This is a genomic window from Sphingomonas sp. (genome assembly GCF_041661825.1).
Classification (GTDB): Bacteria; Pseudomonadota; Alphaproteobacteria; order Sphingomonadales; family Sphingomonadaceae; genus Sphingomonas.
On the sequence record NZ_JBAZTU010000005.1, the window covers coordinates 452,428 to 508,931 of the forward strand.

Genomic DNA, 56,504 nt, shown 5'->3' on the forward strand with positions numbered 1-56,504 from the left:
GCGGGTGCGGGCCACCGCACGGCTGCGCGCAGTGAACGAGAGCCTTGCCGGGGAAGTCGCCGATCGTACCGCCGAGCGTGACCGGATCTGGGATGTAAGCCAGGATCTGCTTGGCGTCGCCGATGCGGATGGCATCTGGCAGAGCGTCAACCCCGCCTGGACGCGCATGCTCGGCTGGCCGGCAGAAGAGATCATCGGCAAGCGCTCGGCCTGGATGCTCCACCCCGACGATGTCGAGCGGTCGCGGGCGCTGGTCGCCCGGATCGCCCAGGGCGAAGCCATTTCCGGTTTCGAGAACCGGTTCAGAACCCGGGACGGCGAGTATCGCACGCTCTCGTGGCGGGGGAATTTCGCGGAAGGCCGGATCTACGCCACCGCGCGCGACGTGACCGACGAGCGGCGCCGGCAGGAAGTGCTGCTCGCGGCGGAGGAGCGGACCCGGCTGGTGCTGGAGGCGATGGATGGCGTCGGGGTGTGGACCTATGACGTGGCAGCCGATCGCTTCAACAGCGATGCGAGCTTCGCTGCGCTCTATGGTTTCGACGCCTCGCAACAGTCGAACGGCGCGAAGATGGCGGAGGTGCTGGCGCGCATCCATCCCGACGATCTCGCCAAGGTGATGAAGTCGATCGCCGATGCCCGCGAGGCGACTGACGATGGCGAGATCGAATACCGCCTGCTCAGGCCCGACGGCTCGATCCGCTGGATCATGACGCGCAGCCATATCGTGCTCGACGCGCAGGGCATGCCTGAGACGGCGATCGGTGTGGGCGTCGATGTCACCCGCCAGCGCGAGCTGGAGGATCGGCTGCGTCAGGCACAGAAGATGGAAGCGGTCGGCCAGCTCACCGGCGGGCTGGCGCACGACTTCAACAATCTGCTGACCGCCATCTCGGGCGCGATGGAGATGATGCAGATGCGGCTGAAGCAGGGCCGGGTCGCCGATCTGTCGCGCTATATCGGCGTGGCGCAGACCGCGTCGGGGCGGGCTGCTGCGCTGACTCACCGGCTGCTCGCCTTTGCCCGGCGCCAGCCGCTCGACCCAAAGCCGATCGACATCAACCGGCTGGTCGCTGGGATGGAGGATCTGATCCGCGGCACGGTGGGGCCGGGCGTTCAGGTCGAGGTGGCCAGCGCGGTGGGGTCGCTGCCGACCCTGGTCGATCCCAATCAGCTCGAAAACGCGCTGCTCAACCTGTGCATCAACGCGCGCGACGCGATGCCCGACGGGGGCAGGCTGACGATCGAAACCGGCACCGTCCTGCTTGACGACAAGGCGGCGCAGGAGCGCGACCTGACGCCCGGACCCTATCTGTCGCTATGCGTCGAAGATACTGGCACCGGCATGACCGCGGAGGTGATCGCGCGGGCGTTCGATCCCTTCTTCACGACCAAGCCGATGGGGCAGGGCACCGGGCTTGGCCTCTCCATGATCTATGGCTTCGCGCGGCAATCGGGCGGGCAGGTGCGGATTCAGTCGGTGGTCGGGCAGGGCACGACCATGTGCCTCTATCTGCCGCGCTATGACGGCGCGGTCGACGATGACGGCCAGGCGGGCGGATCGCGCGAGGCGCCGCGCAGCAACCGGGGCGAGGCAGTTCTCGTCGTCGACGATGAGCCGGCCGTACGCATGCTGGTAACCGAGATCCTCGGCGAGCTGGGCTATGCCGCGATCGAGGCCGGCGACGGGCCGGAAGCGCTGGCCGTGCTGCAATCGGACGCGCGGATCGACCTGCTGGTGACCGATGTCGGCCTGCCCGGCGGGATGAACGGCCGGCAGGTGGCGGACGCGGCGCGAGCAGCGCGGCCGGGCATACCGGTGCTGTTCATCACCGGGTTTGCGGAGAATGCGGTGGTGGGTGATGGCCCGCTCGATGCGGGGATGGAGCTGGTGACCAAGCCGTTCTCGATGGAGGCGCTGGCGGCGCGGATCAGGGATATGATCGCGCGGGCTTGACGGTCAGGCCGCCCGGTCGTGCTTCTCGACCATATCCTTCCGCCGGAGGTAGGGCGCGACCAGGTTGCGGGCGCGGAACCATTCCTGCCGTTCCGGTGCCAGGGTTTCGAAATTGCCGATCACGCGGCGGCAGTCCGGGCTGCGGCACTGGCAGATCATGTGCCAGTTCGATTCCTTGAGTGTCGTCGAATAATCCCAGGCGATCTCCTCGCCCGGCGCGATGTCGCGCACCGCCACCAAGAACACGCCGTCCACCGCGAAGCGCAGGCCGGCATTGGGCGCGCAGCTATGGTTGATCAGATCATCGATCCGGCCGGACGGACCCATATAATGATCGGGTGTGACCTGGACGAAGCGGTCGCTCGATCCGCGCATCAGGCTGGGCACGCGATCAGCGCGGAAGCGGCGGCCGGTGAAGCGGATGATCGTGTCGCCCTCGGCAAAGCCAAGCGCGGCATAGACCGTCTTGCCGAGATGCGTCTCGCCGACCGCGAAGAGGTTCGCGGCGGGGCTGTACGCGTCGAGAATGTAGAAGCGGCCGTTGCGGAAGCCCAGCGAGCGCAGCGGGTTGATCGTGGCGAGGCCGACCATGAACCAGACGCTGGCGTGGCAGGCCAGCTCGACGAACAGATAGGCATATTCGCCGACATGCTGATCGCCGCTGCGGGTCGCGACGATCAGGGTGGCGAGATCGCCGACCGTCCACAGGCCCCAGGCGGGCGAGCGCTCGCGGGTACGATCCTGCCAGACGCTTTCCCAGGTCGGCCAGAAGCTGACCGGCACGGCGGCGACGACGAGCATATGCGCCCAGAAGGCGTTGCTGGAGACGATCCAGACGATGAGCGCGGCAAGGCAGGCGGCCATGCAGATCATCTCGCCGCGCGACGGTGCGGCCCAGTTGGAGCGGCGCCAGATGCCGATCGTGACGATGATGCAGGCGATCGAGGCGAGGGCGAACACCCAGCTTTGCAGCGCACCCGGATTGACGGCCGCATAAGTACCGGCCTCGACCGCGGTTGCCGCGCTCCAGATCAGCCAGGAGGCTCGATTGGGCTGCACCAACTGACGACGCAGGCCGGTCAGATAAACGGCATACCCCCCCAGGCTGCAGACGATCGCGACAATGAACCAGGGTTCGATGAGCATGTCCGGTTACCGTTATGGTTAAACGAACATTACGCGGGCGCGCGACTCCCGTCTATAAAAACCTAGGAGTCACCACGAGTCGCGGGGAATCGCGAGTCATCTGAATCGCTTAACTGGTGCTTTTCGAGGTGCCGATATGGCCGATGATATCGGCGTAGATATCAGTCAGTGCGATCAGGTCGTCGATCGCCACCGCTTCGTCGAGCTTGTGCATCGTCGCGTTGATCAGGCCGAATTCGACGACGGGGCAGAGTGCCGACAGGAAGCGCGCGTCGGAAGTCCCGCCGGTGGTCGACAGCTCCGGCCGGATGCCCTGCCGCGCCTCGATCGCGTCGCCGATCAGGGTCGAGAGCGCGCCCGGGGCGGTCAGGAAGGCATCGCCCGAGACGCGCGCGATCATCGTCGCCCCGGGGGCGTGGCGGTGGACGATCTTCTCGATCCGTGCGGTGAGATCGTCGCCCTTGTGCAGGTCGTTGTAGCGGATGCTGAGCCGGGCCGAGGCGTGCGCCGGGATCACATTGGTCGCGGGATTGCCGACGGTGATGTCGGTCGCTTCGATATTGGAGGGCTGGAACCAGTCATTGCCCTGGTCCAGCACGATCGCGTCGATCTCGGCCAGGATCGCGACCAGCTTCGGGATCGGATTGTCGGCAAGATGGGGGTAGGCGACATGGCCCTGCCGGCCGGGCACGTCGATCCAGATGTTGACCGAGCCGCGCCGGCCGATCTTGATCATGTCGCCGAGCCGCGCGACGGAGGTGGGCTCGCCTACCAGGCAGAAGTCTGGCTTCAGGCCGCGTTCGCCCATGCGATCGATCAGCGCGCGCGTGCCGAAGATCGCGGGGCCTTCCTCGTCACCAGTGATGATCAGGCTTTGCGTCCCCATCGCGGGCGCCCGCCCCAGTGCGGCGACGAAGGCAGCGATCGCTCCCTTCATGTCGACCGCGCCGCGCCCGTGGAGCAGGCCGCCGCGGATATCAGGCTCGAACGCACCACTGGTCCAGCCGGCGCCGGGCGGCACCACGTCGAGATGCCCGGCAAAGGCAAAATGCGGACTGCCGCTGCCGCGCACCGCGAGCAGGTTCTCGACCGGGCCATCCGGTGCCTCGCCGACAATGAAGCGGTCGACATGGAAGCCGAGCGGAACGAGCGCGGCTTCAAGCACGTCGAACACGCTGCCTTGTGCGGGGGTCACGCTCTCGCAGGCGATCAACGCCTTGGTCAGCGCGACGACATCGGGCAATCTGGTTTCAGCATCCATGGAGGTGGCATTGCCCAAGCTCGATCTCGATTCAATCCCGCAGACCAACGCGACCGGCTATCCGCCGCCACATTCCGAGAAAGTCCAAGGCCGCTGGTACCGCCGCCTCGCGCCGGCGTCCGGTTTGAAGGATTTCGGGGCAAGCCATGTCACCCTGAAGCCGGGCGCATGGTCGTCGCAGCGGCACTGGCATGAGGGGGAGGACGAGTTTCTGGTGATGATCGCGGGTGAGGCGGTGCTGGTCGACAATGACGGCGAGACGGTGTTGCGCGCAGGCGACTGCGCGGCGTTTCCGAAGAATGACGGCAACGGGCATGTGCTACAGAATCGCAGCGACAGCGCTTGCGTATTTGTCGCGGTCGGGCGGCCCTCTGATACCGATTGCCATTACCCGGACATCGACATGCATCTGTTCGCGGGGAAAGGCTTTCGTCGCAAGGACGGGCGTGACTTTGTGCGTGAGGCGGATTCGTCGTGATGTGGCGGCGTGAGGCTTTGCGCTTGACCGCCGCGGCCTCCCTGTTCCTGGCCGATAACAGGGAAGGAACAGGGAAGATTTTTGTTTTCGCCGGTTTCGGTACCGTTTTAGGCTCGTTTAAGAAGATTCTACGTTGTCTTTCAGATAGATAATGATGCTCTCCCTGTTATGCCTTAACAGGGAGGCCTGTTGGAAATAACAGGGAGCGGCGCGCCCATAACAGGGAGCGGCGCGCCGTAACAGGGAGCGGAGTTGAAAATAACCGGGACGGGAGAACGCTGAGATTTCGACCGTCATGAGAAAGAGCGTGCTGGTCCGCGCGATTCGGATCATGCACGCGTTGGCACCGCGGTTGAATCGATCGTCGGCGCCTTTTGATCCTGGGCCCGGCCTGCGCCGGGCCGACTTCGCTACGCCGAAGTCGGCTGCTCGAACTGCTCGATCACCCATTCCTCCTCCTGCGCGCCGGCGATCCAGTCCTGCATGAAGGGGTGCTGCAGCACCGCGTCCATATAGCCGGTGGCGAAGCGGGCGATCGGCAGGCCGTAAGTGACGATGCGGGTCACCACTGGCGCGTACATCATGTCGACTGCGCCGAACTCGCCGAACAGGAACTTGCCGGTGCCGCCGAAGCGAGCGCGGGCCTGGGCCCAGAGTTCCATGATGCGGCCGATATCGGCGAGCACATCGTCGTCGGGGCGCTTGGGCGGGAAGACCTGGCGGACGTTCATGCTGTGCTTGCGGCGGAGCGCAGTGAAGCTGGAGTGCATCTCCGCGGCCATCGAGCGGGCCATGGCGCGGGCGGTGTCGTCCTCGGGCCAGAATTTCGACCGTTCGGTCTTTTCGGCGAGATATTCGATGATCGCCAGGCTGTCCCACACCACGGCGTCGCCGTCCCACAGGATCGGCACCTTGCCCGAGGAGGGGGCGAACTCGTCGCCCTCGCGGCGCTTGTCCCAGTCGGCGTCGTAGAGCGGCACGACCACTTCCTCGAACGGCAGTCCCGACTGCTTGCAGGCGAGCCAGCCGCGCAGCGACCAGGAGGAATAGGCCTTGTTGCCGATGATGAGCTTGAGCATGCGGGGTGGATAGACGGGCCGGGCGCGGGCGGCAACTCCCGCGCCCGACGCGGTGTTACAGGCCCTTGCTGGGGTTGATCAGGAACTTCTCGCCGGTCGCTTTCCGCGCATAGGCGGCGATCGTGTCGGGCTGCAGCGCCTCGGCGAGCGAGATTTCCGAGGTGTAATGGCTCGCAAACGTAGTGGTCAGCTCGGCGGCGACGCGCACGCGCATGCGCTGGCCGGTTTCCTGCCCGGCCTTCATCAGGAAATAGGTGAGCAGGAAACCGCCCACGCCCCAGGCCATGCCGGTGTTGCGGCCGATCTCGGTCGGGCGCGTATCGAGCACGCCGTAAATATAGACCTGCTTGTGCGTGGTCGAACCGTAGCGGCTGTACGACGTCATTTTCCGCGTCGCGGCGACTTCCATCGCGGCGATCAGCTGCCCGGCCAGCGGGCCGCCGCCGACGGCGTCGAAGGCAAGCGTCGCGCCGGTTTCCATCAGTGCATCGATCAGCTTGTTGCGGAAATCGGGCGCGGTGCTGTCGACGACATATTTGGCGCCGATATCGGTCAGGATTGTCGCCTGGGCTTCGCTGCGCACCACGTTCACCAGCGGCACGCCGTCAGCGATGCAGATGCGGTTGAGCATCTGGCCGAGATTGGAGGCAGCGGCGGTGTGGACCAGCGCGGTGTGGCCCTCGGCGCGCATCGTCTCGACCATGGCAAGCGCGGTCAGCGGGTTGACGAAGCAGGAAGCGCCCTGGGCCGATGTGGTGCCCTCGGGCAGGACCAGTGCCTCGGCGGCACGCATGACGCGATATTGCGAATACATCGATCCGCCGAGGATCGCGACGGTGCGGCCGATCAGGTGCTTCGCGTCGTCGCCCGCATCGACCACCACGCCGGCGCCTTCATTGCCGACCGCCATGGCCTCGCCGATCCGCGCCTGAAGCGAGGGCAGGAAAGCGGGGTTGACCGACGCGGTGACGACCGGGCGGTCGGCGGGGCCGCTGGCGGCGATCGTCGTCAGGTCGGCCGGACCGAGAAGCAGACCGAGATCGGACGGGTTGAGCGGCGAGGCCTCCATGCGTACGACTATCTGGTCGGCACCGGGCGCGGGAATCGCGACATCGTCCAGCGTGAGGCGCAGCTCGCCTTCGGGGGTGATCAGCGAGCTGATCTGCAGGCCGGTGGTGATGGTCATCGCGTCTCTCCCATTTTTATGGGTAGCGATATGCAACGGAAGTTGAATCGACGCGAGGGGGAATTGTCGCCGTCTTAGCCGATTGCTTCGATCACCGCCGCGCGCAGTTCCGGGATGCCGAGGCCAGTCTCGCTCGAGGTCTCCAGGATATCCGGATGCGCGGCGGGGCGCTTGCGGACTTCATCGGCAGTCTGCGCGGCGACCTCGGCGAGTTCGGTCGGCTTGATCTTGTCGGCCTTGGTCAGGACGATGCGATAGCTGACCGCGGCCTTGTCGAGCATTTCGAGGATCTCGCGATCGACTTCCTTGATGCCGTGGCGTGCATCGATCAGCACCAAAGCGCGCTTCAGTTCCTGCCGGCCGCGCAGGAAGTCATTCACCAGGAAACGCCATTTCTTGACGATGTCCTTGGGCGCTTTGGCAAAGCCGTAACCGGGCATGTCGACGAGCCGGAAAGCGAGGGGATCGCCCACGTCGAAGAAGTTCAGCTCCTGCGTGCGGCCCGGTGTGTTCGAGGTGCGGGCGAGTGCATTGCGACCCGTCAGCGCGTTGAGCAGCGAGGACTTGCCCACGTTGGAGCGGCCGGCGAACGCGACCTCGGGTACGGTCGCGTCCGGCAGGAATTCCAGCTTGGGCGCGGATTTGAGGAAGGCGACCGGGCCGGCGAAGGTCTTCCGCGCGGCCTCGATCAGTTCGGGGGTGAAGGGATCAGCCATGGGTCATTTCGCGATCGCCTCTTTCATCCCCGGATGCCGCGCATAGAGCAGGCGCTGCTGGAGGATGGTGAGGGTGTTGGACGTGATCCAGTAGATCTGCAGGCCGACCGCGAACGGCGCCATGACGAACATCAGCACCCAGGGCATCAGCGCGAAGACCTGCTTCTGCGCCTCGTCCATCGGGGCCGGGTTCAGCTTGAACTGGAAATACATCGAGATGCCGAGCAGCACCGGGATCACGCCGATCGCCAGGAAATGCGGCAAGGTGAAGGGCAGATAGCCGAACAGGTTGAGGATGGTCGCCGGATCGGGCGCCGACAGATCCTTGATCCACAGCACGAAGGGCTGATGGCGCATTTCGATCGTCAGCAGCAGCACCTTGTACAGCGCGTAGAAGATCGGGATCTGCAGGAAGGTCGGCAGGCAGCCCGCGAGCGGGTTGACCTTCTCCGCCTTGTACAGCGCCATGATTTCCTGCTGCTGGCGCGGCTTGTCGTCCTTGTACTTCTCCTGCAGCGCCTTCATTTTGGGCTGGATCGCGCGCATATTGGCCATGGAGGCGAACTGGCGCTGGGCGATCGGGAACATCAGGCCGCGGATCGTGATGGTCAGCAGGATGATCGCGACGCCGAAATTGCCGACCAGCCAGAACAGCCAGTCGAGATAATAGAAGATCGGCTTCTCGACGATGCGGAACCAGCCCCAGTCGATGCCGTAGTCGAGCATCGTGAAGCCCTGCTTGTCGGTATAGCGATCGAGCAGGCGCACTTCCTTCGCGCCGGCAAAGAAGTTCGAGGTCTGGGTCACCTGCTGCCCGGGTTGAAGCAGCTTCGGGTTGATCGCGTAATCGGCCTGGTACGCCTTGTTGGCACCGGCGCGGAATTGGCCGTCGAACGCCTGCGCCTTGTCGGGGACGAGTGCGGTCAGCCAATATTTGTCGGTGAAGCCGAGCCAGCCCGAGGTGGTGGTGAACTTTTCCGGTGCCTTGTCGACGTCGCTGAAGTTGATGCCGTAATCGGCCTTGCCGTTATAGACCGCCATCGGGCCGATCTGCACCGTCCAGGTATCGGGATCCTTGAACACGCCCGTCCGGTTGACCAGGCCGTAGGTCGCGACCGGCACCGCGCCCGCGCCGTTGTTGGCGACGGTCTGGCGGATGGTGAACATGTAATCGTCGTCGACCGAGATCTCGATGCGGAAATGCTGGCCCTGAGCGTTGGCGGCGTCGAGCGTCACCGGCTTGCCGGGCGCCAGGATCGGGCTGCTCGCGGTCCAGACGGTGTCGGCGCTCGGCGGCTTCAGGCCATCGTCGCGCCAGCCGAAGCCGGCGAAATAGGCCTCGGGCGACCCGGCTGGGGAGAGCAGGCGGATCGGTGCCGAATCCTTGGCGATCGTTTCCTTGTAGTTGACCAGCACCAGATCATCGATGCGCGGGCCCTTCAGGTTGATCGAGCCGTGCAGCTTCGACGTCTGAATCTGCACGCGCTGCGGGGTCTCGGCCAGCACCGTCTTGAGGTCGCGCACCGCGGCGGCGCCCTCTGCAGCCGGGCTGGTGCCGGGGGCAGGGACGACCTTGCTCTTGCCGTCCACCATCTTGGTGACCGGCGGGTTGGCCGCCGGGAAGAACTTCGCCGTCACGATCGGCCAGCCGAACAGGACAAGCGCGGCGAACACCGCGAACAGGATGAAATTCTTGTTGTCGTTATTCACGTGAGTGATGTCCCGCTCATGATAGGCGTCTGGTCTTGCATTGCTTCAGGGAACCGGATCGTGACCGAACCCGCCCCAGGGATGGCACCGTCCGATCCGTTTTGCCGCCAGCCACCCGCCCTTCAGCGCGCCATAGCGGCGAAGGGCCTCGATTGCATAGCTTGAACAGGTCGGCTGATAGCGACAGCTGGGCGGCAGGATGGCGGATGGGCCGATCTGCCAGAAACGGACCAGGGCGATGAGGAGGCGGGTCAGCATGGTGCGGAACCCGCCAAGCCGTCGCTCCGGAAGTGTTCCGGCATGACAGGCGTGGGGATTGTCACCGCGCCACCTTCGTCAGCGCCTTGGCGAGATCGGCACGGAGCTGCGCGAAGTCGCGTTCGATGCCGCCGTTGCGCCCGATCAGCACATGGTCCGCGCCGCGAATGCCCGATTCGGGCAGCAGATCGCGGGCGAGCGCGCGCAGGCGGCGCTTCATGCGGTTGCGCACGACCGCATTGCCGATCTTCTTGGTGACGGTGTACCCGATTCGCATCGACGGATCGCCGTCGTCGCGATCGCGCACCAGCAGGACGAAGCCCGGCATCGGCGCGCGTTTTCCCGCATTCGCCGCGAGAAAATCGCGGCGGATGCGAAGAGTCGTCAGGCCGACAGCTTCTTGCGGCCGCGATTGCGGCGAGCGCGAATCACGTTGCGGCCGCCCGGAGTCGCCATCCGCGACCGGAAACCGTGCCGGCGCGCGCGCACCAGATTGCTCGGCTGAAAGGTCCGCTTCATCGTTCATTCCCTGGTCGTCTGAATAGAAAAGGGCCGCCACGCGGACGGCCTCGTAGCGGGTGCCCTTAGGCAAAGAGTGCAGCTTAGTCAACGTTCGAGGGGCGCCCGGTCGCGTTCGCGGCGACGGCGCGCGCTCGCGCGGCGCAGGCCGATATCGGCATAGTGGCCGAGCTTCGGCCAGCGGCGCTTGGTGTGCACGAAGCGTCGTTTCGCCCAGTGCGAGTTTTGCAGCATCAGCGCCAGCCCGCCCGCGAACACGAACACGCCGCCGGGACCGGGGATGATGCCGACCAGCGGCGTCGCGATCACCAGCAGGACGCCGAGCCAGAAGAGGCAGAAGCGGATCGTCGGATGGCGAGTCGTACGCATGGGAGAGGATGTGGGTGCGGTGTGTTGGTTTGACAAGACACTGTTCCTGTTCTCGTCGGGAGGGGACGGTTCCTTCCCGGACAAAATTGCGTATGACCAACGTTCTTCGGGGGCAGTCGGGGGCATTATGGTCGCGAGCGTATCGACGGTGGCGTATCTCGGGCTCGAGGCGCGTGCCGTCGAAGTGCAGGTCCAGCTCATCCCCGGGCTGCCGGCGTTCAACGTGGTGGGGCTGGCCGACAAGGCAGTGGCGGAGAGCCGCGAGCGGGTGCGCGGGGCGATCGCGGCGATGGGCCTGTCGCTGCCGCCCAAGCGCATCGTGGTGAACCTTTCGCCCGCGGACCTGCCCAAGGAAGGATCGCATTTCGACCTGCCGATCGCGCTCGCTTTGCTGGGGGCGATGGGCGTGGTCGATGCCGAGACGCTGGCTGACTATGTCGTGGTGGGCGAGCTCGGTCTGGATGCGCGGGTAGCTTCCTCGCCCGGCGTGTTGCTGGCGGCGCTGCATGCGTCGGAGATCGGCAAGGGGCTGGTCTGCCCCGCAGCGCAGGGATCGGAAGCGGCCTGGGCAGCGGGCGTGCAGGTGCTCGCCGCGCCCGACATCCTCGCGCTGCTCAATCATTTCAAGGGACATGGCCTGCTCTCCGCGCCGCAGCCGGGCGAGGTGGAAGAGGCGGGTTTCGGCCCCGATCTGGCGCAGGTGAAGGGGCAGGAGACCGCCAAGCGAGCGCTCGAGATCGCGGCGGCGGGTGGGCATAATATGGTGATGGTCGGCCCGCCGGGCGCCGGCAAATCGCTGATGGCGGCGTGCCTGCCGGGTATCCTGCCGCCGCTCGATGCGGCCGAGGCGCTCGAGGTGTCGATGGTGGCGAGCGTCGCCGGCACGCTGAGCGGCGGACGGCTGACCCGGACACGGCCCTTCCGCGCGCCGCATCATTCGGCGTCGATGGCGGCCCTGGTCGGGGGCGGGCTGAAAGTGAAGCCGGGCGAAGTGAGCCTGGCGCATCTCGGCGTGCTGTTCCTCGACGAACTGCCGGAATTCCAGCGCGCGGTGCTCGATTCGCTGCGCCAGCCGCTGGAGACCGGCACCGTCAGCGTCGCGCGGGCCAATGCGCATGTGACCTTTCCGGCGTGCGTCCAGCTGATCGCGGCGATGAACCCGTGCCGGTGCGGGCATCTCGGCGATGCGTCGCTCGCCTGTTCGCGCGCGCCGCGCTGTGCCGCGGACTATCAGACCAAGGTCTCGGGGCCGCTGCTCGATCGGATCGATCTGCATGTCGAGGTGCAGGCCGTGAGTGCCGCCGATCTCGTGCTGCCGCCGCCGGCGGAAGGATCGAAGGAAGTCGCCGCGCGCGTCGCCTCTGCGCGGGCGATCCAGGGCGCGCGCTATGCCGATCATCCGATCCGCACCAATGCCGAAGTGGACGGGGTGCTGCTGGAAGCGGTGGCGACGCCGGACGAGGCGGGCCGCAAGCTGCTTGCCCAGGCATCGGAGGCGATGCGGCTGTCCGCGCGCGGCTATACCCGCATCCTGCGCGTGGCGCGGACCATCGCCGATCTGGCGGGGAGTGAGGGAGTGGGGCGGATTCATGTGGCGGAGGCGCTGAGTTACAGGCGGCAGGCGCCGCGTAATTGAGGGGCGCGCCGGGACGGTGTTGGAATGCGCGCAAGTAAAGCGGTCGTCGCGATACTTTGATCTCGACAGTAAAAGGTCGAGCTTGAGAGCCAACGTCGACCCACAATTTTTCGCAACCTTACTTGAACGGTGATGACGAGCATCGCTATTCACGCGCGATATGCGGCGTTCGCGGCGTGGATCGTCGTCGGTAAGGTGAAGGAATAGGCTCGGAAAATCGGCGGATAGTTGCGCAATTATGAGAATCGGTCGATTGGCATTGGGACTTTTCATCGTGCGCATATCGGGCCTCGGTCTTATACTGCCGCCCCCGGGATGCACCGCGTCATCGCGGCAGGGGCAACAGCACAGGATAGCCGAAGTACCATTGTCGGTTGAATCGAGCGGCGAGGGGTCTTTGCCATGCATGCGACAGCCCCCTTACTGTGAGGCGCGCGTATGATGAGCGCAAAGGAGTGCCGATCAAAAGTTCGGCGATAGTTGAAATCGGAACCTGGAAATGTTGCGGGTTTCCAGAATCTTGACTAACCTTCCGGATGGCGCGGCGATTATTGCCGCCGCCTGGAGGGGGTCTCATGAAGAAAATTCTTGCTGGCGCGGCTGTGGCCGCGCTCATCCATATGCCTGTCTATGCGCAGACGGCGCCGGTGCAGACTGCCGCGGCCCCGGCGCCGACATCAGCTGCCGCTGCAGACGGGCTGCTCACGCTGAACGACGGGGTTCCGTTCAAGCTGGTGGTTTCCGAGGAAGTGAACAGCAGCACGCACCGCCAGGGCGACACCTTTCCGTTGACGGTGCTGGAAGACGTCAAGGTCGGCAACACGGTGGTCATCCCGCGCGGCACGCACGCAACGGGCGAAATCACCTGGCGGACCGGCAAGGGCGCGTTCGGCAAGTCCGGCAAGATCGAGTTCCTGCTGAGTCACCTCGATCTGGACGGGCAGCGTGTGCCGATTTCGGGTACGTATCGGCAGGAAGGTGAAGGCAATACGGTTGCGACCGGCGTCGGCATCATCGCCATCGGCGTGTTCGCCGGATTCATCACCGGCAAGCGCGCCCGTCTTCCGATGGGCCGCGAACTGATGACGCATGTGTATTCGAGCGTGCCGTTCACGGCCGATGGTCACCTGGCGTCGTCCTATGATGGCGCTGCCGCCATGGCTGCATCGGAGGGGAGCACGCCGCTCGGCCAGTGCAAGGCGGAGGCTGCGGCGTTGCCGAGCAAGAAGCAGGAAAAGGCACGGGAGAAATGCTACAGCGAGCGCATGGAATGATGTGCGGGGCGGCGGGGCTCATGGGTTCCGCCGCCCGTTCTCGTTCGAGGTGGCGCGTCTGGAAATAACCTAGGCGCAGCGACCCGTTCGTCCCTTTACCCGGCTAGCAGCATACCCGTCTCGCGAAGAAGGCAAGTGAGATCGCGCCCGGCTGCCCGCCCCCGATACCGCCCTGGTCGAAGCTCAGATCGGTCGGCATCGGCGGATAGATTTTCGCCGAGCAGCAATCAAGCGTGATCGAGCCCGTCGCTGCGCCATGCTCGTCCTTGAAGCCAAGGACGCGTTCAGCGCCTTCGTCGATCTCGGCGCCCTGTATCTCGAACGTGAACGTCTCCGTGGTGCCCTTGCGCACATTGACCCGGCCGACCACTGCGCCGATCGGCATCCACAGCCCTGGCCCGCCACCCGCAAGGATGCTTGGCACGCGCACACCCATCGTCGTCGACAGGCTGGGGATGAGGACCCCGATATTGTCGATCGACACGAACAGTCGCACCTCGAGTTCGTTGATCGTCGGCAGCGGCAGGGTAGTGTCTCCGGCATCTGCCGGTTCCAACAGGCCCTGCGGCTGGATGCCCCTGATCTTTTCGAGCACGATCTCGAAACAGCAACAATCGTCGCTGATGCAAGATGAGCAGCCGCATTCGCCATGAGCCGCATCCGGCGACACTGTCCCGTTGGGGTTCTGACGAACGGCAGGAGTGCCGGCGGGCGCCGTCATCATTGCGCGCGTCGCCGATTTGACGTCCGCAATGGCGTCCTGGAAGACGGCGTTCCGCGACGCCTGCGCCTGCATGGACTGCACGGCTACCATTAACGAGCGTGTCAGTTCCCTGAGCTCGACGATCTGCTGATCCTGCGAAGCGCCCGGAGCCGGCATGATCAATTCAGGGGGGACGCGGTGAGCTGCATCCGGAAGTTCCATGGACTCGGTGTCGGGTGGCGGAGTCTGCGCGGCCATGTCTTTACCCTCCCATGCATCGTTCAATGAGGTGAACGGTAAATATTGCATCGGGTAAGCTAAGGTCGATATCTCTTGGAGTCCATTGCCCGGTTGGCTCAGGTCGGTAGCGATATATAGGGGAGATCAAGAAATTTCATATAGAAGAATGATATTGTTAATGCTTGAGAGCAGAAGGTAATATTTCAAAGGGGTAAGGTATTTTTTGAGACGAAGGATTCGCAAGTATCCATTTTGGACGAAGTTCATTTCGAGAGTTTGTGAGGCGGGCGATTTTCTGAACTCGGGTGACAACGCACGGACAACCTCCCTCAGATCAATGGGCGGCTAGTTCGTTGGCCAAGCGGGTATCGCCCCCGCCGGGAAGCGCGCGTAGCCGCTGCAGCAAGGCTTCGCCAACCCCGGATCAAGTCCGGGGCCGAACGGGGAGGGGGCTGTGCCTGCCGACCGGGTTTTGCCCTAGCGGAAACGCGATCCCGGCGTGGGCTTCAGGTGCAATATCTGCGCCGGCCGTTCCTCGAAATCGTCGAGCAACGGTGTGACCGAGGCTCTCCATGCGGTCGATTGGCCCAGCTGCGCAACGGCATGAGCATGGGAGGTCTCGTCCCCGGCGCGGGTGAACCACACGAACAGTTTCTCGCCCTCGCGGATGGGCAAACGGGGGAAATTATTCGCGGCTCGCTCGGGCACGAAGGCAGCGATGACCGGAAGGCCCGCGGCCTCCAGCAGCGGCCGCATCGTCGCCTGGAAGAAGGCGGCAAAGCCTTCGGTCGGCTCCTTCCAGAGATAGTGGATCGTCGCGACCATGATGCCCGGCGTGCCGGCGCCCTCGCGGCGCTCGGCCGGGCCGAAGCCGGTTCCCGCCGCAGCGGGTCGCAGCAACAGGACATTGTCGTTGTCGTCGAGCATCGGGTTGGCCTCGGCGCGATGCGCCTGCCACGCCGGCCCGAAATAAAAGGCGTTCAGCGCCTCGGCGCGGGCAGCCATGCCGGGAAATTCGCGCACCCAGGTGAAACGATCGGGATCGTCCAGATCGCGATACTGGCCGATCAGCCGGATGCCGAGCTTTTCCTGGCTGTCGACGAACTCGCGCTCGAACAGGGCGATCATGGCGTCGCGCTTGCCATGGACGATCTTGTATTGCCGAAGCTCGATCACTCGTTCGGCAGGCTCTGCGCCGAACGCGTGGGTGCCGGCGGCGGCTGCGCCAAGTGCTGCGCCCATCAGTGCGCGCCTCGAAAGCTGCATCGCATCATCCTCATGCCCGGGTGAAATCCATGATCCAGTTGACCTCCCAGCTCGCACCGGCATCGGGCGAAAAGGCCTGGGTCCATTGCGCGGTGCGATCGCTCAGCGGCTCATAGGTGGTGCGGACGTGGATCGGGCGGCCATCGAGGTTGTCGTCAACGAAGAAGCTGCCCTTTGCGCCGTCGAAGCGGCCGACCACCGGCGCGTCGAGCGCGGGGAAGCGTGAATCGAGCCACCAGATCGACCAGAGGCCGGTGGCGGGATTGAAGATCCGCAGCGAGTGCGCCTGATAGGCGCCGCCCGGATCTGCGAGGCGGTTGTCGTCGAAATTGCCGAGGCCGGCGAGGATCGGGGACACGGTGAGGTCGCCGGGGAAGCTGAACCAGTCATTGTCGCCCGCCAGGCGCTTGCGACGCTTCCGGTGCGTGACCTTCCAAGCGCCGTGGAGGAAGTCGAAGGCGCGCGCGCCGGCGCTCGACGCATCTTCCGGGCCCATGGCAGGCACCGGTTGCGGCTGGCCCGCCAGCCAAAGCGCCGTGCCGGCCAGCATGATCTCCCTTCGATTCATCGTCATCCCGATCGCTTCCTGATTCGACTAACGCAACAAACAGGTTGACCCGTCTGTTGTCAAGATGGTTGTGGAGACCATGAGGCGACGTGTATGATCGGGCGCATGACGGGACAGAAAAGGCCGCCGCGGCGACGCATCAACGATCCGGCGGCAATGCGGGCGCGAATCCTCGATGCGGCCGCTGACCTGTTCCTGCGCAAGGGGTATCACGACACGTCGGTGCAGGAGGTGATGCGGGCGGCCGGGGTGACGGCGGGCGCGCTGCACCATCATTTCGTGTCGAAGAAGCAACTCGGCCTGAGCGTGGTGACGGACCGGATCGCGGAGTCGGTGCGCGAGGCGTGGATTCGTCCGGTCGAGGAGGCGCGGGATGCCGTTTCCGGGGTGCGTGCCGCCTTCCACCTCGTCGCGGATGGCCTGCGGGAACAGGGGTTCGTGCGGGGGTGTCCGGCGAACAATCTTGCGGCGGAGCTCGCCTTTGCCGATGCGGATTTCCGCGCGGCGCTTCAGCCGATCTTCGAGGAATGGCGCGGGGCGATCGCCCGCCGGCTTGTCGGCGAGGGTCGCGAGGCGGACGAGGCGCGCGATCTGGCGACGCTGGTCGTCGCGGCCTATTCCGGCGCCATGTCGGTGGCGAAGGTGGAGCAGACGCCGGAGCCGCTGCTGATCGCGCTCAGGGCAGTGGAGGGGCGGCTTTCGCTAGCAGGCTGAGTTGCTCCGCCAGTGCCCGCTGGGCGACGGGCGGCAAAAATTCACTCTGACCCCTTTTTGAGGGCGCCCCCAGTGCCTCATTGCACTTTCAGCATCACCACTGATTTGGCCGGGATGCTGACGTTCAGCACGCCGCTCGCGAGCTGCGCGCCGCCGAACGCCGCCGGCTTGACCGCGTCGGGCGCGGCGAAGTCGTTATGGGCCTGCATCGTCGTCGCGGTCAGGATGCGGCCGGTGACGCTCGTGCCGGTGATGCCGGTCAGGGTCGCCGAGACCGATGCGGCCCGGTTGGGATCGACGTTGACCAGGGCGATGTAGAGATGGCCGTCAGTGCCGCGCGCGGCGGAAGCGCTGACCGCCGGGATCGCCCATTGATCCTTGTTGTACCAGCTCGACTTGAGCTCGATCGGCACGAAGGTCGCGTCCTGGAAGGGCCTGTACATCTCGAACACATGATAGGTGGGCGTCAGCACCATCTTCGGGCCGTCGGTCAGGATCATCGCCTGGAGCACGTTCACCATCTGCGCGATATTGGCCATCTTCACACGTTTCGCATGCTTGGCGAAGATGTTGATGTTGAGCGCGGCGACAACTGCATCGCGCAGCGTGTTCTGCTGTTGCAGGAAGCCCGGGTTGCTGCCCGGCGTCGGATCGTACCAGGTGCCCCATTCGTCGACCGCCAGGATCTTGCGGCCTGACGGGTCGTATTTGTCCATGATCTTCTCATGGCCGTCGAGATAGCCGTCCATCAGCAAGGTCTTGGAGAGCACGCGGGCCCAGGATTCCTCGTCGAAATCGGTCGCCGATCCCTTGGGATTCCGGCGGCTGGGGAAGGTGTAATAATGCACGCCGGTGCCGTCGATCTCGCTCGCGGCCTCGCGCATCATCACTTCGGTCCAGTTATATTCCGCCCAGGGCTCCGCATTGTGCGTCGCGCCGCTGGCGATCTTCATCGTCTTGGTGTCCTTGGGCAGCTTGACGAAGGTCGAGTAGCGCTTGGTGACATCGGCGGCATATTCGGGACGCATATTGCCACCACAGCCCCATAGCTCGTTGCCGAGGCCGAACCATTCGAGCTTCCACGGCGCCTTGTGGCCGTTCTTCGCGCGCAGATCGGCGAGGCTGCCGGCAGGCGCGGTCATATATTCGACCCACTCGGCCATCTCCGCCGGCGTGCCGTTGCCGACATTGCCCGAGACATAGACTTCGGAGCCGATCTGCTCGGCGAAATCCATGAATTCATGCGTGCCGAACGCATTGTCCTCGGTCACGCCGCCCCAATGGGTGTTGACCTTGGTCGGGCGCTGGGCGCGCGGGCCAATGCCTTCGCGCCAGTGATATTCGTCGGCGAAGCAGCCGCCGGGCCAGCGCACCACGGGGACCTGCAGCGCCTTCAGCGCGGCGACGACGTCGTTGCGCATGCCGCGCGTGTTGGGGATTTTCGAATTCGGGCCGACCCAGACGCCGCCATAGATGCCGGTGCCGAGATGCTCGGCGAACTGGCCGAAGATGCGGCGATCGATCTTCGGACCGGGCTGGTCGGCATGGACCGTGAGAGTCGCCGCCGGCGCTGCGGGCGGTGATTGGGCGAGGGAAGGTGCCAGCCCGATACATGCGCACGCCAACAGCGCGGCAACAAAGCCCTTTTTCATGACATTCCTCTCCCTGTCTTATTGTCCGACAAGTACACAGGATCATATAGGATCGCAAGGGGAGGCGTGGCGCACTTCAGGCTCGCTCTCAGGCTTAGAGAGACGGAATCTATACGGTCTTAACTCCTACAAGACGATAAACCTGCGAAGCGCCTCGAGGGCGCCCGCAAGTGCCCGTGTTGGTAATCGCCGGAGTAACCAGAATACGCGATTTTCTGTTCACAATTCTCACCGGATCGGTTCGGATTCCTTTCTCCTGCGATTGACTCGCCAGGCGCCCTGGGCATCTTTTTGCAGGTCGATTCCTCACGGAGAATGTCATGATCGATCAGGCCTCAGGCAGCTTTGTCACGCCGGTGTACCGGACCAGCGGGGCTGCTGCCGCCGCCTTGTCGGCCAGCAGTGCCACGGGCGTGGGCATCTGCCTCAGCGGCGGCGGGTCGCGGGCGATGGGCGCGGGGATCGGGCAGCTCCAGGCGCTGGAGAAGCTGACCACTGCGTCGGGCGACAGCTTGCTCAGCCAGGTCGTGGCGATGTCGACCGTGTCCGGCGGCGGCTGGGTCGGCATTCCCTTCACCTATCTGCCGTCGAGCTTTTCCGACGCGCAGTTCCTCGGCAGCTATACCGATCCGGCTGCGCTGACCGACGCGATCATCGATGCGTCCCCGACGGGGTGGATCGGCGGGCAGGTGTCGAGCGGCTTCTCGATCGCCGATCTCGCGACCAAGGCAGTGTATCTGCGCGCGAAGGGCGTGCCGTCGAGCATGTTGTGGCAGACGCTGATGGGCCTGCATTTCCTGCAGCCCTACGGCCTGTTCCCCGCATCGTCGGGCGACTATCAGCCGAACACGCTGTTCTCCTATGATTCGCTGGTGCTGGATGGGCAGGTCACCGGGCCCAACCCGTCGCTGGCGGACGTGCCGGCCTATCTGGTCGCGCAGGTTGCCGGGCAGGGCAGGCCCTATCTGCTCGGCGTAGCCAGCATGTTCGTGACGTTGCCCAGCGACAATAATGCCAAGGCACTCGTGCCGGTGCAGTCCACGCCCGTGCTCACCGGGATCCTGCCGACGCCGCAAGGGGGCGTCGACGGGAATGGCCTGGCGGTAGGCGGCGGGGCGGTCGGCTCGTTCGGGTTCAACTCGGTTTACGAGTCGATCGGGGACGACGGGTACGCGAGCATCCAGCAGAGCCGGCAATGGTCGCTGATGGACATCCTGGGCACCAGCAGCGCAGCCTTTGCCGCGACGCTCGAAGGCCAGATCGCCGACTGGTCGCGGTCGCCGCAGCGTTTCGCCGCCGCGATGCGCGTGCACAAGGACAGCGCCGCGGCGAGCCTGGCCGAGGCCGGTTATCCAGCGGTCGAGGTGGCCGCCACGCTGGAAGCGCTCGCCACCGCCGCCGAGAGCGGCGGCATGGACGCGGTCAAGGGGCAGCTCGGCGGGGCTGACGTGCTGAGCGGGTTGATCCCGAAATATGACTATTGGTCGCCCGGGACTCCGCCGTCCGCCGGGGGTGCGGCGCTGCAGGATTTTGCCGATGGCGGATCGCTCGACAATACCGGCGTCACCTCGATGCTGTTCTATCCCGACGTGTCGAGCATCATCGCTTTCGTGAACACCGAGAATGCGCTGAAGCAGGATTCGAACGGCAATATCGTCGTCGATTCGAGCATCCCCGCGCTGTTCGGCTTCCAGGCCTATAACGACAAGGTGTCGCCGCCTTATGTGCCCTCGTCACAGGCACCGGCGACCGACCTGCACCGGTTCAGCCAGGTCTTTCCCAGTGACGCTTTCCAGCCTTTGCTCGACGGGCTGTGGCAGAGCATCGGCAGCGGCGAGAGTTTGGCGCCGATCTTCACCCAGCAGCTTACGACCGTGGCGAATGACTGGTTCGGCATCCCGGCCGGGCGCGACGTGACGGTGTTGTGGGTGTATCTCGGCATGTCGGAGACCTGGTACAAGCTGCTCACCAGCGAGCTGGTCAAGCTCAAGGTCGATGTCGAACTCGCGACGCAGGATTTCCCGCATTACGGCACGCTCCGGACAGAGCGGTCAGCGGTCCAGATGAACCTGCTGTCCAACCTGACGGCGTGGACGGTGCTGCAGAACAGTGCTGCATTCACCGCGCTGTTCGGGTGAACGGCAATAAATCCCTCTGACCCCTTTTTACTGGAATCCGACACAAGAAAAGGGGCGCCACCGTGGTGACGCCCCTCATCATCTTTACTGGTCCGGCTCAGCCGCGATGGCCGTCCCAGTCGCGGCGCTCGAGGCGCAGCTTGATATGGATGCGGTTCACCTGGGTCTGCAGCGCGCTCACCTCGGTGCGGTTCAGGCCGCCGCGCAGGTAATTGTTATAGGTGCGCTGCAGGTTGGTCGCGTCGCGGCGCAGGCCCATGGCCTCGCGCTGCGAGATGGTGCGGCGCTGCGCCGCGCGCTGGATCTGGTTCTGCAGCTGGTTGATGTCGCTCTGGATCTCCCGCTGGACCCGCGGCTGGATCCGCCAGGCCTGGGCGGAAGCCGGAACGGCGGCCATGGTGGCAGACAGCATTGCGATCGAGATCAGTATCTTACGCATGACAAACTCCTTTTGACTCCTTGGCCCCTCGTTGGGCGCCATGGGTGTTCTGGAGCTCGCCTGTTGCAGAATTGTGCCGTTTCGACCGCTAAAGTGTCGCGATCTGTCGTTCGGTCGCGGGGTCCGTTCAGGTTCGCCGAAATGTCATAACCGTTTCGGCTCCGACTCAGAATCCCCGCGGCCCGATCCCGTGCCATGAAGTGCCATGCGGACCTCGATGTCCGCCGGATGAGGAGCGGGGACATGGCGAGCAGCGCGAACGGTAGCAGCGGCATGAATGGCACGAGCATCTCGGGCTCCCCGACACCAACCCCGGCACCGCCACCCAGGCCCAATATCCTGCTGATCACTTGCGACCAGTATCGTTTTCCGCGCTTCTCCTATGGCGCGGAAGGCGGGTTCGACCCGCTGCTGAAGGAGATTCTCGGCTTCCAGGGCGAGATCCGCGAGGACAATCCTTATGCGAAATTCTTCCCCGGCTTGCTCAGGCTGCGGCGGAATGCGGTGGCGCTGCGCAATCACACGATCGCCGCCAGCGCCTGTACGCCGAGCCGTGCGGTGATCTATACCGGGCAATATGGCACCCGGACCGGCGTCACCCAGACCGACGGCCTGTTCAAGAACGGCGATTCCGCCAATTTCCCCTGGCTCGAGGCGGACGGCATCCCGACGCTCGGCACCTGGATGCGTCAGGCGGGCTATTCCACCCATTATTTCGGCAAATGGCACGTCTCCAACCCGCCCGAGCATTCGCTCAAGCGCTATGGCTTCGACAATTGGGAGGAGAGCTACCCCGAGCCGCACGGCGCACAGCCCAACAATCTCGGCGTCTATCGCGATGCGGGATTCACCGACAGCGCCTGTACGTTCATCCGCCGCCAGGGCCTCGCCTCCAACTATAACCGCGCTTATGCCGCGATGGCGGTCGAGGATCCGAGCACGACGGGGCCCGACAAGAGCAGCATCCCGCCCTGGTTCGCCGTCGCGTCCTTCACCAATCCGCATGACATCGCGACCTATCCCGGCGTGATCGCCCAGGCGCTGCCGGCTGACGATCCGCAGCCCATCACCGTCGGGCCGAAGACGATCATACCGACCACCCAGTCGATCTTCGGCCCGCTGACCGTGCCGGTCGCGGGCGACTCGACGCCGGCGCCCGTCGCGGGATCGATCCAGATTCCGCTCAACCCGCTCGGCTTCCCCCAGGATTGCGCCAACCCTTCGCCGACCCAGAACGAGGATCTTTCCACCAAGCCGAGCTGCCAGCACGAGATGGCGTACAAGGTCGGCCTCGCGCTTGCGGCGAAGGGCGGGTTCAACATCGTCAGCGGCCTGGTCGGTGCCGCGACCGCGGCGATCGAAGGCGCGCTGCCGGACGGGGGCGACGGTGTCGATGCCTCGGTTCCCAAGCATCCGTTCCGCGAGCAGGAGATGCAGGCGGCGATCGCCCTTTCGCTCAAGAGCTGCCTGCCGCTGCAGCTTTCCGACGATCCCGACCAGAATTGCCTGTTGTTCCTGCAGCTCTATGGCTGGCTGCATGCGGTGGTCGACACCCACATCACCGCGGTGCTCGATGCGCTCGAGGAGTCGGGCCAGGCCGACAACACCATCGTCATCTTCCTGGCCGATCACGGCGAATATGCCGCCGCGCACGGCATGATGATCGAGAAATGGCACACCGCCTATCAGGAGGCGCTGCACGTGCCGGTGGTGGTGCAGTTCCCCGTGCCGGAGGCCGATGCGACGGCCTATCCGACGCCGGAGGGCGTCGCCGCGCCCGAGCCGGCGCAGCTCGACGCGCTCACCAGCCATATCGATATCCTGCCGACGGTGCTGGGCTTGGCCGGGGTCGATGCCGCCGCGCGCCGGACCTACAGCAACCAGCTCGCCCAGAGCCGGCCGGTGCCGCCGTTGCCCGGCGTCGATCTGACGGAGGTCATCCTCAACGCGCTGAGCGACGATCAGGTGGAGATTCCGATCATCGAGCCCGATGGCGGCGTGCGCGAAGGCGTGCTGTTCATCACGGACGACGAGATCACCGCGCCACTGCCGCCGTCGCGGACGGCGCAGGAGAAGCACAGCTATGAGGAGTTCGCGGTCTATCAGGAGGTGGTCGCCTCAGTGATCACCGGCAAGGGCGGCAAGGGGCCAGTCGCGCTCAAGCCGGGATCGATCAAGCAACCCAATCATGTCCGGGCCGTCCGGACGAAAGACTATAAGCTCGCCCGCTATTTCGATCCGTCCGGCCGGGAGGCGCAGGAATGGGAGATGTACGACCTGGTCGATGACGCGAACGAAGCGATCAATCTGGTGGCGGTGTGCAGCGCACAGCCCCAGGCACCCCAGGCCCGCGCTGATCTGCCGGATCGGGAGAAGGTGCAGGCGGTGGCGGACCATATGGCGCGGCTGCTGGAGAGACTGGAGCGGCGCGACCTGTAGCCCCGGCATGAAAAGGGCGGACAACCATGTGGTTGCCCGCCCTGTTCGGCGCTTCGATGTAAAAGCTTAGCTGGTCTTTTTCGGCCGGCCGCGCGGTGCCTTGGGGGCTGCCGGTGCATCGGACGCTGCGGCCGCTTTGCGCGGGCCGGGCTTGCGGCCGAGGCCGATCTTCTTGGCCATGGCGCGACGCGCCTCCGAATAGGTTTCGGCGACCATCGGATAATCCGACTTCAGGCCGTAGCGCGAGCGGTAATCGTCCGGAGTCAGGCCATGGCCCGACAGATGACGGCGCAGCGTCTTGTAGGGCTTGCCGTCGATCAGCGAGATGATGTGGTCCTTCGACGCCAGCGATTTGCGCACGGTGACGGCGGGAACGTGTTCCGCGGCCGCTTCCGGTGCGGCTTCCTCGGTGCCGGAGCTGGCGAGGGCCGAGACGGTGGCGTGCATCTTCTGCAGGAAAGCCGGCACTTCATCGGCCGACACCCGGTTGTTAGGATTGCCAAGCCACGCAATGGTCAGCTCGGTCGCGAGCTCGGTTGCGTTGAGATCTGAAGTGTCGTCAGCCATAATTACCTCCAAACTGGATATATAGCCCATTAACGCGATTGTCGGTGCCGTCAACCGCAATACATCAATTGTTCTGCGCCGAGATGCTCTCGTTTTTGACGAAAACAAGGCCGGCATATAACTGCACACGCGGCGCTTGCGCGCATCAACGTAGACGGGATCGACAACAACGCGCCGGCAACCATAATTCTGGATGATTCGGTGCGGTCACTTCGTGGTTGCTTGGCGAGGATAGCATGATCTCTACCGCGCAGAGACAGCGATCTGCCGGAAAGATGAAAGCTACTTCATGATTGCGCCAAATGACGGGAAGTGCGCAGGAATTCAGCGGGGCGTCGAATATGGTCCGATCTGGTGATCGCCCGGGCGCGTCGGGTCGCGGACGGCGCGCGGGTTGAAATCGCGGCGAGGGCCGGTTAACTGCGCGCTCTCCCGGCCCGGCCGGGAGCACGCGGGCGTGGTGAAACTGGTAGACGCGCCGGACTCAAAATCCGGTTCCGCAAGGAGTGTCGGTTCGATTCCGACCGCCCGCACCATCATCCTTCGAAGGCTGATTCTCCGAGCCGGAAGGCGCGATGTGATCGTGCGCGTGGATCAGCTTGCCGCTTTAAGTCCGATGATCCCCATCAAGGTGATCGATGCGAACACGAGTCGCATCGCGCCGACAGGCTCTCCCAACAACAGGATTCCCGCAGCGAGCGAGCCCAGGGCGCCGATCCCGGTCCAGACGACATAGGCCGAGCCCAGCGGCAGGACGCGGAGTGCGTTCGACAACAGCAGGATGAACGCCGCGAGCAGGATGAGCGACGCCGCGGTCCATCCCGGAACGGTCATTCCCTCCGACCGCTTCGTGGCATAGGCCCAGGCCACATCGAGCAACCCCGAGGCCACGAGCATCGTCCAGGCAAGCGCGGGGCTCATTGCGCGGCCCTCCGATGCGCGGCGATCCGCGCATCAAGCCTGCCGCTCGCTTCCGCGCGCGCGGTCTGTTGTCGTGCGGCATCACCGGCGGTGGGGCCCGCGAGGACAATCTCGGGCTCACCGATGCCGATGAAACGAAGGGCTTCGCGAAGATAGCCGCTCGCCAGATCGGGCCGGCCCCAACTGGGTCCTGTGGAATAGTCGCCCGAACTTGCCAGAACGACCGTAGCCGGTCTGGGCAATAGCAGCGGGCGATAGCCGGATTGCGGATCAAAGGCGAAGCTGAGCCCGGGCTGGGTGATCAGGTCGATCCAGTGCTTGAGCCGATAGGGAATGCCGAAATTCCATATCGGCGTGGATATCAGGATGCTGTCGGCGCCCCGGACGCGCTCGATCAAGCCGGCGATCCGGTCCCAGGCTCCGGCTTCGGCCCTGTCGAGGTCGCGACCGGACAGTACCGCGTATTTGGCCGAGAGCAGGGCGCCGTGGAGATCGGGAAGCTGCTCTTCCCAGATGCGCAGGCGATCGACGTCGAGCTGTGGCTCGTCGTCGCGGAAGCGCTGGATGAAATGCGCGGCCAGCGTGGTGGATACCGATGCCTCGCCGCGCGGCGATGCTTCTACGTGCAATAATCGGTGCGCCATGATTCAATTCCTCATCGATGTCACGGCACGGTATGTAGATCGCGGAAATGCGATTGCTTCTTGCAATATGGCGAAAACAATTCGCATTCTTGCGACGCCATGGATCCTGATCTCGACGATTTGCGGCTCGTCGCCGCGCTGGCCGAAGGAAAGGGCGCACGCCACGCAGCGCGCCAGCTGGGATCGCACGTCGCGACCGTCTATCGGCGTTTGCAGGGGCTCGAGCAGCAACTGGGGCTGCAATTGTTCGAGCGGATCGATGGCGACTTCCAGCCCACTCCGGCCGGCGCCGAACTGATCGCCGCGGCAACAGATGTGACCGCCCGCCTGGGGGTGCTCAGACGACGCCTGGCGGCCGATCGCGGGCGCCTGGTCGGCGATCTTTCGGTGACGACGACGGATTCGCTGCTCGCGTTGGTCGCCAGCGCAGTGCGCCCGTTCCAGGCGACGCATCCCGAGGTTCGTTTGCACCTCACCGTCGCCAACGCGATGGCCGATATGGCGCGGCACGAAGCCGATGTGGCGATCCGGCCGACCTCGACTCCTCCCGAGACACTGGTGGGACGTCGCGTCGCGCCAGTTGCCTTTGCCGTCTACGCCGCCGCCGCGGATGCGCCCGAGCGCTGGATCGCGCTCGACGAGAGCTTGTCCGACGTCCGTTCGCAACAATGGCTGGCGCGCCGCATCGATGTGCCGGCGCTGCGCGTGAACAGCATGTGGGCGGCGGCCGAAGCCTGCGCCGCGGGGCTGGGGCGCGCGGTACTGCCCGATTATCTCGCGCGCCGCCTTTCTCTCGTCGAGCTGGAACCGATCGCCGACCTCGAGTCAGGGGTGTGGATTCTCTTCCACCCCGATCATCGTACGACGCCCCGGGTCCGTTATTTTGTCCGTGAGGTCGCTGAGGCGCTGCGCCGGTTGCTTTAGGCGTCCCTTGGACATGTTACGCTCGACTTCAGGCACTCATACAGTGAGTGCTGTTAAGACCTTCGGTCGTGTTAGAATAAATGCAATATGAATGAATATTAATCAGCAAATTTTGAAATATAGTGCAGAATATTTCAATCATTTTGAAAATAGTGCATAAGTAAAATTACAAGTATGTGGAACAATAATCTTCACGGATTGTTGGGTCGTTATGGAAAATGCCCACTCAAAATATGAGATGTATATCGAACATATGCCAAATAGCGGTTTCGGCTCGGTAATGACGCATTGGATCTGGCGGAAATTGAACGACGCTGGGCGTGTCACCGTACATGGGTCCCACCATGGCTCGCTCGAGGCCTGCTTCGCGTCAGCCCGCAAGCATCGGGACGCGTTCGGCAATGCGCCGATCATCATCAACCTGCACAAGGGGGATGCGAGCGACGCGCCGGCACCTATTGTGCTGCCCGACGCCCAACATGATATATCGATCGCGAGCAAACCGCTCCACTAGTGTCCCCGCCAGGTGCCGATTGAATCTGTGGCGGTTCAGGCCTCGACAGTCTCAAGCTCTTCGCTGATCTCGAGCCAGACGGCTTCAGCGGCCTCCAGCTTGGCCGCGACATCGGCGCGCTGCTTCATCAGCTCGCTCATATTCATTCTCGACAGCCATGGCTCGGCCGTCGACGGATCGAACATCGCGCGGTCGATCGCGCTGCGCTGCTTGGAGAGCTTGGCGACCAACGCTTCCGCCTCATGGGCGCGCTTGCGCAACGCGACGCTCTTCTCGCGCGCCTCGGCATTGGCGCGGCGTTCGTCCTTCTTGCTGACCTTGGCTTTTGCTGCACCGCCGCCGCCAGTCGCGCCGTCGCTGGAGAGCACGAAGGCGATATAGTCCTCCATACTGCCATTATATTCATTGGCGACGCCGCCATCGACCAGCACCAGCCGGTCGGCGGTCAGTTCGATCATGTGGCGGTCATGGCTGACGATCACCACCGCGCCGTCATAGGCGTTGAGCGCCTGGACCAGCGCCTCGCGCGCATCGACGTCCAGATGGTTGGTCGGCTCGTCGAGGATCAGCATGTGCGGCGCGTCACGGGTGATCAGCGCCAGTGCGAGGCGGGCGCGCTCGCCGCCCGACAGGCTACCGACCTTGGTCGTCGCCTTTTGCCCGGAAAAGCCGAACCGGCCGAGCTGCGCCCGGACGGCGGCGGGCGACATGCCCTTCATCATTCGCGTCATATGCTCGAGCGGCGTATCGGTCGTGTCGAGCTCTTCCACCTGATATTGCGTGAAATAGCCGACGCGCATCTTGCCCGATGCCGTCATCTCGCCTTCCATCGGAGTGAGCTGCGCGGCGAGCAGGCGGGCGAGGGTGGTCTTGCCGTTGCCGTTGCGGCCGAGCAGCGCGACGCGGTCGTCCGGGTCGAGCCGCAGGTTGAGGCGGCGCAGGATCGGATTGCCCTCGGTATAGCCGACCGCCGCCATGTCGAGCGTGACGAGCGGCGGGCGCAATTCCTCGGGGCTCGGGAAGTCGAAGGAGAGCGTCGGATCTTCGGCCATCGCCGCGATCGGCTGCATCTTGGCGAGCATCTTCTGGCGCGACTGGGCCTGTTTCGCGGTCGAGGCGCGGGCGCTGTTGCGGGCGATATAGTCCTGCAGCTTGGCGCGCTGCGCATCCTGCGACGCCTTGGCCGCGGCGAGCTGGGCGACCCGCTCGGCGCGCTGCTGCTCGAAGCTGTCGTAACCGCCGGTGTACATCACCGTTTTGCCGCCCTCGAGATGGAGGATGGTGTCGACGACATTGTTGAGCAGGTCGCGCTCATGGCTGATGACGACCATCATCGCCGGATAGCTTTTGAGGAAATTCTCGAGCCAGAGCGTCGCTTCGAGATCGAGATGGTTCGAGGGCTCGTCGAGCAGCAACAGGTCGGGCTCGGAGAAGAGCAGGGCGGCGAGCGCGACGCGCATCTTCCAGCCACCCGAATAGCTGTCGAGCGGGCGACCCTGCATTTCCTCGTCGAAGCCGAGGCCGACCAGGATGCGCGCGGCGCGGGACTCGGCGGTATAGGCGTCGATCGCGATCAGCCGGTCGTGGATTTCGCCGACCCGGTCGGGATCGTGGCAATCCTCGGCTTCGTGCAGCAGCGCGGCACGCTCGGTATCGGCGGCGAGCACGGCTTCGATCGGTGTGGTGGTGCCGTGCGGCGCTTCCTGCGCGATATAGCCGATGCGCGTCTTGCGCGGCATCTCGATCTCGCCCTCATCGGCCTCGATCGATCCGATCATCACCTTCATCAACGTCGACTTGCCCGCGCCGTTGCGGCCGATCAGGCCGACACGGCTCTTCGGCGGCAAGGTTGCCGTCGCGCGGTCGAGGATCGTGCGCCCGCCGAGGCGCACCGTGATACCGTTGATATTCAGCATGCGGGCGCCACTATCATGCAGCGCAGCATAATAGAAGGGCGGCACCTCTTCCGTCATGCCGGATTTATTCCGGCATCCACGGTGCCGCGAATCCTCCCTTCTCGGACTCGCGGCACCGTGGACCCCGGAACAAGTCCGGGGTGACGACACTGAAGGTCACGCGATCGTGTTCACCAGCCCGCCCTCGGCCCGGATCGACGCGCCGTTGGTGGCAGAGGCGCGCGGGCTGGCGATATAGGCCACCATATCGCCGATCTCCTTCGCCTCGATCATGCGCTGGATGATCGACGAGGGGCGGGCGTCGCGGAAGAATTCGGCCTCGATCTGGTCGATCGGCGCCGCGGGATCGGCCGCCTGGCTGCGCAGGAATTCCACCACGCCGTCCGACCGCGTCGGGCCCGGCAGCACTGAATTGACCGTGACGTTGGTGCCGCGGGTGAGCTGTGACAGGCCGCGGGCGATGGCGAGCTGGGCGGTCTTGGTCATACCGTAATGGATCATGTCCTGCGGCACGGCGAGGCCGGATTCGCTGGAGATGAAGATGATCCGCCCCCAGTTGCGCTCCAGCATGGCGGGCAGATAGGCGCGCGACAAGCGGACGCCGCTCAGCACGTTTACGTCGAAGATATTGGTCCAGTCGGCGTCGCTGATGTCGCCGAACGGCTTGCTCTCATAAATGCCGAGATTGTTGATCAGGATGTCGATGGTCGGCAGTGCAGCCGTCACCGCCGCGGCGCCTTCGGCCGTCGCGACATCGGCGACGACGCCCGCGACGGGCTTGCCACCTGAGGCGTTAATGTCGGCGATCGCGTCGTCGAGCTTCTGCTGCGAGCGGCCGGTGATGGTCACGGCTGCGCCCTCGAGCGAGAGCGAACGGGCGATCTCGAGCCCGATGCCGCCGGTGCCGCCGGTTACCAGCGCGATCTTGTCGGTCAGTTCGAGGTCCATGATGTGTCTCCACTAGGGTTTCGTTGGAGCTGATCTAGGCATCGCGAGGGCCTTGGACTATGTCCCAAAGCGGATCATCATCTGTGAATGGAGATCATCAATGCCGCGTATCCTGATGGAACGCTCAGGCGAGATGGAAGTGTTCGCGCGCGTCGTGGCGGAGGGCGGCTTCTCGGCGGCGGCGCGGTCGCTCGACCTGACGCCCTCGGCGGTGAGCAAGCTCATCGCCCGCCTGGAGGAACGGCTCGGGGCGCGGCTGCTGGTGCGGACGACACGGGCGCTGCACCTGACCGATGAAGGCGAGGCCTATCACCGCGCGGCGATGCGCATCCTGCAGGAACTCAACGACGCCGACCAGGAAGCATCGGGCGGGGCGGTACGCGGCAGGCTTCGGGTCAGCGCCTCGTTGCCGTTCGGGGCAATGTTCGTCGCGCCGGCGGTGGCGACCTTTCTCGAACGGCATCGCCAGGTCGTGGTCGATCTCAACCTGACCGACGATGTGGTCGATCTGCTGGCGGAACGCACCGATGTGGCGATCCGCATGGGCAATCTGCCCGATTCCGGGCTGATGGCGCGCAAGCTGGGCGAGAGCAGGCGCGTGATCTGCGCTTCGCCCGACTATCTGGCGCGGCACGGCAAGCCGGAGCGGCCGCAGGACCTGGCGCGGCATGATTGCCTGACCTTCAACTTTCGCCGCCCGCGCACGACCTGGCCGTTCCGCCGCGATGGCGGGATCCTCGACCAGCCGGTGACCGGCAGCCTGCAGCTCAACAATGGCGAGACGATGCGGCAGATGGCCCTGGCCGGCGTCGGCATCGCGCGGATCGGGCTGTTCCACGTCGCCGAGATGATCGCGGCAGGCAGGCTTGTTGTGTTGCTCGAGGACTTTAATCCGGGGGATATGGAAGTGGTCAGCGCGGTCTATGTCGGCGGAGGCATCCTGCCCCACCGGGTCCGCGTGTTCATCGATCACCTCGTCGAGGAGCTGAAGGACGCGCCCCTGCTCGCGCCGGTCAGCGCCGGGGTAGCGTGATCGTCGCGACCAGCCCGCCTTCGGGGCGGTTGACCAGAGTGATGTCGCCCCCCGCCTCGCGGACGATCGCCCGGGCCAGCGCGAGGCCGAGGCCGATGCCGCCCGTCTCCTTGTTGCGCGACGTCTCCAGCCGGGTGAAGGCGTCGAACACGTCGCCGAGGCGATCGGCCGGGATGCCCGGGCCCTTGTCGACGACATGGATGGCGACATCGCGCTCGCCGGCGACGATCCGCACCTCGGCGGACTCGCCATATTTGACCGCATTCTCGATCAGGTTGCGCACCGCGCGCCGGATCAGCGAAGGGCGCAGCCGCATCCTGAGCCGCGCGGTTTCCTCGAAGGTCACGTCATTGTCGAGGTCGCGGAAATCCTCGACCACCGCATCGACCAAAGCCGCCAGATCGACTTCGGTGAGCGGCTCGCTCGGCCGGCCGAGGCGGGCGAGCGAGAGAATGTCGTCGAGCGTGCGGTTCATCTCCTCGATCGTGTCCGCCATCTTCAGGCGGTCGGTATCGTCCTCGACCGATTCGATGCGGACGCGCAACGCGGCGAGCGGCGTGCGCAGATCATGGCCGATCGCGCCGAGCATCCGGTCCTTCTCGTCGAGCATCGCCGAAACGCGCAGGCGCAGCGCATTGAACGCGGCGATCACGTCGCGCAGATCCTGCGGCCCGCGTTCCTCCACCGGCACATCGACTTCGCCGGGCATGAAGTTGCGCGCGGCGGAGGCAAGGCTACGCAGCGGCTGCGAGATGCGCCGGCCGATCCACAGCACCGGGATCAGCATGATCGCATAGAGGATCAGGGTCTGCCAGATCAGCCTCCAGACCAGAAAGGCTTCCGCGCGCGGCCAGGGCGCGTTGAGCACCAGCCAGCCCTTGCCGGGCTGCTCGACCGCGATCACCAGCTCGCCGCCCATCTTCACCATGCGATCGGCGAGGCGCGGGCCCCAGCGGCGCGTGCGGCGATCGCCTTTATGAATCGCGTGAACCTCGGTCTCGATCCGGCCTACCTTGAGGCCCGCTTCCTCAAGCTCGGTGCGCAGTCCCTGCTCGACCGCGGGCTGATGCTCGCCGCCTGGGTCGACCGGCGAGGTATCGGCCTGGCGGACCCGGCCTCGATTGGCGTCGAAAGGCCGCCCGGCATTGCTGCGCTCGACCGCATCGACGATGCGGGTGACGGCCGGGCCGGTCGCCTGGTCGTAGCGCGAGGCGCGCCGATCCTGGAGCTGGATCGCGAAGTTGATCGCCTGCGCCACGAACAGCGCGATCGCGATCAGCAGCACCATCTGGCCGGAAAGATTGCGCGGCCACAGCCGGATGCGCCTCACAGGCGCGTGACTTCGGCGGCGAGCGTATAGCCGCCGCCCCAGACCGTCTTGATCAGATCGGGATTTTTCGGATCGTTCTCGATCTTGCGGCGCAGCCGGCTGACCTGGTTGTCGATCGCGCGGTCGAACGCGGCCGCCTCGCGGCCCTGGGTGAGATCAAGCAACTGGTCGCGCGTCAGCACCTGGCGCGGTCGGGTCACCAGGGCGTGAAGCAAATTATATTCGCCGGTAGAGAGCGGCACCGACACGCCTTCGCGGTCGACCAGCGCGCGCTCGCCCGATTTGAGCACCCAGCCGGAAAAGGCGAAGGAGCCGGTGTCGGGCGCATGCTGGCGCGTGCCGCCGGCCGCGGCGCGGCGCAGGATCACCTTGACGCGCGCGGCGAGCTCGCGCGGCGAAAAGGGCTTCACGACATAATCGTCGGCGCCCATCTCCAGCCCGACGATCCGGTCGGTCTCCTCGCTGCGCGCGGTGAGCAGGATGACGGGGGTCTCGCTCGTCTCGCGGATATGGCGGCACAGGCTCAGCCCGTCCTCGCCCGGCATCATGATGTCGAGGATGACCAGATCGATCGCGTAAGCGGTGAGGCGCGTGCGCGCTGCCTCCGCGTCGCCCGTCTGGGTCACGCGGAAGCCCTGCTTGGTCAGATATTGCGCCAGCGGCTCGCGGATCGAGCGCTCGTCATCGACCAGCAGAAGGTGTGGAGTTTCTCCCATGAGATCGGCGTCTAGCATGATCGTTCGCCTTTGGAACATGCCGGGCGGGCAAGGGGGAAAGCCCGCCCGGCAGCCAGGCCAGTCGGGGGATTACTGGCCGGCGTCTGGTTTGGGCGCTTCGGCGCCTGGACGGTGCCGCCAATGGCCGCGCATTCCGCCCCGATGCTCCTTCATCTTCGCCCGGGCGGCCTGCATTTCCGCCTGGTCGATGAAGCCGTCCTTGTTGGTGTCGAGCCTGTCGAACCGGGCGTCGATGCGCGCGCGCATCTCGTCGCGGCTGATCTTGCCGTCCTTGTTGGTGTCGATCCGGGCGAGCATGTCGCCATGGCCACCATGATGGCCCATCGCACCGGGCGCACCCGGAGCGCCGGGCGGGGGCATCATGCCGCCACCGCGTTCGCCGCGGCCTTCGCGCATGCGCTCGCCCATCGCCTTCATCTCGTCGGGCGAGATCTTGCCGTCGCCATTGGCGTCGAGCTTCGCGAAACGGGCGGCGGCCTGGGCTGAATATTCCGCCTTGGTGATCTTGCCGTCCTTGTCCGCGTCGGCGCCCGCCACCATCCGGCCGCGGCCGGGCAGTTCGTCGCCCGAGATCACGCCGTCGCCATTGGCGTCGAGCCGGGCGAAGCGCTGGTCCGATCGCGCCATGAACTCGGCGCGCGAGATGGTACCGTCCTTGTCGGCATCGGCGCGCATGCCCCCGCCAGCGTTCTGCCCCGCGATCGCGATGCCGCTGATCGCGGTGCCGGCCAAAGCCAGTGCGAAAAGATATGTACGCATGCTTATGTCCTTCGAGTGATTGCCCCGGTCCCGCCGGCTATGGTCAGGGTTTTCGCTCAAGGGTGTCGCGCGGCTATGTCAGCGAGCGGCAAAAGTGTCGCAATTTGTCGCATTTATTCCTCCCCGGCACGGGGAGGGGGACCGCGCGCTTCTTCAGCGCGTGGCGGAGAGGCTTGGAGCGAGGCCACGTCGCCGCGCTCCAAGCCCCTCCACCAGCTTCGCTGGTCGCCCTCCCCGTTCCGGGGAGGATTGGTTACGCAAAGATAGCGACGCTCTGCATGCCCTGGGCGATGGGCTGACCGTCGGCATTCCAGATCGTCATCGACTGGCTCGAACAGCCGTTCCGCGCATGATCCGACTCGGCCGAGAGCAGCCACCAGCCGTCCGTGGTCGTCGGCGCGGGTGTGAGCAGATTCACGATCCAGGTCAGCGAGCTGATCGGGGCGGGGTGCTTGCCGAGCAGCTTGAACGCGGCCGGGGGCAGGGCGTCGGCGACGGCGAGCACATGGACCATCGGATCGAGCCCCTCGAACGCGCGCAGCCGTGCCCAGCGCAGCCATTCCGCCTCGCCCGTCGCTTCTTCCTTCAGGTCGAGGAAGTTGAAGTTGCCAGTGAAGAACTCGTCGGGCCCGGTATAAAGTGTCGCCTCGGGCGCGGGCGGGCGGCGGTCGCTTTGCAACCGGCCGTCGAGTTCGATCCGCGACGGCTGATCCGACATGAAGACGAAGGTCGCGCGGTAACCGAGCCCGGCGTCCGAGACGATATCGGCCTGGATGAAGGCGGCGTTGCGACCGCGGCGGAGCTTGGTCGCGGTGACGCTGACCTCGCCAGACAGCGGGCCGATGAACGCGATCTGGGCTGAGCGGAGCGGTGGCAGGTCGGGCTCGATACCCTGCGCCGCATGAAGCGCGAGTGCGCTGGACAGGCCGCCATAGGTAGTTCGACCCTGCAGCCAGTCGGCGGGAATCGTTGTGCGGAAACCGCTCTCGATGGGGGTGCCGGCGGCGAGGATGTCGGCGATCGGTGTCACAGGGCTTTCTCCGCCAGGCGATCGCGCAATTCGCGTTTCAGCACTTTGCCGATCGCACTCCTCGGCAATTCGGCGATGGCATGGAGCGCGGACAGGCGCTGGGTCTTGCCGAGCTGGGCATTGGTCCAGGCGAGGATCTCGGTGCTGCCCGTATCCACGCCAGTGTGCGGCACATAGAAGCCGACCGGCGTCTCGCCCCAGGCCTCGGACGGCACGCCGATCACGCTGCAATCGGCGACGGCGGGGTGCTGCGCCAGCACGGCTTCGAGATCGGTCGGGTAGATATTGAAACCGCCCGAGATGATCAGGTCCTTCTTGCGATCGAGCAAAGTCAGGAACCCGTCCTCGTCGAACCGGCCGACATCGCCGTGGCGGATATAGCGCCGGCCCTCGGCATCGAACCATTCGGCCGAGCGGGTCGCGTCGGAGCGGCCATGATAGCCGGTCATCATCGCCGGCGAGCGGCCGACGACTTCGCCCATCTCGCCCTGCGGCACCTCGTTGCCGTCATCGTCGATCAGACGGATGTCATGATCCTCGATCGGCTTGCCGACCGTGTGGAGCTTGTCGGGATACATGTTGGCGACCAGCAGGCAGGTGCCGCCGCCTTCGGTCATGCCGTAATATTCGACCAGCAGCCCCGGCCAGCGCGCCAGGACGTCGGCCTTGAGCGCGGCGGAGAAGGGTGCGCTGGTGCAGGTCTTGAGCCGGAAGGCCGACAGGTCGAAGCTGTCGAAATCGGGCAACGCCATGATCCGCTGATACTGGACGGGCACGAGCATCGCGTGAGTCGCGCGGTTGGCCTGAGCGAGCTCGAGAAAGCCGCGCGCATCGAACTTCTTCATCAGCACCGCGGTGCCGCCCCAGCCGAGCGTCGGCAGGAAACTGACCAACGTGGTGTTGGAGTAGAGCGGCGTCGCGATCATCGTCACGGCGTCGCCAAAGCCGGCCGAAGCGTTGCGGTTGATATGCGCCCAGCGCATCGCGTGGCTCTGTACGATGCCTTTCGGTGTGCCGGTGGTGCCGGAGGAGTAGATGATGTTGAAGCCGTCGCCGGGAGCGATGGCGACGGGGGAGGGCTTTGTACGCTCGGGGGCGAGCCAGTCTTCAAGGGAAGCGAAGTGAATGATCTTTGCGGTGATGTCCTGGCCGGCCAGCGCTGTGGCGGCCTCGTCGTCCACGAATACGATCGGCGCACCGCAATCGGCAATCATCGCGGCGAGCGATTCGGGCGTGGACGAAGGGGCGAGCGGCGCCGCGACGCAGCCGGCGCGGAGGGCGCCGAGAAAGACCGCGCCATACTCGATTCGCGAAGCTGCGACGATCGCGACCGACTGGCCCTGCGCCACGCCGTCGCGCTGCAGCGCCGCGGCGACTCGGTCCATTAGCGCGTCGAGCGTCGCATAGTCGATGCTGCCCTCCAGCGCGGCAAGCGCGGTCTTGCCGCCTTGCTCGGTCGCATGGGCACGGATCAGGTCGGGCAGGGTCGCGAAACCGGTCGCGAGCAGGTCAGCGGCTGTCATGATACGCCGCTATGCGAGGCGCGCGGCAAATGCCATACGCAATCTTCGAAAAAATGAGGAGGGGTTGCCGATGCTGTTCTACGACGCGGTGAATCCGGCGCCTAATCCGCGCCGGGTACGCATCTATCTCGCGGAAAAAGGCCTGAGCGTGCCGAGCGAGACGCTGTCGATCGTTGCCGGCGAGCATAAGGGGCCGGATTTCCTAGCGGTGAATCCGCTGGGGCAGATCCCGGCGCTGAAGCTCGACAATGGCGATGTGCTGACCGAGAGCGTGTCGATCTGCCGCCTGTTCGAGGCGATGCATCCGGCGCCGCCGATGTTCGGCGAGGGGCCGCAGGGCATGGCCGAGGTCGATATGTGGATTCGCCGGGCCGAACTGCGCATGATGGTGCCGCTGTCGATGGTATGGGCGCATTGCCACCCGTTCACCGCGCGCGTCGTGAAGCCGCAATATACCGAGTTCGGCGAGAGTCAGCGGCCGCGCGTGATCTCGGCGATGCGCGAGTTCGACCGGGCGCTGGCCGATCGCGATTATCTGAGCGGCAAGGGCTATTCGATGGCGGATATCGTTCTGCTTTCGGTGGTGGATTTTGCGGGTTTCGTCGGAATCCCCATTCCCGAGGATCAGGCGAACCTGCGCGCCTGGCACGAGCGCGTCTCCGCCCGGCCGAGCGCTCAGGCATGAGCGATCGGATGGAAGGCGCGGTCGCAATCGTCACTGGCGGCGGCACGGGGATCGGCGCAGCGGTGGTGCGACGGCTGGCGGCCCGCGGCGTACGCTGCGTGATCAACTATGCGAGCAGCCGCGACGAGGCCGAGGCGCTGGCCGCCGAGGTCGCGGGGGCGATCGCGGTGCAGGCGGATATCGCCGAGGATTCGGCCTGCCGCGCGCTGGCCGCGGCCGCGATCGATGCGTTCGGGCGGATCGATTTCCTGGTCAACAATGCCGGCCGCACCAAATTTGCCAATCACGAGGACCTCGAGGCGCTCTCGGCTGACGATTTCATCCATATATATCGGCTCAACACGATCGCGCCGTTCCAGATGGTGCGCGCCTGTGCGCCGGCGATGCGCGAGGGTGGGGTCGGATCGGTGGTGAATATCGCCTCGGTGGCGGGGGTGTTCGGCAATGGATCGTCGGTGGCCTATGCCGCGTCGAAGGGCGCGTTGCTGACGATGACCAAGAGCCTGGCCAGAGCGCTCGCCCCGGCGATCCGGGTCAATGCGGTGGCGCCTGGTTATGTCGGGACCGGCTGGTTCGAGAAGCGCCTGGGTGAGGCGGGCTTTGCGGCGCTCAACGCGCGCATCGCCGCGCAGACGCCGATGACAATGGCGGCAGGGGCGGACGATATCGCCGGACCGGTGGTGATGCTGCTCGATCCCGACAATCGGGTGATGACGGGCGAAACCCTGCTGCTCGATGCGGGCGCGCATCTTGATGTCGGGCTGTCACGGCGGCCGGGCAAGGAACTCTGATTTCTCCCTCGCCAAGCTGGGGGGAATCGGAGCCTGGCCTCAGTTGGCGATTTCCGGCGCCGCCGCTGCATCCGGTGGCGGGACGCGGTCGAGCACCTTCCACAGGATGATGCCGAGCGAGACGAAGGCCAGGATTCCCGCCAGCAGGAAGGCCGCACCCGGGAAGCCATGGTCGACGCCGGTCGCCAGTGCCTGGGTCAGGAGCAGCGGCCCGAGGATCGACGAGATGCTGCCCATGCTGCCGATGCCGCCCTGCAAGGCGCCCTGGTGCGAAGCGTCGACCATGCGCGAGAGCAGGCCATTCATCGCCGGGAAGATCAGGCCGGACAGGGCACTGACCAGGAACAGGGCATAGGCCTGCCAGCTCTGGGTGATGAAGGCGAAGGCGAGGAAGGAGATGCCGGCCGAGACGAGGCCGATGACGAGCGCACGCCGCTCCCCGACGCGGGCGATGATCTTGCCGGTCAGGCCGCCCTGCACCAGCGCCATCACCAGCCCGACAAAGGCGAGCGACCAGCCGATCGCCTTGGCGTCCCAATCGAAACGGATGGCGGCCCAGAAGGACCATGTCGCGGGATAGACCATATGCGCGAGCTGCCAGACGAACCAGGCGGCGAGCAGCGGCGCGGCATTGCCGGCGTGGAACAGTGGGCGGAAGGCGCCAACGACATGGGCGTCGCGCAGCTTGAACGGACGGCGATTCTCCGGCGCCAGCGTTTCGGGCATGGCGACGATCATCACTGCGGCATTGACGAGCGCCAGGATTGCCGCGGCGACGAACGGCGCGCGCGGGCCGAAATCCGCGAGCAGCCCACCGATCGCCGGGCCGATGACGAAGCCGATGCCGAACGCAGCCCCGATCAGCCCGAACACGCCGCTGCGTTTCTCGGGCGGGGTGACGTCGGCGAGCACCGAACTGGCCGGACTGTAGACGGCGCCGGCGATGCCGGCGATCGCGCGGCCAAGGAACAGCCAGGCAAGCGTCGGTGCCCAGGCCATCAGCGCATAGTCCATGCCGAAGGCGAGCATCGAGGCGATCAGCACGGGGCGCCGGCCGAACCGGTCGCTGAGATTGCCGAGCACAGGCCCCGCGAAGAACTGCATCACGGCGAACACCACCAGCATATAGCCGGCGATCCGCGTCGCCTGTTCCAGGTCGACATGACCGATGCTGGTGATCAGCTGCGGGAAGACCGGCATGATGATGCCGAAGCCGATCGTGTCGATCAGCACGGCGGCAAGCACGATGGGCACGGCGCGGTGTTCGAAGCGCATTCACTCTCCCCCCGGGGATCGGTCGCGTCCCGCATCTTTGTTGACGGCGCAAGCGCCGGCGGAACATTCGTCGAACATGCACAAGGCGGCGGCGAAGGGCAAGGGGGTAGGCGCTGGCCAACTATCCTCGAAATCCGCTGTTTTTCGGGCCATTCCGGGCCAATTTAAAAAAACTGCTTAATGTCGCATTTACCCTGCCGTTCTTCTCGTAGACGGTTCGATCCATCGCTTTGGGGGCGGCGGGAGGACGTCCGGAGATTGAACATGACTGTTATCGGCACCAACGTTGCCGCGCTCCGCGCGACCAACGCATCGAACGCAGCGTCGAAAGCGCTGCAGACCAGCATCGAGCGCCTGTCGACCGGCAAGCGCATCAACAGCGCGAAGGACGACGCGGCAGGCTCCGCCATCGCTTCTTCCATGACCTCGCAGATCCGCGGCCAGAGCCAGGCGATCCGCAACGCGAACGACGGCATCTCGCTCGCCCAGACCGCCGACGGCGCGCTGAGCGAAGTCACCAACATCCTGCAGCGTATCCGCGAACTGTCGGTCCAGTCGGCTTCGGGTACCTATTCCGATGACGATCGCACCAATCTGCAGGTCGAAGTCACCGGCCTTGCCGCCCAGCTCGCCGACATCGTCGAGAAGACCAACTTCAACGGCGTGACCCTGTTCGGCGCCAGCGATATCGCGGTCAACATCCAGACCGGCTCCGCCTCGACCGACCAGGTCGCGATCACGATCAGCGCGCTGGACCTGGACGATGTGGGCGATATCGACATCTCGGATGCCGATGGCGCCACCGACGCGCTCGACTCGCTCGACACCGCCCTGCTCGCCGTGAACACGACCCGTTCGTCGATCGGCGCAAGCCAGAGCCGCCTCGAATCGGTGGTCAACAATCTGACGACCAGTGTTGCCAACCTGACCGATGCGCGCAGCCGGGTGGAAGACGTCGACTTCTCGACGGAGACCATCGCGCTCGCCAAGGCCCAGATCCTGAGCCAGGCATCGACGGCGCTGCTCGCCCAGGCCAACCAGACCCAGCAGGGCGTCCTCTCCCTGCTGAAATAAACTCGCCAGCGGCCAAGGCACCGCCCCCGAGGTGCCGAGGCCGCCCGTGGAGTCCACGGTGCGACCGCGCCGGCCCGCAGGGGCCGTGCGCGGCGCAGCGCGTTCGGCGGTATGGGCGGCGTTACGCGCTTTGCTTGCCTTTCGATCTGTGCCACATGCTCGACCATACCCGAAATTCAGATTCGGTTGTCGAAGGAGAGCATATATGGCCAGCGCCGCCGAAGCCGACGTCGCCGTCACCCCGATCGACGCGTTCCGTCAGGAAACGCGCGCATGGCTCGAGGCGCATTTCCCGCCCTCGCTGAAGGGCAAGGAAAACCCGATGGCGACGGTCGAGGGGCCGAGTGCGCTTTCGGATGAAGAGGCGGCCTGGAAAAAGGCGTTCGGCGAGAAGGGCTGGGGCGTGCCGACTTGGCCCGCGGCCTATGGCGGCGGCGGACTCGACCGCGCTCAGGCGCGCGTGCTGGGCGAGGAAATGGCGCGGATCGGCGCCTGGAACCCGATCGGCGGCATGGGCATCATGATGTTCGGCCCGACCCTGCTCGAATATGGCAGTGAGGAGCAGAAGCTGGAGCATATCCCGGCGATCGCCAAGGGCGAGGTGCGGTGGTGCCAGGGCTATTCGGAGCCGGGGGCTGGATCGGACCTGGCGAGCTTGCAGATGTTCGCCGAAGACAAGGGCGATCATTATCTCGTCAACGGTCAGAAGACCTGGACCTCGGGCGGCCAATGGGCCGACAAATGCTTTGCGCTGGTGCGGACCGACAAATCGAAAAAGCATGAAGGCATCAGCTTTCTGCTGATCGACATGACCTCGCCGGGTGTCGAGGTGAAGCCGATCAAGATGATCTCCGGCGCGTCGCCCTTCTGCGAGACCTTCTTCACGGATGTGAAGGTGCCCAAGGGGAATCTCGTCGGCCGCGAGGGCGAAGGCTGGACCATCGGCAAGCGGCTGCTCCAGCACGAACGGCAGAATTTGTCGGGCGGCGGCTCGCTCAGCCGGCTGTTCGGCGGCACGTCGATGGGGGCGCTCGCCAAGCAATATCGCGGGACTGACGAGCAGGGCCGGGTCGACGATAGCGACCTGCGCATGCGCATCGTGCGCCACGAGATGGACAGCCGCGCCTTCGCGCTGACCCTGCGCCGCGCCGCGCTCGAAGCGAAATCGAACCAGGGGCCGTCCGCCGCGACGTCGATCATGAAGAATGTCGGCGCGCGCATCACCCAGGACCGCGCCGAGCTGTCGATCGAGATCATGGGCATGAACGGGCTCGGCTGGGACGGCGAGGGCTTTACCGAAGCCGAGCTGAGCCAGACCCGCACCTGGCTCTGGGGCAAGGCAGTGTCGATCTATGGTGGGTCGACCGAGATCCAGAACAACGTGATCGCCAAGCGCATCCTCGGGATGCTCGACCACCAATAACCGATGATTGCCGTCACCCCGGACTGGTTCCGGGGTCCATCGTACCGCGAACGATGGGCTGGAGGTTCTGGCGGCAGCGCAGGCGGATCGATGGATGCCGGAACAAGTCCGGCATGACGGAAGTAGTTTCAAGGGGCAGGATGATGGCCGTACTCAACGACGAACAGACGATGCTGCGCGACATGGCGCGCGAATGGGCGGACAATGAGTCCCCCGTCGGTGCCTTTCGCAAGATGCGCGATGCCGCGCCGGCTGAGGGCTATGATGCCGCCGCCTGGGCCGAGATGGGCCAGATGGGCTGGGCGGGGATCGTCGTGCCCGAGGCCTTTGGCGGATCGGAATTCGGCTATCTCTCGCTCGGGCTGGTGCTTGAGCAGCTCGGGCGCAATCTCGCTGCCTCTCCTTTGGCCTCGACCGCAGCCGCGGCGACCGCGATCGTGCTGGGCGGATCGGATACGGCCAAGGCTGAGTGGCTGCCGAAGATTGCGGCCGGCGAGGTCGTCGCAACGCTCGCGGTCGACGAAGGACCAGTCCATAATCCAGCAAAGATCACGACGAGCGTCTCGGGCGGCAAGATCAGCGGCACCAAACAGTTCGTCGCGGAGGGCGACAGCGCCGGCCTGTTCGTCGTTGCGGCGGCTGATGGACTGTATCTTGTCCCGGACGGCCCCGGAGTCTCGCGGTCAACGCGGCATATGGCGGATTCGCGCAGCCATGCCCAGGTGACCTTCGACGGCGCTGCCGCGGAGAAGCTTGGCGGGACCGATCTGACCGCGAAGGTGATCGACCGTGCCACCGCCGCGCTCTGCGCCGAAATGCTCGGCATGGCGGAGCAGGCCTTTGCGACCACCAACGACTATCTCAAGACGCGCGTGCAGTTCGGCCAGCAGCTCTCGACCTTCCAGGCGCTGCAGCATCGCATGGCGAAGATGTTCACCGAACTCGAGCTGATGCGCTCCGCGGTGGAGGGTGCGCTGGAGGCGATCGACGCGAACCGTTCGGACGTCGACCAGGCAGTGAGCCTGGCCAAGGCGGTGGCGGGCGACACGCTCAATCTGGTCAGCCGCGAGCTGATCCAGCTCCACGGCGGCATCGGCATGACCGACGAGCATGATGCCGGCTTCTATATCAAGCGCGCCCGCGTGCTGGAGACGATGTGGGGCAATGCCGCCTATCACCGCGAGCGCTTCGCCCGACTCAACGGCTACTGACCCTCACCCCCAGCCCTGCATGACAGGCGTCGCCCAACCGGGCGGCGCCTGTTTTCATGTGTGCCGCGGCAGGGGAGATATAGCCAATTCGAATATGGGTTCTGGCCGTTCCGGCTCCTTGTGGCTGGTGCAGAACGGCAACACACAGAAACGGGTACCGTTTCGAAACGCGTCTTTTACTTGACGTAACGTCAATCTCTCTATCAATTCGAGTTTACGGTACGGGATCATGGAGCATCCCGGCTTAAGGGGAGAGAGAGATGCTCAGGAAGCAGTATTTATCGGCGTGCGCCGTTTCGGCCCTCGCGCTCGGCCTTGCGACGCCGGCCTTCGCCCAAAGCACGGTTGCCGACCAGGACGATGCCGGCCAGACCACGCCCGACATCGTCGTCACCGGATCGTTGATCAAAGGCACGCCCGAAGACGCGGCGCTGCCGGTCGACGTGATCTCCTCCGAAGAGCTTCTCAAACAGGGCAGCCCGTCCGCGGTCGAGATGCTGAAGGCATTGCCGACCTCGAACGGCGTGCTCGGCGATTCCAACCAGTTCGACAGCCGCTCGCAGGGCGCCGAGGGCATCGCCACGGTCAACCTTCGCGGCCTCGGCCCGCAGCGCACCCTGGTACTGCTCAACAACAAGCGCCTGGTCGCGGCCGGCAACGGCATTCCCTCGATCGACATCAACATGATCCCGCAGGCGGCGATCGGCCGGATCGAGGTGCTGAAGGACGGCGCCGCGGCGACCTATGGATCGGACGCGGTGGCGGGCGTGGTGAACTTCCTCACCAAGACCGACCAGAAGGGCTTCCTCGTCGCCGGCAGCTACAAGTTCGTCAACGACAGCGTCGGCGATTACGATATCTCCGCGAGCTTCGGCCATCAGGGCAACGGCTTCCGCGTGTTGCTCGCGGCGGGCTTCCAGTCGCGCGGCGAACTGCTCGCACGGGAACGCGATTTCGCGACCCTGCCGTTCGCGACCAATCCGGAAGGCGGCTGGACCGGCGGCGGCAACCCCGCGACCTTCGTCGCGCTGGGCCCGACGGGCGCCGCGATCACCAACCCCATGCCCGACCTCAGCTGCGTCGCGCTCGGCGGTGTCATCACCGCACAGAACCGCTGCGCCACCCAATACAGCCCCTATGACGCACTGGTCGACACCGAGCGGCGCGGCCAAGCCTATGTCGAGGTAGGGGTTGATGTCGCCCCGGATATCGAGCTCGAGGTGAGCGCCCTGTTCGGCCGGTCGACGGTGCCGCACTACCGCACCTCGCCTTCCTATCTGCTGACCCAGGCGCCCTCGTCAGCGGCGGGTATTACCCAGAGCGGCTTCTTCGTTCCGGCCAATAATCCGGGCCTGGTCCAATATAAATTGCAGAACCCGACCCAGATCCCGGCGGGCATCGGCGTGCTGTTCCCGACCCTGCTCTACCGGCCGTTCCTGACCGGCGGCAACCCGATGTTCTCCGACCCCGACAGCAACGATCCCGGCGCATCGATCGGCATGCGCAAATCGGAATCGGAACGCTTCACCGCGACCCTGTCGGGCAAGCTGAGCGACAGCCTCGATTTCAATATCAACGCGACCTATCACCATTATTACCGGTACATCGACGGCTATGACTCGTTCGGCGACCGCGTCCAACTCGCCCTGCGCGGGCTTGGCGGCGCGAACTGCACCGGCACGACGCCTGGCGCAAATGGCTGTCTGTGGCTCAATCCGTTCGGCAATGCCGTGCAGAGCAATCTGGCCACCGGTGCGACCAACCCAGCTTACACCGCCACCGTTGCCAACAACGCCGAGCTGGCGCGATGGTTCTTCGTCAAATCGTTCAGCCAGACCGACACCTCGCTGTTCGTCGGCGAGGCGAGCATCAGCGGCAGGACGGGGCTGACCTTGCCGGGCGGCGACGTGCAGTTCGGCATCGGCGCGCAATATCGCCGCGACACCTACAAGGTGAACTACGGCAACAACAACAATCTGGCGGTCAACCCATGCCGCGAATCGCCGCTCAACGGCAATGTCGGCGCCTGCCGGCCCAACCAGACCACACCTGGGGTCAACCCGCCGGCGACCGGCGCCTTGGCTTTCCTCGGCACCAACTCGAACGCAAGTGCCTCGGGCGACGTGATCGCGACCTATGGCGAGCTCCAGATTCCGGTCTTCGACATCCTCAACGTGCAGCTTGCCGCGCGCTATGAGGATTATGGCGGCGGTGTGGGGTCGACCTTCGATCCGCAGGCACGCGTCCGGTTGCAGGCGACACCGTGGCTCGCCTTCCGCGGCGGCATCGGCACCACGTTCCGCGGCCCGCGCAACGAGAATCTCAATGCCGGATCGGTCACCTCGCTCCAGCTGATCGGCACCAGCTTCCGCCCGGTCGACGTGTTCGGCAACGCGGCGCTCACGCCGGAATCCTCGCGCAACATCTCGGGTGGCGTGCTGCTCAACTTTGGCGGGTTCACCGCCAGCGTCGACTATTTCAACTACAAGCTGAAGGACTCGATCCTGTTCGAGCCGGTCGCCGGCATCGTCAACACGCTGTTCGCCAATGCCGCGAACTGTACCGACCCGGCCTTTGCCAATCTGCGCAAGCGGTTCCAGTTCAACGACGGCAACGGCGTGGCGGGCGCGGGCACCTGCGCCATCGCCAACATCTCGCGGCTGCGCACCCAGATCATCAACGGTTCGGGCATCAAGAACAGCGGGCTCGATTTCGCGGCCAATTATCGTACCGATATCGGCGCGGCGCGCTTCGGCGCCGGCGTGACTGCGACCTACACGATCGAGTACAAGAGCGAGGACCAGGTCGTCGAAGGCGTCGTCGTGCAAAAGGCGTTCGACGCGGCGGGCAAGCTCAACTTCCAGACCACCGCCTATCCGGTGCCGAAATGGAAGGGCCAGGCCTATATCGATCTCGGCGCGGGCATCTTCGATGCGCGGCTGACCGGGACCTATATCGACAAATATCGCGACCAGCGCGCCGACACCAATTCGGGGCCGTTCGCGCCGCGTGCCGATATCGCCGGTGCGCCGATCCTGATGCAGGGCGCCGACATCAAATCCTATTTCACTGCCGATTTCAGCCTGCGCGCGCGCCTGCCCTGGGACACGACGCTCAGCCTGACGGTGATGAACATCTTCGACCGCGATCCTTCCTTCGCGCGACTCGATTACAATTACGACCCGTTCACCGGCAGCCCGCTGGGCCGCAATTACAAGGTCGGCCTGTCGAAGAAGTTCTGATCTTCTTCGACACCCTCTGGCCCGCCGCTTCTCCCTTGGACGGCGGGCCGTTTTTTGCCCTGTAACCCGAGTATCCCCATGGCTTTCTCCCCGGAAAATGCGCCAGAAACCGCCGATGCGCTGGCGCTCCGCCGCCGCCGGCTGACCCTGGCGCTGCTGACCTTCGTCTATTTCTTCAGCTATATGGACCGGCAGATCCTTGCGATTCTGCTCGAGCTGATCCGCAAGGACCTGCTGCTGACCGACACGCAGCTCGGCCTATTGTCGGGCCTGGCCTTCGCGATCTTCTATGCCGGGCTGGGCATTCCGGTGGCCCGACTGGCGGACCGGACCAGCCGCAAGAAGATCATCGTGCTGTCGCTGGCATTATGGAGCGCGATGACGGCGGTGTGCGGCCTCGCCACCAACTTCCTGCAGTTGCTGCTCGCGCGGATCGGCGTCGGCGTGGGTGAGGCCGGGTCGAGCCCGCCCAGCCATTCGATGATCGCCGATCTCTACGCGCCGCACGAGCGGGCGAGCGCGATGGCGATCTATTCGCTCGGCGTGGTGCTCGGCGCGGCGTTCGGCACGATCATCGGCGGGACGATCGGCCATTTCTATGGCTGGCGCGCGGCGATGTTCGTGGTCGGCCTGCCCGGGTTGCTGCTCGCGGCGATCGTCTGGCTGTTCGTGATCGAGCCGCGCCGCGGCCTCTCCGACGGGCGCACCACAGCCGAGCAGGAACGCGAGGCGATCCCGAGCCTGGGCGCGGGCTTCACCTCGATCTGGCAGGACCGGGCGGCGCGGCATCTGGTCGCCGCGGTCACGCTGACCTCGATGATCGGCTATGGCCATGCCCAATGGGGGCCAAGCTTCATCCTGCGCTCCTTCGACGTCTCACTGCTGACTATCTCCTGGGTGATCGCCCCGGTCGGCGCGATCTTCGCGACCGTCTCCGGCGTCGTCGGCGGCATTCTGGCCGACCGGCTGGCGAAGAAGCGCGGGCTGCACTGGCAAAGCTGGATGGTCGGCATCCTGAAGACGATCGCGCTGCCGTTCAGCCTGATCTTCTATTTCCTCCACGACGCCAATGTCGCGATCGCGGCCTATTTCCTCGCGCTGCTGTTCGCGTCGAGCTATCTCGGCCCGACCTTCGCGCTGCTGCAGGGGCTCGCCCCGATGCGGCTGCGCGCGCTCTGGGCGGCGATCACCCTGCTGGTGATCAATCTGATCGGGCTCGGGCTTGGGCCGACGCTGGTCGGGCGGATCAGCGACATGCTGCGCCCGACGTACGGCGAGGAATCGCTGCGCTGGGCGATGTTCGTCTTCGCGGTGGCGACGCCCTGGGCGATCTTCCACTATTGGCGGGCCGGCGTGATCCTGAAGCAGCGCGGGCAGGTGACGGCGGGAGCGTAAACCCCTATCTCCCGTCGATGCCCAAACCAAAGCGTTCGCCCGGCCTTCCAACCCGCGAGCAGATCCTCGACTTCATCGCCTCGTCGGATACCCCCGCCGGCAAGCGCGAGATCGCGCGCGCCTTCGGCCTGACCGCGCAGGAGAAGATCGGCCTCAAGGCCCTGCTCAAGGACATGGCCGACGAGGGGCTGATCGACAGCGCCCCCGGCCGCGCTTTCCATAAATTGGGCGGCCTGCCCAAGGTGACTGTGCTGCGCATCGCCGACGTCGATGACGGCGGCAATGTATGGGCCGTGCCCGAGCGCTGGGAGTCCGATGCGCCCGCGCCGCGCCTGAGGGTGCGCGAGCGCAAGCATGGCGCCTTGGCCATTGGCGACCGGGTGCTGGCGCGGACCGAGGAAGCCGGCAATGGCTGGATCGCCCATCCGATGAAACAGCTCGCGCGCGGCGAGGAACTGGTACTCGGCGTGCTGCATCAGGAGGGCGGCAAGCTCTGGCTGCAGGGCGTCGAGAAGAAGGAACGGCGCGAATTTCTGGTGTCCGACGCCGGCGGTGCCGAGCCGGGCGACCTGGTGCTGGCCGAAAAGGCCGGGCGCCCGCCGCGGATCACGGTGCGGGTGACCGAACGCCTCGGCGATCCCTTCGCGCCGCGCAGCTTCTCGCTGATCGCGATCCACAAGCTGAGCATCCCCAATGTCTTCACGCCGGAGACGATCGAGGAAGCCGCGCGGGTCGCGCAGACCCCGCTTGGGGATGGACGCGAGGACCTGCGCGATCTGCCGATCGTCGCGATCGACCCGGCCGACGCGCGCGACCATGACGACGCCGTCTGGGCCGCGCCCGACGACGATCCCGCGAACGAGGGTGGATGGAAGGCGATCGTCGCGATCGCCGATGTCAGCTTCTATGTCCGCCCCGGATCCGAGCTCGACCGCGAAGCGCGGCGGCGCGGCAACAGCGTCTATTTCCCCGACCGCGTCGTGCCGATGCTGCCCGAGGAATTGTCCGCCGACATGTGCTCGCTGAAGCAGGGTGTCGATCGCGGGGCGCTGGCGTGCCATCTGCGGATCGCGAAGGACGGGACGCTGAAAAGCTGGCGCTTCACGCGTGCCATTGTGCGGATCGCGGCGAACATTGCCTATGAAGATGCGCAAGCGGCGATCGACGGCACAATCGAGCATCCGCTGACCGACACTGCGCTGAAACCGCTCTGGGCCTGCTGGAAGGCGCTCAACAAGGCCCGCGCAAAGCGGGAACCGCTCGACCTCGACCTGCCCGAACGCCGCGTGGTCCTCGACGAGAAGGGCCGCATCCTGTCGGTCGCGCCGCGCGAGCGGCTCGATGCGCACAAGCTGATCGAGGATTACATGATCGCCGCCAATGTCGCGGCGGCCAAGGCGCTGGAGGTGAAAAATGCGCCGGTCATGTACCGCGACCATGAGCCGCCGAGCCGCGAGAAGCTGGTCGCGCTCAAGGAGTATCTGAAGACTTTCGGCGTCGAGTTCGCGCTGGGCCAGGTGGTGCGCCCGGCGACCTTCAACCACATCCTCGACAAGATCGGCGAGGTCGATTTCCGCCCGCAGATTATGGAGCAGGTGCTGCGCACCCAGACCCAGGCTTATTACGGCCCGGAAAATCACGGTCATTTCGGGCTCGCGCTCGGCAGTTACGCGCATTTCACCTCGCCGATCCGGCGTTACGCCGATCTGATCGTTCACCGCTCGCTGGTCAGCGCATACAAGCTCGGTCCGGGCGGCCTGACCGAGGGCGAGGCGGCCTCGATGGAGAAGATCGGCGAGAGCATCTCGATGCTCGAACGCCGCGCGATGGAGGCGGAACGCGACACGATCGACCGCTATGTCGCTGCCTTCCTGGCCGAGCGGGTCGGGCAGGTGCTCGACGTGCGGATCACCGGCGTCGCCAATTTCGGCTTCTTCGCGACGGTCGAGGGCATTGGCGGCGACGGGCTGATGCCGGTGCGCGACATCGGCGGCGAATATTTCCGCTATGAGGAGGCGGGGCGGCGCCTGATCGGCGACGAGACGGGCACTGAATATGCCAGCGGCCAGCGGCTGCAGCTCCGGCTGGCCGAAGCCAATCCCGTGTCGGGCGCGCTGCGCTTCGAGATGGTGGACGGGAAGGGCGCCCGGCCCGAGCGCGACGCGAAGCCTCACCGCGTGATCAAGCGGCGCGGGCGCCCGGCGAACATCCGCCACCAGGGCCGCAAAAAATGAGGGAGCTTCCCGCGGCCGCCCGGCGCGTGCGCGGGCCGGTGGCGGGGCATTTCCTCGCGCATCATGCGCTCTCGCCCGAGGATGCGATCGCCTTCGTGCCGAAGGATCGGGTCGAGCGCTGGTGGTTCGACCGCTTCCGCCGGATCGGCGCGCTGCGCGAAGTCGCGCCCGGGCGCTGGTGGTTCGATCTGGTCGCCTATCATCTCGACCGGGAGGCGTTCAGCCGGCGCTGGGTGCCGATCGCGATCCTGGTCTCGGTGGTCATCGCGGCCGTCGCGACGCTCTTCTATAGCAGGTGAAGCCGTGGCATGATCGCCGTGCAAGTCATTGGAGACGGGGCATGGGCGGGGCAACGGCAGGCGTGGCGGCGGCAGCGGCACGGGCGCGGCGCAAGGTCATCTCGCACTTCATGTCGAAGAACGCGGTGTCGCCGGACAATGCCGTGAGCTTCACCCCGGCACGGCGCATGGAGGAGAAATTCTTCGACCGGCTGCGCGAGAACGGTGTGCTCGCGCCCGCGAAGAACGGCACATATTATCTCGATGTACCGAAGCTTGATGCCTATCAGCGGGGCCGTCGGAAAAAGATCGGCATGGCGCTGGCCGGGCTTGCCGCGGCGCTGGCGGCGGGCGTAGGGATCGGGCTGCTGGGCTAGGGTTCGGACACTCGACCAAAACACCTCGTCACCCCGGACTTGTTCCGGGGTCCATCGTCCCGCATGCACCGCAGCCGGCTTTTGCGGAGCGATGGATGCCGGAACAAGTCCGGCATGACGGGTTGGATTTGGTGGCGAATCACCCCGCCCGGAAGGTGAGCCCCGCCTTCGCTTCGAGCCGCTTGACCAGTACCTCGCCGAGCAGCGCACCCGGCGTCCAGATCCCGCCTTCACCCGCCACGTCCTGCACCAGGCACAAGGCCGTCTCCGCGATCATCTTGCTGGTCGATCCGTATCCCGGGTCGCGATCACCGGTAACGACGGAGTCGATGCGCGTGCCGTCGGGCATCTCGCCGATGAACAGCACATCATAGTAGCCATTCTCGCGTTCCTCCTTCGACGGGCCTTCGCCGGGCTTGGGGCCCTTGTCGCTGGCGAGCGGATTGATCTTCGCGATCGCTTCGGCCGCCGCCCTGCCGATGTCGCCGAGCCCTGCGACCATCATCTCGTCATAGACGAAGTCGGCGCCATAGGCCTCGCCGAGGAGGAAATTGGTGCGATGGACATTCTTGGTGTTGATCGGCGCCATGATGAACGGCGCGACCCAGGCCTCGATCGTCTTGTCATAATCGGGCAGCAGCCCGCGCGGCTGGCTCGGCCCCTGAAAGCCGGGGGTCAGCGAGAAGGGGTTGGTCAGCAGCCCGAGGATCGACGGGTCGCGCGCCGCCGCGGCCAGCGTCGCCTTGAGGCTCGCCGCGGTGCCGCCGGAAAAGCCGCCCTGCATCTTGCGCACCCGGCATTTCACGCGGGGGGCGGGCTTGCCGTGTTTCAGCTTCGCCGCATTCTGCAAGGTCAGCACGCCGAGATCGAACGGGATCGAATCGAACCCGCAGGAAAAGACGATGCGCGCGCCGGTGCGCTGCGCGGTCTCGTGATGCGCGTCGATCATGTGGCGCATCCAGGCCGGCTCGCCGCACAGATCCACATAAGCGGTGCCCGTCTCGGCACAGGCGGCGACCAGGTCGCTGCCGTAAAGCTGGTACGGGCCGACCGTGGTGAGCATCACCGTCGTGCGCTCGCACAATGCCTTGAGCGTGGCGGGATCGTCGGAATTGGCGGTGAGCAGCGGCGTGTCGGCAGGCGCGCCGATCTCGTCGCGCACCTCCTGCAGCTTCGAGAGCGACCGACCGGCCATCGCCCAGCGCGGACGATCCGGGCCGGTATAGGTCTGGACCAGATATTCCGCGACCAGGCGCCCGGTGAAGCCGGTGGCACCGTACACAATGATGTCGAAGTCGCGCATCTCGCTCTCCTCTCGTCACCCCGGACATGTTCCGGGGGCCCCTGTCCGAAGCAATATCGGAGTGTGGGGCACAGCGGATGCCGGAACAAGCCCGGCATGACGCGCTATCGACATGCGGTGAATCGACTCAAAGCGGATCTGACGCGTCGGCGATTTCCATCCGGCGAGTCGCGGGATCAAGCGGGAACGTAGGTCAGCCTGATCACGTCCTCGCCCATCCGATCATTGGTCACCAGGCGGAGCGGCGGCCGGGGGCCGGCGAAATAGGGCGTGCCGTGACCAAGTACGACGGGGTGCAGGTAGATGCGATACTCATCGATCAGGCCAAGGTCGGTGAGGCTTCGCGCCAGGTGCGGGCCGGCAACTTCGATCTCCCCGTCGCGCTCGGCCTTCAGCTTGCGGATCGCGCCCTCGAGATCAGCCCCAACAAGCTCGGCGTTGGGGCCGACCGATTTCAACGAGCGCGAGACGACCCATTTCGGCTGGTTCCGCCACGCCGCGGCGAAGGCATGTCTCGCCGCATCCCATTCAGGATGATCGTCATCCCAGTACCGCATGATCTCATACAAGTTGCGACCATAGATGCTGCCCGCCTGCCCCTGAGCCTCCTCGATGAAGTGGCGGAAGAGTATGGGCCCCGGCGCGAACCCCATATGGTCGACATAGCCGTCCAGAGACTGGTTCATTCCAAAGACGAGCTTGGCCATGCTGTAAAATCTCCATCTCGTGCCGCTCTCACGCAGGCACAGGCTCGGGCGCGAAGGATGCCAATTGCGCGTTCAGCGCCCGCTCGAAGGCGGGGCGGCTCATGCACCGATCGCGATAGGCGATCAGGTTGGGGAATTCGGCGAGCAGCGCATCGTCCGAAACCTCGCGCAGCACCGTCGTCATGATGATATCGGCCGCGCTGAAGTCGCCTTCGAGATACTCCTTTTCGCCCAGCCAGCCTGATACGCCTGCCAACCGCCCGCGCAGGTTGTCGATCACCTGCGGCCGTCGGAGTTTGCCCCATTCGGCGTCCGGATTGAACGTGTCGATATCGACCAGATCGAACACGAACGGCTCCACGCTGTTGAGCGCGGCGGTGACCCAGGTGAGTACGCGCGAGCGGCCTGCCGCGCCTTCCGGCATCAGCTTGTCGGAACGCTCGGCGATGCGCAGCACCATCGCGCCGCTTTCGAACATCTGCACTTCGTCGTCGCGATAGGCCGGCACCTGGCCGAAGGGCTGCTCGCGGCGATAATCCTCGCCCTTGGCCGTTTCGAAGCCGATCAGCCGCTCGGCATAGCCAAGACCGGCCTCCTCGCATGCCCAGCGCGGCCGCAAGTCCCGGACGAAGCCGCGCGCGAGCTCCGGCACCCAGGCGAAACTTGTAATCTCGATGGTGGCATTGGGATCGATCGGCACGCGGCACATCCTCTTAGTGAGCGCTTGACAGAATCAGTTGATATCAACATAAATTACCCATGTCAAAACCCGGTCTCGTTCCTTTCGACCAGACGCATTTCGTGCGCGATCATTGCCTGTGCCTGGCCACCCAGCGCGCAGCGCGGGCCCTGTCGCGACGGTTCGACGAAGCCTTCCGAGTCTTCGGCATCACCAGCGGCCAGTTCTCGCTGCTGAATGCGCTCAACCGGCCCAGGCCGCCGTCACTCGGTCCGGTCGCCGACCTGCTGGCGATGGATCGCACCAGTCTGACCGCCAATCTCAAGCCGTTACAGCGCGATGGCCTGGTGCTCGTGGAATCGGACTCGTCGGACCGGCGCATCAAGCGGTTGGTGCTCACGGCGGCGGGAAAGCAGGTGCTGGCGGAGGCCATGCCCGTGTGGAGCAGCGTCCATGGCGAGATCGACAGAGACCTGGTGACGCGTGCCGCCAGCGGCGAGGCGCTGCGCACGGGCCTCGGCGCGCTGCTCTGACGTTTCATGGGACACTTGTTGGAAATAACCGGCCGCGCGTCCCGCGATTGGCGCTGCGCGTGAGTCAGTCTTCCAATTAAGAATTTGATATAAAACGATATTATGTGTGACACCCGAAGGTGTCGGCGGGAGATATGGGACAAGCTGGTGTCCCATATCTCCCGCCGCTCGTCCCGCAGCCTTGCCGTCGGCGTTGATTCAACGGTGCCACGGAATCTGGCATGCCATCCTTACCGGACTTGAGCCGGCTCGCTCTTTCCTATTGTCGGAACAGCTGCAAACGGGATGGACGGCTAGATACCCGCCCCGAGGTCGAGGAAATCGCCCGCGCTGAGATGTGCGGCCTCGGGATTGGCGAGTTGCCCGACCAGCCGGTCGACCTGCACCGCGATCTCCGGAACCGCGGTGATCTCCCACCATTGCGGGCAGGTGAGCGCGCCGAGCGCGAACAGCCAGGTCGAGGTGCGGCGATCCGTGTCGAGCAGCGCGCAATTGTTGGTTTCGAGACCCAGGCCGAGGTCATCCGGCAGGGCGAGACCCTGATCGCGCAGGTCGGCGAGCAGCGGAATGGCGATCGCGCCGGCGTCGCGGCGCGGCCCGGTGCAGTTGACCACCCGGGCAGCCGCGAAACGGCGCTCGCCGCCATGGCGCGGGGCGAGAGCGACCTCGACCTTGTCACCCGCTAGCTGATAGCCGCGCAGGCGCGCTGGCAGGATCTCCAGCCGACCGCGCCCGGTCTCGGCGTGGAGCGCGTCATGGATGCGCTGCGCCATGCGGTGGCGATGAACGTCCCAGCGGGTGCGGAGATGCCGGAGGAACTGGCGCTTCTCGCGCGTCGACCAGCTGCTCCACACCGCCGGGATGGCAGGACGGGCGGCGTCGAACACGCGCTGCCACGGGATGCCGCGCGTCTCGGCGGTCGCGACCTGTTCGCGGATCAGGCGCATCAGCCGGCGCGGCGAGGCAGGCAGGGCGGCCTCGAGGAACGCCGGCCATGCGCCGCCGCCTGCATGCACCTGCGGCAACAGACCGCGCCGCGAGGTAGCGAGGATCGGGCCGCGATGGCCCGCTGCCGTGAGCTTCAGCACGATATCGACCGTGGTCAGGCCGGTGCCGAGCAGCAGCAGGGGATCGTCGGGCTGAAGGCCGTCGAACGCATCGGGTGCCCAGGGATCGGGCACGAAGCCGGGGCTGTCGTAGAACCATTGATCCGGCCCGCCCGGCGCACGCGGGGCGAGGTTGCCGGTGGCGAGCACCACCGCATCGACCGGGATCTCGCGGCCGTCGCTCAGCCGGATCGTGCGGTCGGGGCGAGCAAGCACGCGTACCGCCTCGCCGCGGATCAGCGACAGGCTGGGGCCGTTGCCCGTGACCAGCGCCGCTTCCAGCCGTTCCTCGAGATAGGCGCCGAACAATGCGCGCGGCACGAACACGCCGTGCAGGTCGCCGCCGCTTTCCTCAAGCCCGGTCGAGAGTGCCTCCCGGGCGTTCGGGTTGGCCTGGAGCCAGTCGGCGAAACCGGGTTTCAGCCCGACTTCCATCCGGCTGATCGGCACGTTGAGCAAATGCTGCGGCGTGCAGGCGCCGTACGCCAGGCCGCGGCCGATGCGACGCGTCGCCTCGATCACGATCACGTGGAAATCGGGGCGCGCCGCGGCCAGTTTCAGGCCGAACAGCGTACCGCTCATGCCGCCGCCGATGACCGCGACGGTGTGGACCTTGGCTCTGCTCAAGCTACGCTGCCTCGCTGAACTGCAGGCTGGCAAGCCGCGCATACAGGCCGTTCTGGCCGATCAGCGAGCCATGCGTGCCGCTTTCGACGATCTGCCCGTCGCTCATCACGATGATCCGCCCGGCGGCGCGGACGGTGGCGAGGCGGTGGGCGATGACGAGCGTGGTACGATCCTGCATCAATCGTTCGAGCGCCTCCTGCACCAGTCGCTCGCTCTCGGCGTCGAGCGCGCTGGTCGCCTCGTCGAGCAGCAGGATCGGCGCATCGCGCAGGACGGCGCGGGCGATCGCCACACGCTGGCGCTGGCCACCCGACAGGCGCGCACCGCCTTCGCCCATGAAGGTGTCGAGGCCCTGAGGCAGCTTGCGCAGGAATTCGGCGGCATTGGCGATCTCGGCGGCAGCCCAGAGCTCGTCGTCGCTTGCCTGCCATTTGCCATAGCGCAGATTGTCGCGCGCCGAGGCGCCGAAGATCACCGTCTCCTGCGGCACCATGGCGATATGGCGGCGGATATCGGCCGGGTCGGCAGCGGGCAGCGGCACGCCGTCGAGCAGGACGCGACCGGCATCGGGATCGTAGAAGCGCTGGATCAGCTGGAACAGCGTGGTCTTGCCGGCGCCCGAGGGGCCAACCACGGCGACGGTCTCGCCGGGCGTGATCGCCAGCGAAAATTCGTGCAGCGCAGCGACTTCGGGCCTGGTCGGATAGCGGAAGGTGACATTGTCGAACTCGATCGCGCCGCGTGACGTCTCCGGCAAGGCGATCGGGTTGGCCGGCGCGCGGATCTCGGGGACTTCGTCGAGCAGCTCGGCGAGGCGGCCGGCGGCGCCCGCACCGCGCAGCAGGTCGCCATATACTTCGGTCAGCGCGCCGAACGCGCCGGCGACCAGGCCACCGGTCAGCACGAATGCCGCGATCGATCCGCCGCTGATCCGGCCGGCGGCGACATCGACTGCGCCTTCCCACAGCAC

52 protein-coding genes and 1 tRNA gene (2 of these 53 only partly in view) are annotated in these 56,504 nt (G+C 65.6%); 22 read left to right on the forward strand and 31 right to left on the reverse strand.

Translation table 11 applies throughout. From position 1 onward, the window contains the following. Positions 1 to 1,957, forward strand: partial view of a PAS domain-containing protein gene (locus WC729_RS24390; RefSeq protein ID WP_372857054.1) — the 3' portion only. It extends 1,400 nt beyond the left edge of the window; only the last 1,957 of its 3,357 coding nucleotides appear in the window; its start codon lies off the left edge, out of view; the stop codon is at positions 1,955 to 1,957. Positions 1,958 to 1,960: 3 nt separating this feature from the next. Here the strand turns inward: WC729_RS24390 and WC729_RS24395 are convergent, their stop codons facing one another. Further along, positions 1,961 to 3,103, reverse strand: a complete 1,143-nt coding sequence (locus WC729_RS24395) for an SET domain-containing protein (protein WP_372857055.1) — start codon at positions 3,101 to 3,103, stop codon at positions 1,961 to 1,963. 109 nt (positions 3,104 to 3,212) lie between these two features. Further along, positions 3,213 to 4,364, reverse strand: a complete 1,152-nt coding sequence (gene dapE / locus WC729_RS24400; RefSeq protein WP_372857056.1) for a succinyl-diaminopimelate desuccinylase — start codon at positions 4,362 to 4,364, stop codon at positions 3,213 to 3,215. A 10-nt stretch (positions 4,365 to 4,374) separates the two neighbouring features. Here dapE and WC729_RS24405 point away from each other — a divergent pair, with 10 nt between their 5' ends. Beyond that, the gene (locus WC729_RS24405) at positions 4,375 to 4,842 is read left to right on the forward strand and encodes a cupin domain-containing protein (RefSeq protein WP_372857057.1); all 468 of its coding nucleotides are present in this window, start codon (positions 4,375 to 4,377) and stop codon (positions 4,840 to 4,842) included. Positions 4,843 to 5,252: 410 nt separating this feature from the next. Here the strand turns inward: WC729_RS24405 and WC729_RS24410 are convergent, their stop codons facing one another. The 8 genes from WC729_RS24410 to WC729_RS24445 form a co-directional block, all read right to left on the reverse strand. After that, entirely contained in the window at positions 5,253 to 5,921 is a 669-nt protein-coding gene (locus tag WC729_RS24410; protein WP_372857058.1) for a glutathione S-transferase family protein, read from the reverse strand. 55 nt (positions 5,922 to 5,976) lie between these two features. Next, a complete protein-coding gene (locus tag WC729_RS24415) occupies positions 5,977 to 7,107 on the reverse strand; it encodes a zinc-binding dehydrogenase (protein WP_372857059.1) in 1,131 nt (376 codons plus the stop codon). 74 nt (positions 7,108 to 7,181) lie between these two features. Continuing rightward, positions 7,182 to 7,823: a ribosome biogenesis GTP-binding protein YihA/YsxC gene (gene yihA, locus WC729_RS24420; RefSeq protein ID WP_372857060.1), complete on the reverse strand. Its 642-nt coding sequence runs from the start codon at positions 7,821 to 7,823 to the stop codon at positions 7,182 to 7,184. A 3-nt stretch (positions 7,824 to 7,826) separates the two neighbouring features. Beyond that, a complete protein-coding gene (yidC, locus tag WC729_RS24425; RefSeq protein ID WP_372857061.1) occupies positions 7,827 to 9,533 on the reverse strand; it encodes a membrane protein insertase YidC in 1,707 nt (568 codons plus the stop codon). A 45-nt stretch (positions 9,534 to 9,578) separates the two neighbouring features. Next, entirely contained in the window at positions 9,579 to 9,791 is a 213-nt protein-coding gene (gene yidD / locus WC729_RS24430; protein ID WP_372857062.1) for a membrane protein insertion efficiency factor YidD, read from the reverse strand. A 61-nt stretch (positions 9,792 to 9,852) separates the two neighbouring features. Next, entirely contained in the window at positions 9,853 to 10,179 is a 327-nt protein-coding gene (gene rnpA / locus WC729_RS24435) for a ribonuclease P protein component (RefSeq protein WP_372857186.1), read from the reverse strand. Then, positions 10,176 to 10,310, reverse strand: a complete 135-nt coding sequence (rpmH, locus tag WC729_RS24440) for a 50S ribosomal protein L34 (RefSeq protein WP_010162954.1) — start codon at positions 10,308 to 10,310, stop codon at positions 10,176 to 10,178. The genes rnpA and rpmH overlap by 4 nt, the downstream gene beginning before the upstream one ends. Positions 10,311 to 10,397: 87 nt before the next feature. Then, complete coding sequence (locus WC729_RS24445; RefSeq protein WP_372857063.1) at positions 10,398 to 10,679, reverse strand: hypothetical protein; 282 nt, start codon at positions 10,677 to 10,679, stop codon at positions 10,398 to 10,400. Between the two features lie 127 nt (positions 10,680 to 10,806). Between WC729_RS24445 and WC729_RS24450 the strand changes: the two genes are divergently transcribed. Beyond that, entirely contained in the window at positions 10,807 to 12,315 is a 1,509-nt protein-coding gene (locus WC729_RS24450; RefSeq protein WP_372857064.1) for a YifB family Mg chelatase-like AAA ATPase, read from the forward strand. A 602-nt stretch (positions 12,316 to 12,917) separates the two neighbouring features. Next, positions 12,918 to 13,589, forward strand: a complete 672-nt coding sequence (locus WC729_RS24455; RefSeq protein WP_372857065.1) for a hypothetical protein — start codon at positions 12,918 to 12,920, stop codon at positions 13,587 to 13,589. 103 nt (positions 13,590 to 13,692) lie between these two features. Here WC729_RS24455 and WC729_RS24460 read toward each other — a convergent pair whose 3' ends face one another. The 3 genes from WC729_RS24460 to WC729_RS24470 form a co-directional block, all read right to left on the reverse strand. Continuing rightward, positions 13,693 to 14,550, reverse strand: a complete 858-nt coding sequence (locus WC729_RS24460) for a hypothetical protein (RefSeq protein WP_372857066.1) — start codon at positions 14,548 to 14,550, stop codon at positions 13,693 to 13,695. A gap of 459 nt (positions 14,551 to 15,009) precedes the next feature. Then, positions 15,010 to 15,798: an NIPSNAP family protein gene (locus WC729_RS24465; protein WP_372857067.1), complete on the reverse strand. Its 789-nt coding sequence runs from the start codon at positions 15,796 to 15,798 to the stop codon at positions 15,010 to 15,012. 10 nt (positions 15,799 to 15,808) lie between these two features. Further along, the gene (locus WC729_RS24470) at positions 15,809 to 16,372 is read right to left on the reverse strand and encodes a DUF1579 domain-containing protein (RefSeq protein WP_372857068.1); all 564 of its coding nucleotides are present in this window, start codon (positions 16,370 to 16,372) and stop codon (positions 15,809 to 15,811) included. Between the two features lie 150 nt (positions 16,373 to 16,522). On the opposite strand from WC729_RS24470, the gene WC729_RS24475 reads away from it, so the two are divergent. Continuing rightward, the gene (locus tag WC729_RS24475) at positions 16,523 to 17,080 is read left to right on the forward strand and encodes a TetR family transcriptional regulator (protein ID WP_372857069.1); all 558 of its coding nucleotides are present in this window, start codon (positions 16,523 to 16,525) and stop codon (positions 17,078 to 17,080) included. Between the two features lie 77 nt (positions 17,081 to 17,157). On the opposite strand, the gene WC729_RS24480 is transcribed toward WC729_RS24475, so the two are convergent. Next, the gene (locus WC729_RS24480) at positions 17,158 to 18,732 is read right to left on the reverse strand and encodes an alpha-N-arabinofuranosidase (protein WP_372857070.1); all 1,575 of its coding nucleotides are present in this window, start codon (positions 18,730 to 18,732) and stop codon (positions 17,158 to 17,160) included. Positions 18,733 to 19,052: 320 nt separating this feature from the next. Here WC729_RS24480 and WC729_RS24485 point away from each other — a divergent pair, with 320 nt between their 5' ends. Then, entirely contained in the window at positions 19,053 to 20,870 is a 1,818-nt protein-coding gene (locus tag WC729_RS24485; RefSeq protein WP_372857071.1) for a hypothetical protein, read from the forward strand. 97 nt (positions 20,871 to 20,967) lie between these two features. Here the strand turns inward: WC729_RS24485 and WC729_RS24490 are convergent, their stop codons facing one another. Further along, on the reverse strand, positions 20,968 to 21,309 hold the full coding sequence (locus tag WC729_RS24490) for a hypothetical protein (RefSeq protein WP_372857072.1): 342 nt from the start codon (positions 21,307 to 21,309) through the stop codon (positions 20,968 to 20,970). A gap of 243 nt (positions 21,310 to 21,552) precedes the next feature. Here WC729_RS24490 and WC729_RS24495 point away from each other — a divergent pair, with 243 nt between their 5' ends. Next, the gene (locus WC729_RS24495; protein ID WP_372857073.1) at positions 21,553 to 23,748 is read left to right on the forward strand and encodes a sulfatase-like hydrolase/transferase; all 2,196 of its coding nucleotides are present in this window, start codon (positions 21,553 to 21,555) and stop codon (positions 23,746 to 23,748) included. 66 nt (positions 23,749 to 23,814) lie between these two features. Here the strand turns inward: WC729_RS24495 and WC729_RS24500 are convergent, their stop codons facing one another. Beyond that, the gene (locus WC729_RS24500) at positions 23,815 to 24,315 is read right to left on the reverse strand and encodes a MucR family transcriptional regulator (protein WP_372857074.1); all 501 of its coding nucleotides are present in this window, start codon (positions 24,313 to 24,315) and stop codon (positions 23,815 to 23,817) included. 451 nt (positions 24,316 to 24,766) lie between these two features. Here WC729_RS24500 and WC729_RS24505 point away from each other — a divergent pair. Then, positions 24,767 to 24,851, forward strand: a tRNA-Leu gene (locus WC729_RS24505). 58 nt (positions 24,852 to 24,909) lie between these two features. Here the strand turns inward: WC729_RS24505 and WC729_RS24510 are convergent. Next, on the reverse strand, positions 24,910 to 25,236 hold the full coding sequence (locus WC729_RS24510) for a multidrug efflux SMR transporter (protein ID WP_372857075.1): 327 nt from the start codon (positions 25,234 to 25,236) through the stop codon (positions 24,910 to 24,912). Continuing rightward, a complete protein-coding gene (locus tag WC729_RS24515) occupies positions 25,233 to 25,880 on the reverse strand; it encodes an FMN-dependent NADH-azoreductase (protein ID WP_372857076.1) in 648 nt (215 codons plus the stop codon). The genes WC729_RS24510 and WC729_RS24515 overlap by 4 nt, the downstream gene beginning before the upstream one ends. A gap of 99 nt (positions 25,881 to 25,979) precedes the next feature. On the opposite strand from WC729_RS24515, the gene WC729_RS24520 reads away from it, so the two are divergent. Then, positions 25,980 to 26,804: a LysR family transcriptional regulator gene (locus tag WC729_RS24520; RefSeq protein ID WP_372857077.1), complete on the forward strand. Its 825-nt coding sequence runs from the start codon at positions 25,980 to 25,982 to the stop codon at positions 26,802 to 26,804. 280 nt (positions 26,805 to 27,084) lie between these two features. Continuing rightward, on the forward strand, positions 27,085 to 27,318 hold the full coding sequence (locus WC729_RS24525) for a hypothetical protein (protein ID WP_372857078.1): 234 nt from the start codon (positions 27,085 to 27,087) through the stop codon (positions 27,316 to 27,318). Positions 27,319 to 27,353: 35 nt separating this feature from the next. Here WC729_RS24525 and WC729_RS24530 read toward each other — a convergent pair whose 3' ends face one another. Continuing rightward, on the reverse strand, positions 27,354 to 29,234 hold the full coding sequence (locus WC729_RS24530; protein WP_372857187.1) for an ABC-F family ATP-binding cassette domain-containing protein: 1,881 nt from the start codon (positions 29,232 to 29,234) through the stop codon (positions 27,354 to 27,356). Positions 29,235 to 29,390: 156 nt separating this feature from the next. Beyond that, positions 29,391 to 30,182 carry an SDR family NAD(P)-dependent oxidoreductase gene (locus tag WC729_RS24535; protein ID WP_372857079.1) on the reverse strand — a complete coding sequence of 264 codons (792 nt, stop codon included), beginning with the start codon at positions 30,180 to 30,182 and terminating at the stop codon, positions 29,391 to 29,393. A 100-nt stretch (positions 30,183 to 30,282) separates the two neighbouring features. Here WC729_RS24535 and WC729_RS24540 point away from each other — a divergent pair, with 100 nt between their 5' ends. Beyond that, positions 30,283 to 31,215, forward strand: a complete 933-nt coding sequence (locus WC729_RS24540; RefSeq protein WP_372857080.1) for a LysR family transcriptional regulator — start codon at positions 30,283 to 30,285, stop codon at positions 31,213 to 31,215. Here WC729_RS24540 and WC729_RS24545 read toward each other — a convergent pair. From WC729_RS24545 to WC729_RS24565, 5 genes are all read right to left on the reverse strand, one after another. Then, the gene (locus WC729_RS24545) at positions 31,196 to 32,503 is read right to left on the reverse strand and encodes an ATP-binding protein (RefSeq protein ID WP_372857188.1); all 1,308 of its coding nucleotides are present in this window, start codon (positions 32,501 to 32,503) and stop codon (positions 31,196 to 31,198) included. The two genes, WC729_RS24540 and WC729_RS24545, sit on opposite strands and share 20 nt — an antisense overlap. A 38-nt stretch (positions 32,504 to 32,541) precedes the next feature. After that, complete coding sequence (locus tag WC729_RS24550; protein ID WP_372857189.1) at positions 32,542 to 33,261, reverse strand: response regulator; 720 nt, start codon at positions 33,259 to 33,261, stop codon at positions 32,542 to 32,544. A 90-nt stretch (positions 33,262 to 33,351) separates the two neighbouring features. Further along, complete coding sequence (locus tag WC729_RS24555; protein ID WP_372857081.1) at positions 33,352 to 34,041, reverse strand: EF-hand domain-containing protein; 690 nt, start codon at positions 34,039 to 34,041, stop codon at positions 33,352 to 33,354. A 253-nt stretch (positions 34,042 to 34,294) separates the two neighbouring features. After that, entirely contained in the window at positions 34,295 to 35,071 is a 777-nt protein-coding gene (locus WC729_RS24560) for a thioesterase family protein (RefSeq protein WP_372857082.1), read from the reverse strand. Continuing rightward, positions 35,068 to 36,594, reverse strand: coding sequence for a class I adenylate-forming enzyme family protein (locus tag WC729_RS24565; RefSeq protein WP_372857083.1), 1,527 nt, complete (start codon positions 36,592 to 36,594; stop codon positions 35,068 to 35,070). The genes WC729_RS24560 and WC729_RS24565 overlap by 4 nt, the downstream gene beginning before the upstream one ends. A gap of 70 nt (positions 36,595 to 36,664) precedes the next feature. Here WC729_RS24565 and WC729_RS24570 point away from each other — a divergent pair, with 70 nt between their 5' ends. Further along, entirely contained in the window at positions 36,665 to 37,279 is a 615-nt protein-coding gene (locus tag WC729_RS24570; protein WP_372857084.1) for a glutathione S-transferase family protein, read from the forward strand. Beyond that, complete coding sequence (locus tag WC729_RS24575) at positions 37,276 to 38,070, forward strand: SDR family NAD(P)-dependent oxidoreductase (protein ID WP_372857085.1); 795 nt, start codon at positions 37,276 to 37,278, stop codon at positions 38,068 to 38,070. Before WC729_RS24570 ends, WC729_RS24575 begins: the two co-directional genes overlap by 4 nt. A 39-nt stretch (positions 38,071 to 38,109) precedes the next feature. Here the strand turns inward: WC729_RS24575 and WC729_RS24580 are convergent, their stop codons facing one another. Next, positions 38,110 to 39,345: a TCR/Tet family MFS transporter gene (locus tag WC729_RS24580; RefSeq protein WP_372857086.1), complete on the reverse strand. Its 1,236-nt coding sequence runs from the start codon at positions 39,343 to 39,345 to the stop codon at positions 38,110 to 38,112. A 264-nt stretch (positions 39,346 to 39,609) separates the two neighbouring features. Here WC729_RS24580 and WC729_RS24585 point away from each other — a divergent pair, with 264 nt between their 5' ends. From WC729_RS24585 to WC729_RS24620, 8 genes are all read left to right on the forward strand, one after another. Next, on the forward strand, positions 39,610 to 40,419 hold the full coding sequence (locus WC729_RS24585; protein ID WP_372857087.1) for a flagellin: 810 nt from the start codon (positions 39,610 to 39,612) through the stop codon (positions 40,417 to 40,419). 205 nt (positions 40,420 to 40,624) lie between these two features. Beyond that, positions 40,625 to 41,842 carry an acyl-CoA dehydrogenase family protein gene (locus WC729_RS24590; RefSeq protein ID WP_372857088.1) on the forward strand — a complete coding sequence of 406 codons (1,218 nt, stop codon included), beginning with the start codon at positions 40,625 to 40,627 and terminating at the stop codon, positions 41,840 to 41,842. A 143-nt stretch (positions 41,843 to 41,985) separates the two neighbouring features. Then, positions 41,986 to 43,053 carry an acyl-CoA dehydrogenase family protein gene (locus WC729_RS24595; RefSeq protein WP_372857089.1) on the forward strand — a complete coding sequence of 356 codons (1,068 nt, stop codon included), beginning with the start codon at positions 41,986 to 41,988 and terminating at the stop codon, positions 43,051 to 43,053. Between the two features lie 260 nt (positions 43,054 to 43,313). After that, positions 43,314 to 46,295 carry a TonB-dependent receptor domain-containing protein gene (locus tag WC729_RS24600; RefSeq protein WP_372857090.1) on the forward strand — a complete coding sequence of 994 codons (2,982 nt, stop codon included), beginning with the start codon at positions 43,314 to 43,316 and terminating at the stop codon, positions 46,293 to 46,295. A gap of 78 nt (positions 46,296 to 46,373) precedes the next feature. Next, positions 46,374 to 47,690 (forward strand): spinster family MFS transporter, encoded by a 1,317-nt coding sequence (locus tag WC729_RS24605; RefSeq protein ID WP_372857091.1) that lies wholly within the window; start codon positions 46,374 to 46,376, stop codon positions 47,688 to 47,690. 17 nt (positions 47,691 to 47,707) lie between these two features. After that, complete coding sequence (locus tag WC729_RS24610; RefSeq protein ID WP_372857092.1) at positions 47,708 to 49,924, forward strand: ribonuclease R family protein; 2,217 nt, start codon at positions 47,708 to 47,710, stop codon at positions 49,922 to 49,924. Continuing rightward, positions 49,921 to 50,223 carry a hypothetical protein gene (locus WC729_RS24615; RefSeq protein ID WP_372857093.1) on the forward strand — a complete coding sequence of 101 codons (303 nt, stop codon included), beginning with the start codon at positions 49,921 to 49,923 and terminating at the stop codon, positions 50,221 to 50,223. The genes WC729_RS24610 and WC729_RS24615 overlap by 4 nt, the downstream gene beginning before the upstream one ends. A 41-nt stretch (positions 50,224 to 50,264) precedes the next feature. Beyond that, positions 50,265 to 50,579 (forward strand): hypothetical protein, encoded by a 315-nt coding sequence (locus tag WC729_RS24620; RefSeq protein WP_372857094.1) that lies wholly within the window; start codon positions 50,265 to 50,267, stop codon positions 50,577 to 50,579. Between the two features lie 139 nt (positions 50,580 to 50,718). On the opposite strand, the gene WC729_RS24625 is transcribed toward WC729_RS24620, so the two are convergent. From WC729_RS24625 to WC729_RS24635, 3 genes are all read right to left on the reverse strand, one after another. Further along, positions 50,719 to 51,882, reverse strand: coding sequence for a trans-acting enoyl reductase family protein (locus tag WC729_RS24625; RefSeq protein ID WP_372857095.1), 1,164 nt, complete (start codon positions 51,880 to 51,882; stop codon positions 50,719 to 50,721). Positions 51,883 to 52,058: 176 nt separating this feature from the next. Then, positions 52,059 to 52,589 (reverse strand): dihydrofolate reductase family protein, encoded by a 531-nt coding sequence (locus tag WC729_RS24630; protein WP_372857096.1) that lies wholly within the window; start codon positions 52,587 to 52,589, stop codon positions 52,059 to 52,061. Between the two features lie 28 nt (positions 52,590 to 52,617). Continuing rightward, positions 52,618 to 53,289 (reverse strand): glutathione S-transferase family protein, encoded by a 672-nt coding sequence (locus tag WC729_RS24635; RefSeq protein ID WP_372857097.1) that lies wholly within the window; start codon positions 53,287 to 53,289, stop codon positions 52,618 to 52,620. A gap of 59 nt (positions 53,290 to 53,348) precedes the next feature. Between WC729_RS24635 and WC729_RS24640 the strand changes: the two genes are divergently transcribed. Further along, complete coding sequence (locus tag WC729_RS24640) at positions 53,349 to 53,801, forward strand: MarR family winged helix-turn-helix transcriptional regulator (RefSeq protein ID WP_372857098.1); 453 nt, start codon at positions 53,349 to 53,351, stop codon at positions 53,799 to 53,801. A 293-nt stretch (positions 53,802 to 54,094) separates the two neighbouring features. On the opposite strand, the gene WC729_RS24645 is transcribed toward WC729_RS24640, so the two are convergent. Continuing rightward, positions 54,095 to 55,534: an FAD/NAD(P)-binding protein gene (locus WC729_RS24645; protein WP_372857099.1), complete on the reverse strand. Its 1,440-nt coding sequence runs from the start codon at positions 55,532 to 55,534 to the stop codon at positions 54,095 to 54,097. A 1-nt stretch (position 55,535) separates the two neighbouring features. After that, positions 55,536 to 56,504: the 3' portion of an ABC transporter transmembrane domain-containing protein gene (locus WC729_RS24650; RefSeq protein ID WP_372857100.1), read on the reverse strand. 834 nt of this gene lie beyond the right edge of the window; the window shows 969 of its 1,803 coding nt (coding positions 835–1,803); its start codon lies off the right edge, out of view; it ends in the stop codon at positions 55,536 to 55,538.

Excerpts from the sequence above, each read along its gene's own strand:
- WC729_RS24395 (WP_372857055.1), bottom strand. The coding sequence starts at position 3,103 with ATGCTCATCGAACCCTGGTTCATTGTCGCGATCGTCTGCAGCCTGGGG.
- dapE (WP_372857056.1), bottom strand. The coding sequence starts at position 4,364 with ATGGATGCTGAAACCAGATTGCCCGATGTCGTCGCGCTGACCAAGGCG.
- WC729_RS24410 (WP_372857058.1), bottom strand. The coding sequence starts at position 5,921 with ATGCTCAAGCTCATCATCGGCAACAAGGCCTATTCCTCCTGGTCGCTG.
- WC729_RS24415 (WP_372857059.1), bottom strand. The coding sequence starts at position 7,107 with ATGACCATCACCACCGGCCTGCAGATCAGCTCGCTGATCACCCCCGAA.
- yihA (WP_372857060.1), bottom strand. The coding sequence starts at position 7,823 with ATGGCTGATCCCTTCACCCCCGAACTGATCGAGGCCGCGCGGAAGACC.
- yidD (WP_372857062.1), bottom strand. The coding sequence starts at position 9,791 with ATGCTGACCCGCCTCCTCATCGCCCTGGTCCGTTTCTGGCAGATCGGC.
- rpmH (WP_010162954.1), bottom strand. The coding sequence starts at position 10,310 with ATGAAGCGGACCTTTCAGCCGAGCAATCTGGTGCGCGCGCGCCGGCAC.
- WC729_RS24445 (WP_372857063.1), bottom strand. The coding sequence starts at position 10,679 with ATGCGTACGACTCGCCATCCGACGATCCGCTTCTGCCTCTTCTGGCTC.
- WC729_RS24450 (WP_372857064.1), top strand. The coding sequence starts at position 10,807 with ATGGTCGCGAGCGTATCGACGGTGGCGTATCTCGGGCTCGAGGCGCGT.
- WC729_RS24460 (WP_372857066.1), bottom strand. The coding sequence starts at position 14,550 with ATGGCCGCGCAGACTCCGCCACCCGACACCGAGTCCATGGAACTTCCG.
- WC729_RS24465 (WP_372857067.1), bottom strand. The coding sequence starts at position 15,798 with ATGCAGCTTTCGAGGCGCGCACTGATGGGCGCAGCACTTGGCGCAGCC.
- WC729_RS24470 (WP_372857068.1), bottom strand. The coding sequence starts at position 16,372 with ATGACGATGAATCGAAGGGAGATCATGCTGGCCGGCACGGCGCTTTGG.
- WC729_RS24475 (WP_372857069.1), top strand. The coding sequence starts at position 16,523 with ATGCGGGCGCGAATCCTCGATGCGGCCGCTGACCTGTTCCTGCGCAAG.
- WC729_RS24480 (WP_372857070.1), bottom strand. The coding sequence starts at position 18,732 with ATGAAAAAGGGCTTTGTTGCCGCGCTGTTGGCGTGCGCATGTATCGGG.
- WC729_RS24485 (WP_372857071.1), top strand. The coding sequence starts at position 19,053 with ATGATCGATCAGGCCTCAGGCAGCTTTGTCACGCCGGTGTACCGGACC.
- WC729_RS24490 (WP_372857072.1), bottom strand. The coding sequence starts at position 21,309 with ATGCGTAAGATACTGATCTCGATCGCAATGCTGTCTGCCACCATGGCC.
- WC729_RS24495 (WP_372857073.1), top strand. The coding sequence starts at position 21,553 with ATGGCGAGCAGCGCGAACGGTAGCAGCGGCATGAATGGCACGAGCATC.
- WC729_RS24500 (WP_372857074.1), bottom strand. The coding sequence starts at position 24,315 with ATGGCTGACGACACTTCAGATCTCAACGCAACCGAGCTCGCGACCGAG.
- WC729_RS24510 (WP_372857075.1), bottom strand. The coding sequence starts at position 25,236 with ATGAGCCCCGCGCTTGCCTGGACGATGCTCGTGGCCTCGGGGTTGCTC.
- WC729_RS24515 (WP_372857076.1), bottom strand. The coding sequence starts at position 25,880 with ATGGCGCACCGATTATTGCACGTAGAAGCATCGCCGCGCGGCGAGGCA.
- WC729_RS24520 (WP_372857077.1), top strand. The coding sequence starts at position 25,980 with ATGGATCCTGATCTCGACGATTTGCGGCTCGTCGCCGCGCTGGCCGAA.
- WC729_RS24525 (WP_372857078.1), top strand. The coding sequence starts at position 27,085 with ATGACGCATTGGATCTGGCGGAAATTGAACGACGCTGGGCGTGTCACC.
- WC729_RS24530 (WP_372857187.1), bottom strand. The coding sequence starts at position 29,234 with ATGCTGAATATCAACGGTATCACGGTGCGCCTCGGCGGGCGCACGATC.
- WC729_RS24535 (WP_372857079.1), bottom strand. The coding sequence starts at position 30,182 with ATGGACCTCGAACTGACCGACAAGATCGCGCTGGTAACCGGCGGCACC.
- WC729_RS24540 (WP_372857080.1), top strand. The coding sequence starts at position 30,283 with ATGCCGCGTATCCTGATGGAACGCTCAGGCGAGATGGAAGTGTTCGCG.
- WC729_RS24545 (WP_372857188.1), bottom strand. The coding sequence starts at position 32,503 with ATGGTGCTGCTGATCGCGATCGCGCTGTTCGTGGCGCAGGCGATCAAC.
- WC729_RS24550 (WP_372857189.1), bottom strand. The coding sequence starts at position 33,261 with ATGGGAGAAACTCCACACCTTCTGCTGGTCGATGACGAGCGCTCGATC.
- WC729_RS24555 (WP_372857081.1), bottom strand. The coding sequence starts at position 34,041 with ATGCGTACATATCTTTTCGCACTGGCTTTGGCCGGCACCGCGATCAGC.
- WC729_RS24565 (WP_372857083.1), bottom strand. The coding sequence starts at position 36,594 with ATGACAGCCGCTGACCTGCTCGCGACCGGTTTCGCGACCCTGCCCGAC.
- WC729_RS24570 (WP_372857084.1), top strand. The coding sequence starts at position 36,665 with ATGCTGTTCTACGACGCGGTGAATCCGGCGCCTAATCCGCGCCGGGTA.
- WC729_RS24575 (WP_372857085.1), top strand. The coding sequence starts at position 37,276 with ATGAGCGATCGGATGGAAGGCGCGGTCGCAATCGTCACTGGCGGCGGC.
- WC729_RS24580 (WP_372857086.1), bottom strand. The coding sequence starts at position 39,345 with ATGCGCTTCGAACACCGCGCCGTGCCCATCGTGCTTGCCGCCGTGCTG.
- WC729_RS24585 (WP_372857087.1), top strand. The coding sequence starts at position 39,610 with ATGACTGTTATCGGCACCAACGTTGCCGCGCTCCGCGCGACCAACGCA.
- WC729_RS24590 (WP_372857088.1), top strand. The coding sequence starts at position 40,625 with ATGGCCAGCGCCGCCGAAGCCGACGTCGCCGTCACCCCGATCGACGCG.
- WC729_RS24595 (WP_372857089.1), top strand. The coding sequence starts at position 41,986 with ATGGCCGTACTCAACGACGAACAGACGATGCTGCGCGACATGGCGCGC.
- WC729_RS24600 (WP_372857090.1), top strand. The coding sequence starts at position 43,314 with ATGCTCAGGAAGCAGTATTTATCGGCGTGCGCCGTTTCGGCCCTCGCG.
- WC729_RS24605 (WP_372857091.1), top strand. The coding sequence starts at position 46,374 with ATGGCTTTCTCCCCGGAAAATGCGCCAGAAACCGCCGATGCGCTGGCG.
- WC729_RS24610 (WP_372857092.1), top strand. The coding sequence starts at position 47,708 with ATGCCCAAACCAAAGCGTTCGCCCGGCCTTCCAACCCGCGAGCAGATC.
- WC729_RS24615 (WP_372857093.1), top strand. The coding sequence starts at position 49,921 with ATGAGGGAGCTTCCCGCGGCCGCCCGGCGCGTGCGCGGGCCGGTGGCG.
- WC729_RS24620 (WP_372857094.1), top strand. The coding sequence starts at position 50,265 with ATGGGCGGGGCAACGGCAGGCGTGGCGGCGGCAGCGGCACGGGCGCGG.
- WC729_RS24625 (WP_372857095.1), bottom strand. The coding sequence starts at position 51,882 with ATGCGCGACTTCGACATCATTGTGTACGGTGCCACCGGCTTCACCGGG.
- WC729_RS24630 (WP_372857096.1), bottom strand. The coding sequence starts at position 52,589 with ATGGCCAAGCTCGTCTTTGGAATGAACCAGTCTCTGGACGGCTATGTC.
- WC729_RS24640 (WP_372857098.1), top strand. The coding sequence starts at position 53,349 with ATGTCAAAACCCGGTCTCGTTCCTTTCGACCAGACGCATTTCGTGCGC.